The 54,600-nt window shown below is 61.1% G+C and carries 61 protein-coding genes and 1 pseudogene (2 of these 62 only partly in view); 33 read left to right on the top strand and 29 right to left on the bottom strand.

Features of this window, described 5'->3' with window-relative positions:
* Window positions 1-124, top strand: partial view of an aminotransferase-like domain-containing protein gene (locus tag A462_RS12780; RefSeq protein WP_008436280.1) — the 3' end only. It extends 1,205 nt beyond the left edge of the window; 124 of the gene's 1,329 nt are visible here — the last part of the coding sequence; its start codon lies beyond the left edge, outside the window; it ends in the stop codon at window positions 122-124.
* Window positions 125-262: 138 nt separating this feature from the next.
* On the opposite strand, the gene A462_RS12775 is transcribed toward A462_RS12780, so the two are convergent.
* Window positions 263-694, bottom strand: a complete 432-nt coding sequence (locus A462_RS12775) for a nuclear transport factor 2 family protein (RefSeq protein WP_008436281.1) — start codon at window positions 692-694, stop codon at window positions 263-265.
* A 257-nt stretch (window positions 695-951) separates the two neighbouring features.
* Between A462_RS12775 and A462_RS12770 the strand changes: the two genes are divergently transcribed.
* Both A462_RS12770 and A462_RS12765 read left to right on the top strand, forming a co-directional pair.
* The gene (locus A462_RS12770) at window positions 952-1,422 is read left to right on the top strand and encodes a RidA family protein (protein ID WP_008436282.1); all 471 of its coding nucleotides are present in this window, start codon (window positions 952-954) and stop codon (window positions 1,420-1,422) included.
* Between the two features lie 6 nt (window positions 1,423-1,428).
* A complete protein-coding gene (locus A462_RS12765; protein ID WP_008436283.1) occupies window positions 1,429-2,163 on the top strand; it encodes a CPBP family intramembrane glutamic endopeptidase in 735 nt (244 codons plus the stop codon).
* 6 nt (window positions 2,164-2,169) lie between these two features.
* Here the strand turns inward: A462_RS12765 and A462_RS12760 are convergent, their stop codons facing one another.
* A complete protein-coding gene (locus A462_RS12760; RefSeq protein WP_003215095.1) occupies window positions 2,170-2,535 on the bottom strand; it encodes a hypothetical protein in 366 nt (121 codons plus the stop codon).
* A 288-nt stretch (window positions 2,536-2,823) separates the two neighbouring features.
* Between A462_RS12760 and A462_RS12755 the strand changes: the two genes are divergently transcribed.
* Complete coding sequence (locus A462_RS12755) at window positions 2,824-3,240, top strand: hypothetical protein (protein ID WP_008436284.1); 417 nt, start codon at window positions 2,824-2,826, stop codon at window positions 3,238-3,240.
* Window positions 3,241-3,258: 18 nt separating this feature from the next.
* On the opposite strand, the gene A462_RS12750 is transcribed toward A462_RS12755, so the two are convergent.
* The gene (locus A462_RS12750) at window positions 3,259-4,068 is read right to left on the bottom strand and encodes a helix-turn-helix domain-containing protein (RefSeq protein WP_050550312.1); all 810 of its coding nucleotides are present in this window, start codon (window positions 4,066-4,068) and stop codon (window positions 3,259-3,261) included.
* 116 nt (window positions 4,069-4,184) lie between these two features.
* Here A462_RS12750 and A462_RS12745 point away from each other — a divergent pair, with 116 nt between their 5' ends.
* Both A462_RS12745 and A462_RS12740 read left to right on the top strand, forming a co-directional pair.
* Window positions 4,185-4,502: a DUF2834 domain-containing protein gene (locus A462_RS12745; RefSeq protein WP_003215101.1), complete on the top strand. Its 318-nt coding sequence runs from the start codon at window positions 4,185-4,187 to the stop codon at window positions 4,500-4,502.
* Window positions 4,502-4,924: an MAPEG family protein gene (locus A462_RS12740; RefSeq protein ID WP_003215104.1), complete on the top strand. Its 423-nt coding sequence runs from the start codon at window positions 4,502-4,504 to the stop codon at window positions 4,922-4,924. The genes A462_RS12745 and A462_RS12740 overlap by 1 nt, the downstream gene beginning before the upstream one ends.
* Here A462_RS12740 and A462_RS12735 read toward each other — a convergent pair.
* The 3 genes from A462_RS12735 to A462_RS12725 are packed head-to-tail and all read right to left on the bottom strand — an operon-like array spanning window position 4,914 to window position 7,873.
* The gene (locus A462_RS12735) at window positions 4,914-5,837 is read right to left on the bottom strand and encodes a sugar ABC transporter substrate-binding protein (RefSeq protein ID WP_008436286.1); all 924 of its coding nucleotides are present in this window, start codon (window positions 5,835-5,837) and stop codon (window positions 4,914-4,916) included. The two genes, A462_RS12740 and A462_RS12735, sit on opposite strands and share 11 nt — an antisense overlap.
* A 48-nt stretch (window positions 5,838-5,885) precedes the next feature.
* A complete protein-coding gene (locus tag A462_RS12730; RefSeq protein ID WP_003215107.1) occupies window positions 5,886-7,028 on the bottom strand; it encodes a phytanoyl-CoA dioxygenase family protein in 1,143 nt (380 codons plus the stop codon).
* Window positions 7,028-7,873, bottom strand: coding sequence for an SDR family oxidoreductase (locus A462_RS12725; protein ID WP_003215109.1), 846 nt, complete (start codon window positions 7,871-7,873; stop codon window positions 7,028-7,030). Before A462_RS12725 ends, A462_RS12730 begins: the two co-directional genes overlap by 1 nt.
* 123 nt (window positions 7,874-7,996) lie before the next feature.
* Here A462_RS12725 and A462_RS12720 point away from each other — a divergent pair, with 123 nt between their 5' ends.
* Window positions 7,997-9,022 (top strand): LacI family DNA-binding transcriptional regulator, encoded by a 1,026-nt coding sequence (locus A462_RS12720; protein WP_003215111.1) that lies wholly within the window; start codon window positions 7,997-7,999, stop codon window positions 9,020-9,022.
* Between the two features lie 36 nt (window positions 9,023-9,058).
* On the top strand, window positions 9,059-10,063 hold the full coding sequence (gene iolG, locus A462_RS12715) for an inositol 2-dehydrogenase (protein WP_008436287.1): 1,005 nt from the start codon (window positions 9,059-9,061) through the stop codon (window positions 10,061-10,063).
* Window positions 10,064-10,105: 42 nt separating this feature from the next.
* Here the strand turns inward: iolG and A462_RS12710 are convergent, their stop codons facing one another.
* Window positions 10,106-11,272 (bottom strand): cystathionine gamma-synthase, encoded by a 1,167-nt coding sequence (locus tag A462_RS12710; protein WP_008436288.1) that lies wholly within the window; start codon window positions 11,270-11,272, stop codon window positions 10,106-10,108.
* A complete protein-coding gene (locus A462_RS12705; protein ID WP_008436289.1) occupies window positions 11,269-12,645 on the bottom strand; it encodes a pyridoxal-phosphate dependent enzyme in 1,377 nt (458 codons plus the stop codon). The genes A462_RS12710 and A462_RS12705 overlap by 4 nt, the downstream gene beginning before the upstream one ends.
* Window positions 12,646-12,910: 265 nt before the next feature.
* On the opposite strand from A462_RS12705, the gene atzF reads away from it, so the two are divergent.
* Together atzF and A462_RS12695 are read left to right on the top strand one after the other, a co-directional pair.
* Window positions 12,911-14,710: an allophanate hydrolase gene (gene atzF, locus A462_RS12700; protein ID WP_008436290.1), complete on the top strand. Its 1,800-nt coding sequence runs from the start codon at window positions 12,911-12,913 to the stop codon at window positions 14,708-14,710.
* A 2-nt stretch (window positions 14,711-14,712) separates the two neighbouring features.
* The gene (locus A462_RS12695) at window positions 14,713-15,399 is read left to right on the top strand and encodes a GntR family transcriptional regulator (protein WP_008436291.1); all 687 of its coding nucleotides are present in this window, start codon (window positions 14,713-14,715) and stop codon (window positions 15,397-15,399) included.
* A 148-nt stretch (window positions 15,400-15,547) separates the two neighbouring features.
* Here A462_RS12695 and dapA read toward each other — a convergent pair whose 3' ends face one another.
* Window positions 15,548-16,411 (bottom strand): 4-hydroxy-tetrahydrodipicolinate synthase, encoded by an 864-nt coding sequence (gene dapA / locus A462_RS12690; RefSeq protein WP_008436292.1) that lies wholly within the window; start codon window positions 16,409-16,411, stop codon window positions 15,548-15,550.
* Between the two features lie 292 nt (window positions 16,412-16,703).
* Entirely contained in the window at window positions 16,704-17,672 is a 969-nt protein-coding gene (locus A462_RS12685) for an alpha/beta hydrolase (RefSeq protein ID WP_008436293.1), read from the bottom strand.
* 96 nt (window positions 17,673-17,768) lie between these two features.
* Here A462_RS12685 and A462_RS12680 point away from each other — a divergent pair, with 96 nt between their 5' ends.
* Window positions 17,769-18,248, top strand: coding sequence for a VOC family protein (locus tag A462_RS12680; protein WP_003215129.1), 480 nt, complete (start codon window positions 17,769-17,771; stop codon window positions 18,246-18,248).
* A gap of 13 nt (window positions 18,249-18,261) precedes the next feature.
* Here A462_RS12680 and A462_RS12675 read toward each other — a convergent pair whose 3' ends face one another.
* Both A462_RS12675 and A462_RS12670 read right to left on the bottom strand, forming a co-directional pair.
* On the bottom strand, window positions 18,262-19,425 hold the full coding sequence (locus tag A462_RS12675; RefSeq protein ID WP_008436297.1) for a GGDEF domain-containing protein: 1,164 nt from the start codon (window positions 19,423-19,425) through the stop codon (window positions 18,262-18,264).
* A gap of 70 nt (window positions 19,426-19,495) precedes the next feature.
* Window positions 19,496-20,116: a LysE family translocator gene (locus A462_RS12670; RefSeq protein ID WP_008436300.1), complete on the bottom strand. Its 621-nt coding sequence runs from the start codon at window positions 20,114-20,116 to the stop codon at window positions 19,496-19,498.
* 240 nt (window positions 20,117-20,356) lie between these two features.
* Between A462_RS12670 and A462_RS33490 the strand changes: the two genes are divergently transcribed.
* Entirely contained in the window at window positions 20,357-20,923 is a 567-nt protein-coding gene (locus A462_RS33490) for a hypothetical protein (protein ID WP_003215135.1), read from the top strand.
* A gap of 175 nt (window positions 20,924-21,098) precedes the next feature.
* Here A462_RS33490 and A462_RS12665 read toward each other — a convergent pair whose 3' ends face one another.
* Entirely contained in the window at window positions 21,099-22,244 is a 1,146-nt protein-coding gene (locus tag A462_RS12665; protein WP_008436310.1) for an EstA family serine hydrolase, read from the bottom strand.
* Window positions 22,245-22,315: 71 nt separating this feature from the next.
* Window positions 22,316-23,383 carry a fatty acid desaturase gene (locus A462_RS12660; RefSeq protein ID WP_008436312.1) on the bottom strand — a complete coding sequence of 356 codons (1,068 nt, stop codon included), beginning with the start codon at window positions 23,381-23,383 and terminating at the stop codon, window positions 22,316-22,318.
* A gap of 315 nt (window positions 23,384-23,698) precedes the next feature.
* Between A462_RS12660 and A462_RS12655 the strand changes: the two genes are divergently transcribed.
* A complete protein-coding gene (locus tag A462_RS12655; RefSeq protein WP_008436314.1) occupies window positions 23,699-24,262 on the top strand; it encodes a recombinase family protein in 564 nt (187 codons plus the stop codon).
* A 159-nt stretch (window positions 24,263-24,421) separates the two neighbouring features.
* Here the strand turns inward: A462_RS12655 and A462_RS12650 are convergent, their stop codons facing one another.
* Window positions 24,422-24,958 (bottom strand): ATPase AAA, encoded by a 537-nt coding sequence (locus A462_RS12650; protein WP_008436317.1) that lies wholly within the window; start codon window positions 24,956-24,958, stop codon window positions 24,422-24,424.
* Between the two features lie 121 nt (window positions 24,959-25,079).
* On the opposite strand from A462_RS12650, the gene A462_RS12645 reads away from it, so the two are divergent.
* Window positions 25,080-25,448 (top strand): hypothetical protein, encoded by a 369-nt coding sequence (locus A462_RS12645; RefSeq protein ID WP_008436319.1) that lies wholly within the window; start codon window positions 25,080-25,082, stop codon window positions 25,446-25,448.
* Window positions 25,449-25,464: 16 nt separating this feature from the next.
* On the opposite strand, the gene A462_RS12640 is transcribed toward A462_RS12645, so the two are convergent.
* Entirely contained in the window at window positions 25,465-26,346 is an 882-nt protein-coding gene (locus A462_RS12640) for a LysR family transcriptional regulator (protein ID WP_003215146.1), read from the bottom strand.
* Between the two features lie 122 nt (window positions 26,347-26,468).
* Here A462_RS12640 and A462_RS12635 point away from each other — a divergent pair, with 122 nt between their 5' ends.
* Entirely contained in the window at window positions 26,469-27,599 is a 1,131-nt protein-coding gene (locus A462_RS12635; RefSeq protein WP_008436320.1) for an epoxide hydrolase family protein, read from the top strand.
* Here A462_RS12635 and argC read toward each other — a convergent pair.
* Window positions 27,583-28,515 (bottom strand): N-acetyl-gamma-glutamyl-phosphate reductase, encoded by a 933-nt coding sequence (argC, locus tag A462_RS12630; RefSeq protein ID WP_008436321.1) that lies wholly within the window; start codon window positions 28,513-28,515, stop codon window positions 27,583-27,585. The genes A462_RS12635 and argC overlap by 17 nt on opposite strands.
* Window positions 28,516-28,627: 112 nt before the next feature.
* Between argC and A462_RS12625 the strand changes: the two genes are divergently transcribed.
* The 15 genes and pseudogenes from A462_RS12625 to A462_RS35255 all read left to right on the top strand — a co-directional run.
* Window positions 28,628-29,521 (top strand): LysR family transcriptional regulator, encoded by an 894-nt coding sequence (locus A462_RS12625; protein WP_008436322.1) that lies wholly within the window; start codon window positions 28,628-28,630, stop codon window positions 29,519-29,521.
* Between the two features lie 111 nt (window positions 29,522-29,632).
* Window positions 29,633-30,709, top strand: coding sequence for a helix-turn-helix domain-containing protein (locus A462_RS12620; RefSeq protein WP_238544245.1), 1,077 nt, complete (start codon window positions 29,633-29,635; stop codon window positions 30,707-30,709).
* Window positions 30,710-30,897: 188 nt separating this feature from the next.
* Entirely contained in the window at window positions 30,898-31,395 is a 498-nt protein-coding gene (locus A462_RS12615) for a DUF2589 domain-containing protein (RefSeq protein ID WP_008436324.1), read from the top strand.
* Between the two features lie 19 nt (window positions 31,396-31,414).
* A complete protein-coding gene (locus tag A462_RS12610; protein WP_008436325.1) occupies window positions 31,415-32,029 on the top strand; it encodes a DUF2589 domain-containing protein in 615 nt (204 codons plus the stop codon).
* Window positions 32,030-32,116: 87 nt separating this feature from the next.
* On the top strand, window positions 32,117-32,389 hold the full coding sequence (locus tag A462_RS12605; RefSeq protein ID WP_008436326.1) for a hypothetical protein: 273 nt from the start codon (window positions 32,117-32,119) through the stop codon (window positions 32,387-32,389).
* The gene (locus A462_RS12600; RefSeq protein WP_008436327.1) at window positions 32,389-32,691 is read left to right on the top strand and encodes a hypothetical protein; all 303 of its coding nucleotides are present in this window, start codon (window positions 32,389-32,391) and stop codon (window positions 32,689-32,691) included. Before A462_RS12605 ends, A462_RS12600 begins: the two co-directional genes overlap by 1 nt.
* 7 nt (window positions 32,692-32,698) lie before the next feature.
* Window positions 32,699-32,914 (top strand): hypothetical protein, encoded by a 216-nt coding sequence (locus A462_RS12595; protein WP_238544246.1) that lies wholly within the window; start codon window positions 32,699-32,701, stop codon window positions 32,912-32,914.
* A 26-nt stretch (window positions 32,915-32,940) separates the two neighbouring features.
* A complete protein-coding gene (locus A462_RS12590; protein ID WP_008436329.1) occupies window positions 32,941-33,333 on the top strand; it encodes a hypothetical protein in 393 nt (130 codons plus the stop codon).
* A gap of 102 nt (window positions 33,334-33,435) precedes the next feature.
* A complete protein-coding gene (locus A462_RS12585; protein ID WP_008436330.1) occupies window positions 33,436-34,218 on the top strand; it encodes a glycoside hydrolase family 19 protein in 783 nt (260 codons plus the stop codon).
* A 129-nt stretch (window positions 34,219-34,347) separates the two neighbouring features.
* Complete coding sequence (locus A462_RS12580; protein ID WP_008436331.1) at window positions 34,348-34,767, top strand: hypothetical protein; 420 nt, start codon at window positions 34,348-34,350, stop codon at window positions 34,765-34,767.
* A gap of 135 nt (window positions 34,768-34,902) precedes the next feature.
* The gene (locus A462_RS12575; protein ID WP_238544247.1) at window positions 34,903-35,448 is read left to right on the top strand and encodes a hypothetical protein; all 546 of its coding nucleotides are present in this window, start codon (window positions 34,903-34,905) and stop codon (window positions 35,446-35,448) included.
* Window positions 35,445-35,759, top strand: a complete 315-nt coding sequence (locus A462_RS12570) for a DUF2388 domain-containing protein (protein WP_008436334.1) — start codon at window positions 35,445-35,447, stop codon at window positions 35,757-35,759. The genes A462_RS12575 and A462_RS12570 overlap by 4 nt, the downstream gene beginning before the upstream one ends.
* Window positions 35,760-35,875: 116 nt before the next feature.
* The gene (locus A462_RS12565) at window positions 35,876-36,670 is read left to right on the top strand and encodes an alpha/beta fold hydrolase (RefSeq protein ID WP_008436335.1); all 795 of its coding nucleotides are present in this window, start codon (window positions 35,876-35,878) and stop codon (window positions 36,668-36,670) included.
* Between the two features lie 101 nt (window positions 36,671-36,771).
* Complete coding sequence (locus A462_RS12560) at window positions 36,772-38,967, top strand: OsmC domain/YcaO domain-containing protein (protein ID WP_003215159.1); 2,196 nt, start codon at window positions 36,772-36,774, stop codon at window positions 38,965-38,967.
* 27 nt (window positions 38,968-38,994) lie between these two features.
* Window positions 38,995-39,090, top strand: a pseudogene (locus A462_RS35255) (N-acetyltransferase); the annotation flags it as partial.
* A 23-nt stretch (window positions 39,091-39,113) separates the two neighbouring features.
* On the opposite strand, the gene A462_RS12555 reads toward A462_RS35255, so the two are convergent.
* From A462_RS12555 to A462_RS12545, 3 genes are read right to left on the bottom strand one after another with little or no spacing between them, the layout of a single operon-like run.
* Complete coding sequence (locus A462_RS12555) at window positions 39,114-40,535, bottom strand: efflux transporter outer membrane subunit (protein WP_008436338.1); 1,422 nt, start codon at window positions 40,533-40,535, stop codon at window positions 39,114-39,116.
* Entirely contained in the window at window positions 40,532-42,112 is a 1,581-nt protein-coding gene (locus A462_RS12550; RefSeq protein WP_008436340.1) for a DHA2 family efflux MFS transporter permease subunit, read from the bottom strand. The genes A462_RS12555 and A462_RS12550 overlap by 4 nt, the downstream gene beginning before the upstream one ends.
* Window positions 42,105-43,217: an HlyD family secretion protein gene (locus A462_RS12545; RefSeq protein ID WP_008436342.1), complete on the bottom strand. Its 1,113-nt coding sequence runs from the start codon at window positions 43,215-43,217 to the stop codon at window positions 42,105-42,107. The genes A462_RS12550 and A462_RS12545 overlap by 8 nt, the downstream gene beginning before the upstream one ends.
* Window positions 43,218-43,316: 99 nt before the next feature.
* On the opposite strand from A462_RS12545, the gene A462_RS12540 reads away from it, so the two are divergent.
* Entirely contained in the window at window positions 43,317-44,021 is a 705-nt protein-coding gene (locus tag A462_RS12540) for a CerR family C-terminal domain-containing protein (RefSeq protein ID WP_003215166.1), read from the top strand.
* Between the two features lie 2 nt (window positions 44,022-44,023).
* Here A462_RS12540 and A462_RS12535 read toward each other — a convergent pair whose 3' ends face one another.
* The 3 genes from A462_RS12535 to A462_RS12530 form a co-directional block, all read right to left on the bottom strand.
* A complete protein-coding gene (locus tag A462_RS12535) occupies window positions 44,024-44,644 on the bottom strand; it encodes a LysE family translocator (RefSeq protein WP_008436344.1) in 621 nt (206 codons plus the stop codon).
* 16 nt (window positions 44,645-44,660) lie between these two features.
* Complete coding sequence (locus A462_RS33495) at window positions 44,661-44,837, bottom strand: DUF6630 family protein (protein WP_177325577.1); 177 nt, start codon at window positions 44,835-44,837, stop codon at window positions 44,661-44,663.
* Between the two features lie 122 nt (window positions 44,838-44,959).
* A complete protein-coding gene (locus tag A462_RS12530; RefSeq protein WP_003215172.1) occupies window positions 44,960-46,591 on the bottom strand; it encodes a sensor domain-containing diguanylate cyclase in 1,632 nt (543 codons plus the stop codon).
* A gap of 153 nt (window positions 46,592-46,744) precedes the next feature.
* Between A462_RS12530 and A462_RS12525 the strand changes: the two genes are divergently transcribed.
* Window positions 46,745-47,782 carry an alpha/beta hydrolase family protein gene (locus tag A462_RS12525; RefSeq protein WP_008436347.1) on the top strand — a complete coding sequence of 346 codons (1,038 nt, stop codon included), beginning with the start codon at window positions 46,745-46,747 and terminating at the stop codon, window positions 47,780-47,782.
* A gap of 3 nt (window positions 47,783-47,785) precedes the next feature.
* Here the strand turns inward: A462_RS12525 and A462_RS12520 are convergent, their stop codons facing one another.
* The 6 genes from A462_RS12520 to A462_RS12495 all read right to left on the bottom strand — a co-directional run bounded on the left by A462_RS12520 (window position 47,786) and on the right by A462_RS12495 (window position 53,559).
* Complete coding sequence (locus tag A462_RS12520; RefSeq protein ID WP_003215176.1) at window positions 47,786-49,129, bottom strand: APC family permease; 1,344 nt, start codon at window positions 49,127-49,129, stop codon at window positions 47,786-47,788.
* Between the two features lie 133 nt (window positions 49,130-49,262).
* Window positions 49,263-50,015 (bottom strand): N-formylglutamate amidohydrolase, encoded by a 753-nt coding sequence (locus tag A462_RS12515; RefSeq protein ID WP_003215178.1) that lies wholly within the window; start codon window positions 50,013-50,015, stop codon window positions 49,263-49,265.
* Window positions 49,999-51,333, bottom strand: a complete 1,335-nt coding sequence (locus tag A462_RS12510; protein ID WP_008436348.1) for a glutamine synthetase family protein — start codon at window positions 51,331-51,333, stop codon at window positions 49,999-50,001. Before A462_RS12510 ends, A462_RS12515 begins: the two co-directional genes overlap by 17 nt.
* Window positions 51,330-51,974 carry an isochorismatase family cysteine hydrolase gene (locus A462_RS12505; protein WP_003215182.1) on the bottom strand — a complete coding sequence of 215 codons (645 nt, stop codon included), beginning with the start codon at window positions 51,972-51,974 and terminating at the stop codon, window positions 51,330-51,332. The genes A462_RS12510 and A462_RS12505 overlap by 4 nt, the downstream gene beginning before the upstream one ends.
* Window positions 51,975-51,976: 2 nt before the next feature.
* Window positions 51,977-52,831 carry a MurR/RpiR family transcriptional regulator gene (locus A462_RS12500; protein WP_003215184.1) on the bottom strand — a complete coding sequence of 285 codons (855 nt, stop codon included), beginning with the start codon at window positions 52,829-52,831 and terminating at the stop codon, window positions 51,977-51,979.
* Window positions 52,832-53,058: 227 nt separating this feature from the next.
* Window positions 53,059-53,559 (bottom strand): Lrp/AsnC family transcriptional regulator, encoded by a 501-nt coding sequence (locus A462_RS12495; protein ID WP_008436349.1) that lies wholly within the window; start codon window positions 53,557-53,559, stop codon window positions 53,059-53,061.
* 118 nt (window positions 53,560-53,677) lie between these two features.
* On the opposite strand from A462_RS12495, the gene A462_RS12490 reads away from it, so the two are divergent.
* A protein-coding gene (locus A462_RS12490) for a histone deacetylase family protein (protein ID WP_008436350.1) crosses the window boundary here: on the top strand, window positions 53,678-54,600 show its 5' portion. It continues 112 nt past the right edge of the window; the window shows 923 of its 1,035 coding nt (coding positions 1-923); it begins with the start codon at window positions 53,678-53,680; the stop codon falls past the right edge of the window.

A 54,600-nucleotide genomic window follows, 5' to 3' on the forward strand; every position in this document is an offset into this window, starting at 1 on the left:
GGCCGAGCCGTTTGCCGTCTCGGCCCACGTGCCCCATGCCTTGCGAGTGGCGCTGGGGTCGGTGGACCGGGAGGTGCTGCGCGAGGCGTTGGTGAAAGTGCGCTGGGCGGTGAAGGCGTACTAGGGGGCCGGATCGTTCCCACGCTCTGCGTGGGAATGCCGCCTTGGACGCTCCGCGTCCCGCTGTAGATTTGCGCGATAGTGACGCAGAGCGTCACCGGATGCATTCCCACGCAGAGCGTGGGAACGATCCAGGCGGGACTCAGAATTTGTACGCCTGGCGCCCGATCAGCAGCCATTTGCCTTTCTGCTTCTGCCAGACCTGGAAGTTTTCAATTTCGGTGGGCACCTCGACGCCACTGTTCACCGCCTGTGCGGAAAAGTGGTTGCGCACCAGGGCGGTGTCGCCATTGAGGGTGATGGTCTGTTTCTGCATTTCCAGGGTCTTGAAACCACTTCTGCCGGTTTCAATGTCGGCGATAAATTCCTGCTTGTTCTGGACCTTGCCGCTGGAATGGCCGTAGGTGAGGTTGTTCGCGGTGAGGGCCTGCAGTTGCGGGATGTCCTTGTGCAACATGGCCTGGGTCAGATGATCGACCGCAGTGGCTACATCCTTGTCACTTGCGGCGGGCGCGGCGGCCGCGTAGCCGCTGAACAGGCACAGAAAACCAATCAGAACCTTGACGTTTTGCATGGGTGTTTCCTTGTTGTTGTTGTGGGTACCGGGACGACTCGGGCTGTGTTTTTAAGTCGTCGTACAACCATGCCGTATTTACTGGGATCAAGGAAAGTGAAATTTGTTATTGGCTAGAAGATAAGCGCTGTTTGCCAGTATTGGTTGTCGTATCACTTGCGAAATAGCGGTCGGCACTTCCCGTGGAAATGGCACATGGCTATGCTGTGGCCGGCGACTTCATGGCGTGGATTCGCAACGACTGAGGAAAACAAAAAATGACACCGGATCAAAAGTACGCGGCGGCCATGGTGCGCCTGGGTTATCAACTCAACGAGTTCAAGATCGGCGGCAACTACACGCCGCTGCTGAGGGACGGCAATCACGTCTACATCAGTGGCCAGATTCCGCGGGTGGGTGACGCCATCGTGTTGCCCGGCAAGGTCGGCGAAAGCCTCAGCCTGGCCGACGCACAGATTGCCGCGGGCGTCAGCGCACTGCGTTGCCTGGGGTTGCTCAAGCAGGCGCTGGGTTCGCTGGACCAGGTCAAGGCGATCCTCAAGATCAATGTGTACGTGCGCAGCGCGGATGACTTCGACCAGCAAAGCGAAGTGGCCAACGGTGCGTCGGACCTGTTGAACGAGATCCTGGGGGCCGCAGGATCCCATACGCGCACCTCGGTGGGCGTGCTGCAATTGCCCAAGGGCGCGGCCGTGGAAATCGACATGACCGCCGTGGCACGGGACTGAAACCGGGTGATCGCCGAGGCGTTTGCGGTACTGGTCCATTATGGAATCTACCTGCTCCCAGGACTGATCCTGTTTGGCCTGTGGTTCGGTCTCACGCCAAAAACATTGCCGGGCTTGCGCATCGTTATCCTGCTGCTGGCCTTTGTGCTGATGCGCGATGCGATGACGCCACTGGGCATGTGGTCGCTGAGCCGCGAGGTGCAGATCGAGTTCACGGCCAACCCGTGGGTGCTGGCCGCGCTGGGCGGGTTATCCCTTGGGCTGATTGCGCTGCTCGCGCGCCTGGCACCGGAGTTGTGGCAACTGACGGTGCTGTTCAAGGGCAATCGTGCTGTGGGCCTGGCAGTGGGGCTGGTGGCCGGCTGTGTGATTGGCTTGCCATTGCGCCTGTATCAAGGCATCGAACCGGCGGCGATCCCGGCTTACTGGACCTGGCTGATGGGCATGCTAGCGCTTGCCTACTGCGCCAATGCGCTGGAAGAGGTATTGTTTCGCGGCTTCTTGCAGGGTTATCTCGAACAGCACGTTACGCCGCTGCGTGCGGCGTTGCTCAGCGGGTTGGCGTTCGCCGCGTGCCATTCATTTCTGGCGTTGAGCGTGACGCAACTGGGCTGGCCAGTGTTGGCCTTTACCCTGATTGAAGGCGTGGCCTGCGGGCTGGTGCGGATGCGCTACGGTGTGGTGGCGGCGACGGCCACCCATGGCACGGCGATCTTGCTGATTGCCGTGCCGATGGTGTGAACCGTCTCAGGCCTGTACATCAACGCCGATGTGGGCCTGGAGCCAGTCTTTGTAGACCGCGATGTTATCGGTCGACTGGTCGCCATTTTTCGCGGTGACAGTCTTGCCGTCCAGGCGCCCGATATCGAGCAGGTACTGAAGACCGTTGGCCACATGGGTGGCGTCGCTTTTGCTGAGTGACTGAACATCGGGCAGTTCGACGGCGTTGCCTTTATCGTCGAAGGTCGCCCATGAAGGGTTGGCCCTGGCGGTGGCAACGGTTTGCGCGGTCGAGCGCACTTGCTCCTGATAGCTGGCTTCCAGCTTGGTCTTGATCTCGGGCGTGGCGTTGGTGACTTCAATCCTCCCGGCCCGCAGGGTGCCGTTTTCCATGGATTGTGTAAAAGTCTTCTGTCCCAGCGCTAACAGACTTGTCGTGCTTCCTATCATGGTGCCGCTCCCTTATTGGTAGCAGCAACAGAGCAAAACCCGGGCCATGTGCTGCATGCCTTGTGCGGCGCGGGCTGGGTGGTATTGCCGGGGCAGGGCGCAGGCCAGGAGTTGCCGGGGCTGGCAAAGGGTTGCCACGTCGGCTCGCGCGAGCGCATTTCAGAACGTTGGAAACTAAGTTCAGAATCTCCAGTCTGTAATAGCGTATCGCCATCTCTACAAGGAATTAACATGAAGCTTAAGGTCGTTTTGCTGGGCATGGTTTTGTTGGCTGCGCCGCTTTACCAAGCGGTTGCCGAGACGTGCAGGGCGAACAGTTATGGTGGGTCCGATTGCGAATACGACAATGGCACCTCTTCCAAGAGTCGCGCCAATAGCTACGGTGGGCAAGACACCCAATACAGCGATGGTACTTCCTCCAAGAGCCGCTCCAATAGTTATGGCGGGCAGGATATCCAATACGGCGACGGCACCTCGGCCAAGACCCGTTCCAACAGCTATGGTGGGCAAGACACTCAATACAGCGACGGCACCTCAGCCAAGAGCCGCTCCAATAGCTACGGCGGGCAAGACACCCAATACAGCAACGGCTCCTCCTCCAAGAGCCGCGCCAATAGCTATGGCGGGCAAAATACGACAAATAACTAATGGCCCCGCCGCGGCTTTCTACCTCACCAATGACCGCTCATACGCCGCGGTCATCACCTGCCACGTCTGCGCATCCGCCGGAATCAAATGCTCGATGCGCAACGACGTTACCGTGATGTCCTGAGGCATGCCGAAGGTGGTGAAGGTCGACATGAAGTTCAGCTCACCTTCACGGGAGTTGACGCGTGTCAGCACCAGTGGCGGCGGTTCATTGACCAAGGCTTCGGTACTTAGCGGGGCCGGCAGGCTGTCCAGAAGCCTGGCAAGTTCGGAGTTGCCCAACGCCTCGCGCGTCGCCCGTTGCCAGGCGATGGTGCGGATTTCGTCAGCGTTGATCAAATGATCACCCAGGCCGCCAGGCTGTAGCAGGGTGACCAGCAAATTCAGCCCATCAGCCGCCTCCGGTTTGATCCCCACCAGCTCGAACAGCACCTGGGTACTGGCGTTGGCGGCTAGCACTTCCCAGTGGCTGCCCAGCACGATCGCCGGTGCAGGATTGTTCGCGTGGAGCACATGGCTGATTGCCTCGCGAATAGCCTCCATGGAGGGCGAGGAGAGCGGGGTTGCCTCATAGCGCGGGGCGAAGCCGGCAGCGAGGAACACGCTGTTGCATTGCTCCAGCGGAACCTCCAGCGCCATCAGCAAATTATGCAAGGTGCCCGGGCTCGGCTTGGCGCGCCCGGTCTCGATGCAGCTCAGGTGGCGTTGGGAAACCCCGGTGATCAGCGCCAGTTCCAGCTGGCTCAATCTGGCGTGCCGACGCAGCACGCGCAGTTGCGTGCCGGCGGTAGTGTCGGGGTTGGCGCGGGGGAAAGGTTGGCTGCTCATGGGTTGACTCTGGCCGTGCGGGTCGGTGGTGTCGATGACCTTCGAGGTCATTGAGAGGGGAACGACGTTATCACTAATGTGCAGCTTCCCGAACCGTTGTCTCCAAGGAGGAGAACATGCGCAGACCCTGGATTGCCCTGGCCGGGCTGTTGGCTTTTGCCCTGTACACATTGATCACGATGCTGATCGCCGAACAATCGCTCATGGCGTTCGGACGTGAATTGATATCGAGGCCGGATACTGCCCAGGTGGTGATTGACTTGTATCTGATGGCGGCCTTGGCGGGCGTATGGATGTACCGGGATGCGCGGGCCAGGGGCAAATCCCTGGCGTCGGTGTTGCCCTATTTACTGGTAACGGCGGTTTTCGTATCCATCGGTCCGCTGCTGTATATCGTGGTCAACGGGTTCCGCGAACCTTCAGGGGGCCGGTGATGGAGGTTTATGCGTTGTGCGTACTGGTGCTGTTCTTGAAGATGCTGGCGATCTCCTGTTACCAGGGTTTCTTTCGACTCAGATTCCGTGCATTCACTAACCACGAGGATGCAGCTTTCTTCCATCGCGATGCGAATCCCCAGGAGTTACCGCAAGTCTCCCGGGCCGAAAAGGCTTGGGCCAATGATCTGGAAAATATTCCGTTGTTCTTCATTTTGGGTGGCCTGTGCCTGGCGATGGAAACGCCAGGCACCGCTACCGCGGGGTTGTTCTGTCTGTTCACCGCTGCCCGTGTGATGCATACGGTGATGTATCTGAGCGGCCGCCAGCCCTGGCGCACCCTCGCTTATGGAGTGGGAGTGCTCTGTTTGTCGGGGCTGGCCGGTCTGCTTGGCGCTGGGCTGATAACAATCAAGGGGTGAGAAAGGCCTGATAGTTGTCCTTGGTGATCTGTTGATAGGGAATGGTCAGCTCCGCCGTGTAGGGCTGCTTCCTGATCATCTTCAGCGCCAGGTCAATCGAGCCGACGGCCTGGCCCTTGTTGTCCTGATAGGCCGTGACTACCAATAGATCTTTTTTGATCGCATCCAGGCCGGCGGGTCCGCCGTCGCTGCCGCCCACCAGGATGTCCTTGCCAGGGTGCATACCGGCCTGGGTAATCGCCATCGCGGCACCGATAGCCATTTCATCGGCATTGGCCGCCACGGCGTCGATTTTCTTGCCCGAGACGATCCAGTTGTTCATCAGGTCCATGGCCTTGCTGCGCTGCCAGTCGGCGCTTTGTTCTTCGACGATATGGATGTTGGGGTAATCCTTCAGTACGTTTTTCACGCCCTGTGTGCGGTTGTGGGTGGCGTTGTTGGAGAGCAAGCCGAGCATGATTGCGAGGTTGCCCTTGCCGTTCATTTTTTCCGCGAGGTAGCGCATCTGAATCTCGCCCGCTTTGATCTCGTCCGAGCCGACATAACCCACCCCGGCCGGTAAGCCGGGGATGTCCGGGCGACGGTTGACGTACACCAGCGGGATACCCGCCTGCTGGGCATTCACAGTCATTTTCTGGGTAGCGGCGGTGTCGACCGCGTTGACGATAATCGCGTCCATGCCTTGGGCAGAAAAGCTCTGCACCTGGTTCAGTTGGCGCACCACATCGCCTTGGGCGTCTTCGAATTGCAGGGTCACGTCGGTGAGGTCCCTGGCGTGGGCCGCCATGTAGTCACGCATCTGGGCGAGGAACACGTCGTCCACCTGGGCGATGCTGACGCCGATGCGTGTCTCGGCGAGGGCTAGCGGGGTAACGATGAGGGTCAGGAGCAAGGTCAGCAGCTGTTTTTTCATGGTGTCAGTCCGTTTTTTTGTTGTTTTGAAAGACGTTGAAAACATTCCTCAGCCTTGGCGTTTGGCGTGTAGTTGCGCAACGCGTTCGGCAAAGGTCTCGCAGGGCCAGCGTTCGTTCAGTGCCTGCAACATCAGTTGCTGCCCGGTTTGCGGAGCCAGGCCCTGTAAGGGTGGGTCGGTATCCAGGTTGGTGGGAAAGGAATAGCCATCGGCGGTGCAGGCGATCACCGCGTGCAGCGCCTCGCCATCCATGACGTTGTCCGCCAGGCGCTCCAACAGGCAGGGGTACAGCGCCAGCATCATCCGGTCGCGGTCCACAGCCTCCATCGTTTTGCCGAACGCCGAGGAGATTTGCAGCAGGTTGGCCATGCGCTGGCGGTCCGGTGTGCGATTGGTGCCAGCGGCGTGAAACAGGGCCGGGTTGAAGAACAGCAGGTCACCTTTGTTCAGCGGCAATTGCACGGCATGCTGCTGGAAGTACTCGATGAATTCAGTGCGCCTCCAGGCCAGGTAGCCCAGCGGGTATTGCTGGGAAAACGGCAGCAGTTGGGTCGGGCCGGTTTCCAGGGGCATGTCGCTGTGGGCCACGGCCCCTTGCAGCGTGAGGTATTGGGACAGCGTGTGCAGGGGCAACGGAAAGCGCTCCACCACGTCGATGGTCTGGAACCCGAGGTGATAATCACGGTGCGGTTGCTGGGCTTGGCCACCGGGGTGCACCACGTTGACCTGGGCCGTGACTTGGTAGCCCGGGCCGAGCCAGGCTTGTGCGATCAACCCCAGCAGTGGGTTGGCGTAATATTCGACAAAGGATGCCGGCGACTGCAGTGCGGCCTTCTGTAATGAGTTCCAGATACGTCCGTTACTGCCGGCCTTGGCGAAGTGGTCGGCGGCCACACCTTGCGCAGCCTCTTGGGCAAAGATCGCTTCGAATACCTGGCTGTGACGGTCGACCACGTCCAGGTCGGCGTAGCCCTGGCGCACCACCATCACTCCCGGCCCCTGGCTGAACAGGCGATGCAGTTCGTCCAGCACGGCGTGACGATCGCCGTTGCGCAGTGCCTGGGCCTGATAGATCGGGATGTTGCTGCACACTTCGGCGCAGTGCGGGTAGTCCTCGGCAGCCGCCTGCTGGGCACAGATCGAGTGAAAATCTTCCAGTTGCACCGCATCGGCGCTGACAAAGGCAGGCATCACGCACCCTCCACCAGGCTCAAGGCCTGATCGGGGCGTGGGGTGCCGCCGTCGCCACAGCCGATGACGCCTTGCTCGAGGTCGATCACCGTGCCGGTCATCATTCCCGACTCGCGTGACAATAGAAATGCCACGCTCCGGGCCACCTCTTCAGGTTTGAGCAGGCGGCCGAAGGGCTGTGCGGCTTCGGCGGCTTCCAACCAGGCATCCCCGGCACCGTGGTAGTGCCGCTGGATTTCATCCTCGTGCGGTGTGTCCATCCAGCCGATGTTCAAGCCGTTGACCCGAATCCGGTTGCGCAGGGCGCTGAACGCCACGTTTTTGGTCAGAATCGCGAGAGCGCCCTTGGACGCCGCGTAGGCACTCAAGAACGATTGCCCGCCGTGGCCGGTGACACTCTGGATATTGACCACTGCACCTTCAACCCTCTGGCTGATCATCAGCTTCAAGGCTTCCTGCATCAGGAAAAACGGCGCCCTCACATTGACCGCAAACAGTCGATCAAACAGTTCGGGGGAGGTGTCGAGAATGGTGCCGCGATCCGACATCCCGGCGCAGTTGATCAGCCCGTGGAGGGTGCCGAAGTGGGCACGGGCCGCCTCGATCACGGCGCGGCAGTCGCCAATCTGTTCCAGGTCCGCCTGGACAAACACCGCGCGGCAATCGAGCGCTGCCAACTGCCGTACTTGCTCCTGGCCCTGGTCCGGACGGCGTCCGCAGATGATCAGGCCGGCAGCACCGCGCCGCGCCAGGGTATGGGCGACGGCAGCCCCCAATCCCTGGGTGCTGCCGGTGACGACAAAGTATTGGCCTTTGAAGGTATGGCTGAGGTCGGTTGAAGGCATCGGGGTCTCCTGGGTTTTTGTTGTTTTGAAGGCCGGGCTCGACGCCGGGCAAAACTGAGACTAGCATTGCGGTCACCTCAACGAGTCTCAAAAAGACCTCAAAAAGACCTCAGGTCCAACAGCATGCTCGAACGCGCTAAACACTTTTCCATCAAGCAACTGGCCACCCAGGCGGGCGTCAGCAAGGCGACAGTCGATCGCGTCTTGCATGAGCGCGGCAGCGTGCACGCCCAAACCCGGCGGCGTATCGAACAGGCTCTGGATGAGCTGGAATCCCAGGAAAAAAATGGCCTGGCAGTAGGCCGTACCTTTCATGTCGATGTGATCATGCACACGCCCAAGCGCTTCAGTGCGGCGGTGCAGGCCGCCATCACCGCCCAACTGGGCAGCCTGGCACCGTTTCGTATCGCCCCGCGGTTTCATGTGTTCGAAGAGATCGAGCCTCAGGCGATGCACGACCAATTGCTGCGCTGCCTCGAGACCGGCAGCCAGGGTGTGGTGCTCAAGGCCGCGGACGAGCCGGCGGTGAATCTGGCGGTCAAGCACCTGGCGGCCGCAGGTATTCCGGTGGTGACCCTGGTCACCGATCTGCCCCACAGCGAGCGCATCGGCTACGTAGGCATGGATAACCGCACCGCCGGACAAACCGCCGCGTACCTCCTGTCCCGCTGGCTGTCACCCCAACCCCAGGAAGTGGCGGTGGTGATTGGCAGCGAATTGTTCCGGGGCGAGGAAGAACGCGAAATGGGCTTTCGCATGTGGCTGCGCGGCCGTGCGACGCACCTGCGGGTACTGGATATCAGCGGTGGGTACGGCGTGTATGACCGAACATTTGCCCGGGTCACCGATGCGTTGAAGCAGCATCCCGAACTGAAGGCGGTGTACAGCGTCGGCGGTGGCAACCGGGCAATTGTCGACGCCTTTGCGGCTCTGGATCGCCCGTTGGACGTGTTTATTGCTCACGACCTCGACGAAGAGAATCGCCAGCTGTTGGCTGAAGAAAAAGTCGCCGCGATTATCGATCACAACCTGCAGATCGATGCGCGCCATGTGTTTCTGCACATCCTGCAATTTCATCGGCTGTGGAAGGCTGGGCCGATTGCGCCGTCACAGGTACAGATCGTCACACCGTTCAACCTGCCGGACTGAATCTCCACACCCAATAACAATCCCAGGAGTTCGACCATGCTACGTATCGCTGTCCTTGGTGCAGGGCGCATCGCCAACATTCACGCGGCCAATGTCGCGGCCCATCCTGATGCCACTCTGGTGGTGGTCGCCGACCCCTGGCGGGAGGGCGTCGATGGCTTGGCTGCGCAGCTGGGTTGCGAGGCGGCCTATGACTGCGCAGCAGTGCTAAGTCGGGACGATATCGACGCGGTGGTGATTGGCACACCCACCGACACTCATATCGATTTGCTGCTGGCGGCCGTGTCCCAGGGCAAGGCCGTGCTGTGCGAGAAGCCCATTGACCTGGATTTCGCCAAGGCGCGGGCGGCGGCGCAAGCTGTGGAGCGCGAGGGCGGCAAAGTCATGCTGGGCTTCAACCGCCGCTTCGATCCCGACACGCTGCGCCTGCGCCAGGCCATCGACGCGGGGCAAATTGGTGCTGTGCGGCAGGTGATCATCACCAGCCGCGACCCGGGGTTGGCGCCACGGGATTACCTGGCACATTCCGGCGGCATCCTGCGGGACATGACCATTCATGACTTCGACATGGCGCGGCACCTGCTGGGTGAAGAGCCCATTGAAGTCAGCGCGATAGCCAGCCGGCTGGTAGATCCGAGCCTGGCGCAGATTGACGACTTCGACAGCGTGATGGTGCTGCTGCGCACCGCATCCGGGAAACAGTGCCATATCAACTGCTGTCGGGAGGCGGTCTACGGGTATGACCAGCGACTTGAGGTATCCGGGGCCAAGGGGGTGCTGCTCACGGATAACCATCGACCCAGCACCTTGCGCCATTGGAACCACGAGCACACCGAGGCGTTGGAGACGTTGCAGCATTTCTTCCTGGAGCGTTATGCGGATGCCTACCGCAATGAGTTGGGGCAGTTTATCCAGGCACTGAGCGCGGGGCGCGCGCTGCCCACCAACATGCGCGATGGGCTGTATGCGTTGCACTTGGCGGACTGTGCGCTGGAGTCCATCAAGACCGCGCGAATGGTTGAGGTCAATTACGCTATTTAAGGTGTTGCCGGAGCGGGCATGCTCGCTCCGGCAGATTGCGCGTTAGATTTTTGCCAACGCCTGCGCCAGATCCGCCCGCAGGTCTTCCACATCCTCAACCCCCACCGACAACCGCACCAACCCATCACCAATCCCCAGCTGCGCCCGGGTCGCTGCCGGGATGCTCGCATGGGTCATGATCGCCGGGTGCTCGATCAGACTTTCAACGCCCCCCAGGCTTTCAGCCAACGCAAAGATCTTCACGTTTTCCAGGAAGCGTGTCGCTCCTGCCAGGTCGCTTTTCAGGTCCACCGAAATCATCCCGCCAAACCCGCGCATCTGCCGGCGTGCCAGCTCATGCTGCGGGTGTGATGCCAGGCCTGGGTAATAAACCCGCGCCACTTGCGGCTGTTGCTCCAGCCACGTCGCCAGTTCCAGCGCATTGCTGCAATGGCGCTCCATGCGCAGCGCCAGGGTCTTCACCCCGCGCAAGGTCAGGAATGCGTCGAACGGCCCGGCAATCGCGCCCACGGAGTTTTGCAGGAAGCCCAGGCGCTCGGCCAGTTCAGGATTCTGGCCGACCACCGCAATGCCGCCGATTACATCGGAGTGGCCGTTGAGGTACTTGGTGGTGGAGTGCACCACGATGTCGAAACCCAGCTCCAGCGGGCGCTGGATCCAGGGGCTGGCGAAGGTGTTGTCGGCCACGCAGATGATGCCCCGGGCCTTGCAGATGCGGGAGATGGCACTGAGGTCGGTCAGGCTCAGCAGCGGGTTGCTCGGGGTTTCGACCCAGACCATCCGCGTGTCGTCCTGCAACGCGGCTTCGAAAGCCGACAGGTCGGTCAGGTCGACGAAACTGAAGCGATGCCCGGCGCTGCGTTGGCGCACTTTGTCGAACAGGCGGAAGGTGCCGCCGTACAAGTCATTGCCGGAGACCACGTGGGAACCGGCGTCGAGCAGTTCCAGCACGGTGGAAATCGCCGCCAGCCCGGAGGCGAACGCGAAGGCCTGGGTGCCGCCTTCCAGGTCGGCCACGCAGCGTTCCAGGGCGAAGCGCGTCGGGTTGTGGGAGCGCCCGTAGTCGAAGCCCTTGTGAACGCCGGGGCTGTCTTGCAGGTAGGTGGAGTTGGCGTAGATCGGCGGCATCAGCGCCCCGGTGGTCGGGTCCGGGGATTGCCCGGCATGGATCACGCGGGTGGCGAAGGCGCTTTTATCGTGCTGGGTCATGCAAGGGATCTCCGTAGGTGATTGAGCAGGTCGACGCGGGTGATCAGGCCGTGAAAGCCCGAGGCGTCGGCAATGATTGCCACCAGCCCGCGATCCAGCTCGGCCTGCAATTGCGCAAGGCTGGCGCTGGGTGCGAGGGTGCGAAGGGCGTTGGTCATGGCGCTGCCCACGGTCATGGAAAAGTGCGCGGCGTTCTGATGCAGGCCGAGCAATACATCCGACTCGTCGAGCACCCCCACTAGTTGCTTGCCGTCCACCAGCACCGGCAGCTGTGAGACGTCGGCCAGGCGCATGCGCTGGAAGGCGGTGAGCAGGCTGTCGTCGGGGCCGACGCTGATCACCCGGCCGTCCTCGAAACGACGGGCGATCAGGTCGCGCAGGTCGCCGTAGTGTTTGTATTGCAGCAGGCCGGCGTCGTTCATCCATTGGTCGTTGTAGACCTTCGACAGGTAGCGCGTGCCGGTGTCGCAGACGAAGGTGACCACGCGCTTGGGCTCGGTCTGTTCGCGGCAATAACGCAGGGCTGCGGCCAGCAGGGTGCCGGTGGAGGAGCCACCGAGAATGCCTTCGGCCCGCAGCAGTTGGCGGGCGTGGTCGAAGCTTTCTTCGTCGCTGATGGAATAGGCGTGGCGCACGCTGGAGAGGTCGGCGATCGAGGGGATGAAGTCTTCGCCGATACCTTCCACGGCCCACGAGCCGGGTTCGGTCATGGTGCCACTGCGGCTGTACTCGGCCATCACCGAGCCGACCGGGTCGGCCAGCACCATGGCAAGGTCGGGTTGCACGCGCTTGAAGAAGCGTGTCAGGCCGGTGAGGGTGCCGGCCGAGCCGACGCCAACCACGATGGCATCCAGGTCATGTTGGGTCTGGGCCCAGATTTCCGGGGCGGTGCTGGTCTCATGGGCCAGGGGGTTGGCCGGGTTGTTGAACTGGTCGGCGAAGAACGAATCGGGAATGTCCTTGGCCAGTCGCGCCGCCACATCCTGGTAATACTCGGGATGGCCCTTGCCGACATCCGAGCGGGTGATGTGCACCTCGGCGCCCATGGCTTTCAGGTGCAAGACTTTCTCGGTGGACATCTTGTCCGGCACCACCAGCACCACCCGGTAGCCTTTGGCGCGTCCCACCAGGGCCAGGCCGAGGCCGGTATTGCCGGCGGTGGCTTCGATGATGGTGCCGCCGGGGCGCAGGCGGCCATCCCGCTCGGCGGCGTCGATCATGGCCAGGCCAATGCGGTCCTTGATGGAGCCGCCGGGGTTCTGGGATTCAAGCTTGAGGAACAGCGTGCACGGGCCGGTATCGAAGCGGCTGACCCGCACCAGCGGGGTATTGCCAATCAGTTCGAGCACGGCGGGGCGGGAAGCGGTGGGCATGTCGTCACCTGGCTACGGAAAGGGCGTATGGGATGGACAGCAGCGTTTACAACATGGTTTCGAACATAGGCCGGTATCGGGCCGCTCGCAACCGCGCGGCCGCCAGAATGTCTTTTTTTGGCGCATTGCTGCTTCATGACGGAGCACGGCTGGAGGCGATCCATCGGCGGGTTTTCTGTCAACCTCACGTATTCATTGGCTTGCAGCTGATTGGCCCAGGGATTGCTAAAAGAAATCCAAACTTGGATACAAGATGGAATCCTCAATGCGCAACGAACAACTCGGCTGGACCCTGGGTGAATGGCAAGCTGCCTACCGCAGCCAGGCGCTGACTCCCGATATCCTGTTGACCCTGGCGAGCACGTTTCCCTCCGAGGACAATGCCTGGATCAGCCAGGTGCAACCGCAGCAATTGCGTGACCAGCTGGCGCAGTTGGCCGAGCGGCTTGCGGCGGTCGACGGCGATATCGACCAGTTGCCGTTGTATGGCGTGCCGTTTGCCATCAAGGACAACATCGATGCGGCGGGTTGGGAAACCACGGCGGCGTGTCCTGAGTTTGCCTATACCGCCGCGGCGGATGCCTCGGTGGTGGCGCGGTTGCGGGCGGCCGGGGCGATCCTGATGGGCAAGACCAACCTCGATCAGTTCGCCACCGGCCTGGTCGGTACACGCTCGCCCTACGGCGCGGTGGGCAACAGTTTTAACCCGGACTATGTCAGCGGCGGTTCCAGCTCGGGTTCGGCCTCGGTGGTTGCCCGCGGGCTGGTGGCGTTTTCCCTGGGCACCGACACCGCCGGTTCCGGGCGGGTGCCGGCGGGCTTCAACAATATTGTCGGGTTGAAGCCGACCAAGGGGCGCTTGTCCAACACCGGACTGGTGCCGGCCTGTCGTACCGTGGACTGTATTTCGGTGTTTGCGCTGACGGTTGAAGATGCCGAGACGGTTGCGGGCCTCGCTGCTGCTTACGACGCCAGCGACGCCTATTCACGCGTCAATCCCAACACTGCTCCTGTAGCGGTCGGCGCCACGATCAAGCTGGCGGTTCCGGCCAGCCTGGAGTTTTTTGGCGACGCGCAGAACCAGGCCGTATTTGAACAGGCGCTGCTCAGGTTCCAGTCCCTCGGCGCCGAAATCACGGCGGTGGATTTCAGCCCGTTTCAGCAACTCGCCGAGCAGCTCTATTACGGCTCCTGGGTTGCGGAGCGCACGGTGGCACTGGAAGGCATGCTCGCCAGCAACGCCGAAGCGATCAACCCGGTGGTACGTGGCATTGTGGAAAACGGTCACACGTACAGCGCCTGCGATGCCTATAAAGCCGAATACCTGCGCGCCGAACTGAGCCGCCGCATCAACGACACCCTGGCCGGTTTCGACGCCTTGCTGGTGCCGACATCGCCGACGATCCGCACCCTGGCGGAAATGGCCGTGGAGCCGGTGCTCTACAACTCGCAGTTTGGCTTCTACACCAACTTCACCAACCTGGCCGACCTCTCGGCACTGGCCGTGCCCGCCGGGCTGCGCAGCGACGGCCTGCCGTGCGGCGTCACCCTTATCGCACCGGCCTGGCACGACGCCGCCCTGGCGCATCTGGGCAAGCGTTGGCAGGCCGGCCTTGATCTTCCGCTGGGCGCTACCCAACGCAATCTGCCGCAACCGGCACCGGCGCGACAGGCGCCCGGCAGCGTGCGGGTGGCGGTGGTTGGGGCGCATCTCACCGGGATGCCGCTGAACTTCCAGCTGACCAGCCGCAACGCCGTGCTGGTGGAGCAAACCCTGACAGCGAGCAACTACCGCCTGCATGCACTGCCGGGCACGGTTCCGCCCAAGCCGGGGCTGGCCAGGGATGACTCGGGCCGCTCGATCATCGTCGAGCTGTGGGACATGCCTGTCGCCCGCTTTGGTGAGTTCGTCGCCGAGATCCCTGCGCCGCTGGGCATCGGCAACCTCACCCTGGCGGACGGGCGCAGCGTGAAGGGTTTTATCTGCGAGCCCTGGGCCCTGGCAGGCGCCACCGACATCACCGAATTCGGCGGCTGGCGCGCGTACATGGCGAGCAGGAACTAGGCATGCAGCTCTCAACCACGAGAAAACCCGGCGAACGGCCGGACAGCCTGGCGGAACGGGTCTACCAGCAGGTGAAGGACGACATCTTCGGCTTTCGCCTGCTGCCGGGTGATCGCTTCAGCGAAGGCGACGTGGCCGAGCGCATGCAGGCCAGCCGCACGCCGGTGCGCCAGGCGCTGTATCGGCTGGAGCGGGAAGGGTACCTGGAGGTGTTTTTCAGGAGTGGCTGGCAGGTGCGGCCGTTCGACTTCAACTATTTCGAAGAGCTTTACGACGTAAGAATCGTGCTGGAGTTGGCCGCCGTCAGCCGCTTGTGTGGCATGGCGGAGCAGGGGCTTGAACGGCTTGAAGCGATCTGGCGGGTGGACGAAAGTGCCCGGCTGGATGACGCACAGGTCGTCTGCGCGCTGGATGAGGAGTTCCACTGCGGGTTGGTGCAGGCCACGGGCAACGCTGAAATGGCGCGCATGCATTACGAGATAACCGAGAAAATCCGCATCATTCGGCGGCTGGATTTCACTCAGCAATCACGTATTGCAGCGACCTATGAGGAACATGCAAGCATCCTCGATGCGATCTCGGCACGGCACCGCGATCTGGCGCAGCAACTGCTCAAGACTCACATCGAGGTGAGCAAGCAGGAGGTGCGCAAGATCACGTTGCATCGGTTGGCGGTGGCGAGAGGATAAGCAGCCCGTGCCCTGTGGCGAGGGAGCTTGCTCCCGCTGGGGTGCGAAGCGCCCCCAAAACCGGTCACCCCATTTTACCTGGCGAAAACGCGGTGCCTGAATTGGGGCTGCTGCGCAGCCCAGCGGGAGCAAGCTCCCTCGCCACGGGTTATTGCCGCACGCCTAATACTTGCTGCAACCGATTTGTCACCGTCTCACTCGCCCCCAACATCGGCGCCCGCAACTCACTGCCGATCAAACCCTCCATCGCCAGCGCGGCCTTCACCGGCGCCGGATTGGGCTCCACGAACAGTGTGTGAATCAACGGCAGCAGCCCGAAAAACGTCTCACGAGCCGCCAGCAACTGGTGATCGCGAACCTGCCGATACAACGTCACAAAATCCGCGGTCCGCACATGCGCCGACGCGGCAATCGCGCCGGTCGCTCCCAGGCACAGCGCGTTGAATATCTGCACATCCTCGCCACACAACACATCCACATTCCCGCTGGCCAGCAGCGCCAGGGTATTGGCCAGGTTGCCGCCACAATCCTTGATCGCGACGATCCGTTCATGGGCGACGATGTTCAGCAACGTCGCCTGTTCGAAGGCGATACCGGTGCGGTAGGGAATGTCATACAGAATGATCGGCACACTGGACGCATCGGCCACGGTGCGGAAGAACGCCTCAAGGCCCGCCTGGGACGGGCGGATGTAGCTCGGCGGCGGTACCAGCAAACCGGCCACCGCGCGTTGCAGGATTTCACTCTGGAACTGCAGCAGCTCAATCTGGTTATACCCCGCCAGGCCCATTACCACCTGCTGCGGCGGTACCAGTTCCAGTACGGCATCCAGCATCGCCAACTGCTCACGGCGGCTCAGTGCTGCGGCTTCGCCGGTGGTGGTACAGACCATGATCCCGGCCGCGCCTTGTTCCAGCAGATGGCAGACCAGGCGGCGCAAGCCGATGAAGTCGATAACGCCGTTATGAAACGGTGTAACGACGGGAACCCAGATACCTTGAAACGATGACATGCGCTTTCTCCTGATGGTTGACCGATTTCGTCACCGTCAGAAGGGCAGAGGGAAGTAAGCAAGAGGAGGGGGCCTTCGCGCTCAATGTCCTGTCAGCTCATCTGACGGGACAGCGCGCCCCGGTCACATGAGCGACTGTTTCTTCGATTTGAGGGCGTGCGCAACGCAACCTTGCGCCTTGGCAATCAAGCCAATGACGGAAAAGTTGAAGGTCGTTGCAGACATTGAGGACACACCCTGAAGAAGGCGCTTATCTTTATGGATTATTACAGGGTGTGTCAACTCACGGCGATCAGTCGCGGTTCAACCAGTGGCGCACGAAACGCACCTGCTCTGCCGACAGTTCTGCGTCTTCCGGCGCGCCGATGAAACCGCCGTGGGGCATTGCTTCAAAGATGTGCAGTTCCACCGGTACCTCGGCCCGGCGCAGCGCCCGGTGCAGGCGTACGGCGTTGGACAGGAACAGGTCGCGGGTGCCGCTTTGCACGAACGTCGGCGGGAAGCCTGGTGCGAAATCCCCGAACAGCGGCGACAGGTACGGGTGAGACAAATCCGCGCCAGCGGCGTACAGCAGGTTGGTGCTCATCAGCGGGTTGGGCAACACCACGTCGACGGTGCGGTTGACCTGGAAGCTGTCGCCCGATTCGGTCAGGTCCACTTCAGGTGACAGCAATACCAGCGCGGCCGGCAGCGGCAAGCCTTCGTCGCGGGCGCGCAGCACCATGGCAGCGGCGAGGTTGCCTCCGGCCGAGCGTCCGCCGATCACGATCTTGTCCGGGGTGTGGTGCTTCAGCACATGCCGGTAGGTGGCCAGACAGTCATCGAGTGCCGCCGGGTACGGATGGTCAGGCGGCATGCGGTAGTCCACGCCGTAGCAGGTCAGGTTGTGCAGGTCGGCGTGCTTGCCGGCGGCGAGGCGGGCGTTTTCGCCGCCGCCGAACACCAGGGCGCCGCCGTGCAGGTCGATATAGGCGAACTCGGCCCCGTATGCCGGCGTCGCCCGGTACACCGTGGCGTCTTCCACGGTGAATGTCTCAACGTGGTCTGCCGTCTGTCCCGCCTGGGACGCCGCGTACTGTTGGGCAACTGCGGCCTGCATACGGCGCCAGCCAGCGTGGTCATCGGGTGCGGGCAGGGTGTACAGGCTGTTCAGCGGCACGCCATCGGCGTTCACCATGCGTTGCAGCATCGCCTGGGCCTCGGGGCTGATGGACCGCGGAACCGGGATGATTCGCGGGTCGATCCTTACACCATTACTCATTCTCTGCACCGTTTGGGTTCATGTCAGGACGCGAACGCATTCTTGTCGGTAGCGGTACTACACTGCAAGTCCGAACCTCCACGCTGGAGAACACTCATGCTCAACAAAAACACGGTGTGCCTTTGGTACGACGGCAGTGCACTGGACGCTGCCAACTTCTACGCCAGGACCTTCCCGGACAGCGCAGTGACTGCGGTCCATCACGCCCCCGGGGATTATCCGGCGGGCAAACAGGGCGATGTGTTGACGGTGGAATTCACCGTCATGGGTATTCCTTGCCTGGGGCTGAACGGCGGCTCCGGCGTGCAGCACAACGAGGCGTTTTCGTTCCAGGTGGCCACCGACGACCAGGCGGAAACCGACCGCTTGTGGCACGCGATTGTCAGCCATGGCGGCCAGGAAAACGTCTGCGGCTGGTGCCAGGATAAATGGGGGGTGAGATGGCAGATTACCCCGCGTGTACTGAGCGCGGCGATCACCCATCCCGACCCGGCAGCGGCCAAGCGGGCGTTTGATGCGATGATGGGGATGACCAGGATTGATATAGCGGGGATTGAGGCGGCGCTCAAAGGTTGATGCACCGATTGAGTCAATCGGCGCCCACCGCAGTCCGGTCCACCAGACGAATACGGTTGCGTCCGCCACGCTTGGATTCATACAGCGCCGCGTCGCCTTGCTCGATCAAGGCCGCGAGGCTGGCGGGCGGCGTGTCGAACAGGCTGGCGCCGATGCTCAATGTCACCGCCTCGGGCGTGGCGAACGCCTGCGAGGCAGCCTGATGAAACTGTTCGCGCAGGGCGCTGCCCAGCGCGACAATGCGCGCGTTCGAGGTGTCATTAAGCAGGATCACGAACTCGTCGCCACCCAACCGCGCCGCCAGCGAATCATCGGGCAACTGCGCGCGAATCATCTCGCTCAGGGCCACCAGCAGCCGGTCGCCCGCGGTATGGCCGTACAGGTCGTTGATCAGCTTGAAATTGTCGATGTCGATCAACAGCAGGGCACCCGGCCGGGCCTGCGAGACCTCGCTCAGCAGGCTCGGCGCGCGCATTTCAAGGGCGCGGCGGTTGTACAGCGCGGTCAACGGGTCGCGGGCGGCCAACCGTGCAATCTGTTCCTCACGGCGGTAGCGCTCGGTGCCGGTCATCGACAATGCAATCAGCATGATCGCCATGGCGCCTTCCACCAGCGACACCTGAATGATCTCGCCACGAAACGCCGTCAGGTCGATCAGTGTCCCCGGCACGATCGCCACCAGCGACTTGGCCAGATAGAACAGCCCGTGGGCCAGCAGCACATAGCGCAGTTGCACCGCGCCCACGCTGAGTGATCGGCCATGGGGGCGCAACAGGAAACTGGCCCGCAGGGTCGGCAGGGCAACCAGCAGCGAGTTGGCCAGCAGCATGGCCCTGGACCACGACTGTCCTTCCGGCAACAGCAGCATGGCAAACCAGGCCACGAACATCAGGTACCAGGCGCGAGACAGGCGCACCTGGGTGAAACGCGCAACGCCCAGCAGGAACAGCCAGTGGGCGGTGATCAGCAACCCGTTGGCGAACCAGATGCCGATCAACAGCAGGCCGCTGGCGCGCAACAGCGCCAGGGTGCTGCCCACGCTGATAATGGCGAAACCGGCAGTCCAGTACAGCAGCGATGGCTCGCGGACATTGCGCCACTCGACGGCCAGGTACAGCGCGGCGGCGCCTGCCAGTGCGATGGTGAGGACCAGTATGGTGATGGGGTCGAGCGCCATGGGCGAACTGGCCTGCCTGAGTTGCGGTGAGACGGCGATTGTAAGCGTTTTCGCCGGTTTTTCGCAGTGCTCAGGCCCTGCGCGCCATCAGCAATACCGTCGCGGCGGCCGACAACAACCCCGCACAGCAGCGGTTGAAAATCCGCTTGCCCCGAGGCTGCGCGAACCAGCGGCGCATATGCAAACCCATATAGGCGTAGGCGCTGATGGCGAACCATTCCAGCGCCAGGAACATCGCTCCCAGCAGGGCAAATTGCGGCGTGATCGGATGTGCCGGGTCGACGAATTGCGGCAGGAAGGCGGTAAAAATCAGGATTGCCTTGGGATTGCCGGCGGCCACCAGGAACTCCTGTCGCGCCAAGGCCCACAAGCCCGCCTTGGGCGCCGTCGACTCAGCCTCCGCGTGCGGATTGGACCGCCACAGTTGATACGCCAGATAAAATAGATACGCCGCCCCCAGGATCTTGATCCCGTAGAACAACAACTCCGAGGTTTGCAGCACCACCGCCAGCCCGGCGGACGCGAGGGCGATCATCCCGGCAAAGGCCAGCAGTCGCCCGACGCCTGCCAGGCACGAAGTGCGGTAGCCGTAGCGGGTGGAGTTGCTCACGGACAGCAGGTTGTTCGGGCCTGGCGCCATGTTCAGGGCGAAGCAGGCCGGGAGGAAGAGGGTGAGGGTGGCGAGGTCCATGGGGGGCTCCGGCGGGCGCTGGCAGGTAAGGCCACGAGGATAAGGGATGTGAGGCGGTTGAACAATTTGCGCTAATGGGTAGAACCGATGGCGCTCTGGCCATGTCTGTGAGTCGTGGGTAAATAGATCGGTCACCATGACGCTCATTCGTTAATATGCCCGGCATGCCAATCGGGTAAAGGAAGTTGGCGTGAAGCACGAAGCGCTTTTCCCGGGAATTAAAAATAGAGTAGGCAGGGAATGGAATATCCTTCATTTGAAAACAAATCAAAGAAAAGAACCTTGTTGTTGGTGGTGTGTCTGTTATTTGGAGCATGGATTGCTTATACGCTCTGGGCCGGTCGCATTGTAATGCGAACGGTTTTAATGCCATCGATTCCCGAGTGGACGACCTATATAGTCATTGGTTGTCTGGTTGGACTCTTTTTTGCTGCAAGGGCCACCTACTATCGTCCGGCTGTAAGAAACCCGAACCGTGTTGGAGAATCTTTTTTTGGTGGTTTTTGCCTGGGTCTGATTTTGTCCTTGCACAGTTATGACGTCGTTACGTACCTGTTGCCCGGCGACATTGTTCAGTATGCGTCACCTTACGAGCTGGTGACTCCGGGGCCCTACGTTGGAAAGTTCAGTCGTTGTGAGGCGGGTCTGCGGATTAAGGATTTAAAGACTGAGCGCTGGGTTGCGCTTTGTACCACTCAGTCGGAATTCAACGATCAAAGAAAGACAGGCATGAATGCAGTGTGGGTGACTGCTCATTCAAACGAGATAGGTTCTTATATCGAGGCGTATGAATTTATTTATAAATAAATCATGTCGTCGTTGTACCAGCCTTCGTTCATAAGCCAATGACTCATTGTTGGCCGGGAGGGGAAGGTTTCGGTTTGCCATCAGCCACTTGTGTCTTGCCACAAACTTGCTGCGTTGCATTCGGCAGTAGTGCGCCCCCTTGAAAGCCTCAGATGAACAGATCCGCCCCTTGCCTTCAAAGCGCCGCATAGACAAGGGATGAAAGTCGGCGGGGGCGTGGATCAATCATCGAATGGCTGCCCGAAGTCGTGGTGACAAAACCGAAGCTCACTTGTTTTTCGGGATCAGCGAAACTGATCGGGCCACCAAGCCCGATATGGCCAAAGGTGTTCGGGCCCATTGCATGGGAAGCCGTCGGGTCGCGTTGCTGCTCGAGCATGCAACCCAATCCATAACGCATGGGGCGCATCCATACTCGATCCATGCCATGACTGTGCTCACGGCTGAATTCAGTAAGCAGCTCGGGACCGATAAAGTTTCCTGCCATCAATGCACTGTAGAAACCGGCCAGGCCGTGAGCCGAACCGTGTCCACACACGGCGGGTTGCCGGTAGGCCCACCAGCGAGGGTCACTGGTTCGTCTGGGCACCATTCCGGGGTTGGTGAAGGCGAGCGTCGCGATATGCGACGGCTCGTTTTTCACCACGGTTCGCAACGCCTGCGAGTAAGGGTCACCGACTCGTCCCGTGGCACTGTCGAAACGCGCGATACGGTGAAAGTGTTCTTCGTTCACGCCAAGGTGCACGTCCAACTCATGGGGATCGAGAATCTCTTCGTGGATAAACACACAGGGATCTCGTCCGTCCACCCGGCGAATCAACTCGCCGAGGATCCAGCCAAACGTGGTGGTGCCGTAGCCCAGGTCTGTTCCCGGTTCCCACCACAGCGGCTCGGCCTCCAGGAGTCGCAGCATGTGCTCCCAGTCATACATCATGGGGTTATGGTCGGGCCCCCGCAGCGCCGGCAGGCCTGCGGTATGGTTCATCACCTGGCGCAGGGTGACCTTTGCTTTCCCGCTCCGGGCGAACTCGGGCCAGTAACGGGCCACGGGTGCATCCAGCTCCAGCTTGCCCGCCTCAACCAACATCAGGACGGCCACCGCGACATAGGGTTTTATTACGCAGAAGGTATTGGCCAGCGTATCGCGGGTCCAGGGTTTCGTGCCCGCCTGGTCTGCCATGCCGGCCCACAGGTCGACAACGATCTCTGCGCCTACCTGCACGCACAGGCCGGCCCCACGTTCCTGCGGATCATCGAACATGTCCTCGAAGGCCTGCTTGACCGCTTCAAACTGCTTCGCACATATCCCTTGCGCTTTCATACCTCAACGTCCTCGTATTTGAAGTGCGGCCCTTGATACTTGCCGAACACGGATAATGGTTGTGGAGGAATTCACCCACGAGACCGAGTTTGGGAGTGCTCCATGGAAAAGCGATTGGCTCGTTTGTAGGTGCCGAAGTCATTGAACCTGACACCGGCCTGGGCCATGACTTTATGAGCATGAGGTGCCGTCATCTGACGCAGATAAAACGGGTCTCTCACCACGAAGTGATGGATGCTGTGAGTGCTGCCAAAGTTAAAACAGAACAACTGGAACGGCCACAGCCACCAAGGGTTCATCACCTGGGTTTGTTGTAATGCGTTACGCGGGGCAACATCGCCGTAATAGTGCATATTTGAACTTATAAAGAACAGGCAGAACTGCCGTATCATATTGGGCGCTATAAGAATAACCACTGCGCTATTGACGATATCCATTAATTCCAGCGTCGTAGCTGAACTGTGAACCTCCATCCCGGTAATTGACCCAAGCCAGACATACAGGTGGTAGCCGAGGAACACATACCAGCACCCCCAATACAGAAGCCCGAATGGTGTATTGAGCCGAATGATCTTGCCTAACAATTTTACCTTTTGCCGCCATCCCGGGGCAAACACCGCATTTAGAAAACCAAATACAAACCCGTCCACCAGTTTCAGTAATCGCAGTATTCCCCAAGGACTGCCGCTCGTGGTAATCCAGGCTTCAACATCAGAATCAGTTCCGGACTCCTTGTGGTGATGAAAGTGCAGACTGCGTCTTAGCCACGGGCTGGGCATACCCGGGCGTGCCAGCCAGCAGAAGAGCATCATGGCATTATGGGCCAGCGGCTGTTTTCTAAAATAAAGGCGATGAATCAGGTCGTGTTCGATTTCATGAATGAACGAAGTCAGCAGCGCATTGACCAGAATACACATCCATGCGGGGATAAAACCCTTTAGATAGAGCCCTCCCGTAATGACCATCCCTATCAGGGAAAACGCCATGACACTCGCGCCCAGAGCATCCTGGTGCTGCAGGATCGGATAACGCTTTCGCAGGTAGTTCCCATGATCGGTAATACTGCGGGTTACCTTATCAATCTTTTCCTGATCGGTAGTTGGGCGATCAATTTCGATGGCGCCTTCCAAGACATTCATCCATTCATCCTCTGATTGCATCGAGAAATTAACAGCCGCGTCAAGCCGGTCATGTCAATTATTTGAGCTGTAAAACAGTAGATACTCATATGGGTTGCTTGAATTGCACGGGGCATTCAAGGAATACGAAATCGACTTTTTTGCGAAAAGCTTGTTAGAATTCCATGCTTCAAAATGATAAGGGAAGTTCAACTCTTTGCAACTGTGTATTTTGGGTGGGTTCAGTGTTACAAGTGCGGTGTAAGGAATTGATGATTTAGTTACAGTTTGTACAAGTATAAAATGACGCTGTACAAGTATTGCCAAGGAGGCACCATGAGATTGCATCGCATCAAATATGTCCGGCGCGCTCTAAAAGAGCCCGAGGGTGGCGTAGAGAAAATAACAAGCGACGATGTATTTGATGCCGTGTTTTGCGATGAGCCGGCAGACAATGCCGCGAATCCTGCAGGCCTGGAAAGGCTACTCCGCTACCTGCAGTGCGGGGATACCGTGGTGGTGGACAGCATGGCAGCGCTGACTTCAAGCACGGAGCAGCTGTGCGCCATCATTCGCCGGTTGATTGAAAAGCAGGTCACGTTGGAGTGTTTGAACGAAAACCTGGTTTTCCGGCATGACTGTCTTGAAGTCGTGGAGTCGATCATTGCGGTAATGGAGCTGATTGCAGAGTTCGAGCGCGCTGCGATGAGGGAAAGACAGGCGGCGGGAATTGCCAGTGCAAAGAATCGTGGGACTTATAGAGGTCGCAAGAAAAAGCTGTCTGACAATCAGGTTGTAAACTTAATTGACCGGGCCACTGCAGGAGAAAGTAGATCCAAATTGGCGCGTGATTTTGAAATCAGTCGGCAGACGCTCTATCGGTACCTGAGATCCAGATAGGGGCTTCTTCAGGTCGCACGAGGGAGCGGCTGCCAACAAGATCCTACAGTTGAAAAAACCTGTCAGGACGGCATGGCCCGAGGGCGGTGGAAGTCTTGCCATCAATGATTTCTTCACTGGCAAGACGACCCACTATCGCGGCCAACGCTCCTGCTCCCTCTATTCAAGGCAGCCTTCAGATGCTGCGGGCAAGCGCTCGAGAAACTCGGCGATCTGCTGGCCACCGCGCAAGTGCACCACGGGCACCGACGGGCCTGCCGCCAACCGCACCGCCTCGATACCTGGCCGGTGGCCGCGATCAAACGTCCACACGTACTTCAGGAATGTCAGGAACTCCCGGTCGAGTTTCTCGGTACAGCCGGCGGGAATATCCGGGCGCGGGCGGTTCAGCGCACTGCGCAGGATCACCCGGGTAAAGCAGGTGAGCCGTGGCGTGTCGAGCCAGATGATCAAATCGGCACGGGGCAGGCGCAGGTCGAACGTGCGCCGCGCATAGTTGCCTTCACACACCCAGCCATCGGCGGCAACGGCGTCGCGCACGCGGGTACGGAACTGCTCGGCGTCGGGCTCGACCCAGCCGGGCGACCAGAACAGGGTGTCCAGGTGCACCACGGGCAGGCCCAGGCGTTGTCCGAGGGCGCGGGCGAGGGTGGATTTTCCGCTGCCCGCATTACCGAGAATCACGATGCGTTGCATGAAGGGACGTCCTGTCGCGGGAAAGCCCACAATTGTGCAGGTTTTACATGACCGACAAAAGCCATATGAGGTAGGTTGGGCGCCCCGGAATGGACCCTCTCGACCAAGGAAGCGCCTGTCAATGCCAAATGCCTTTTGCCAAATCAGCGAACGCCTGGACAACCGCCGGTTTATCGTCGCGGGCAACACCCATGGTGTGTCCGGTACAGGCACCGTGTTTCATTACCACGTCGATGAAAACGCCATATGGGGCACCTACCAGGGCGGCCGGATTCGCATGGGCAATCAAGTCGGGCGCGCCACAGGCCCCGATACCATCGAGTTGCTGTACCAGTGCCTGACCACCGAGGGCGAGATTCTTGCCGGCTGGTCCCGGGGCACGCTAGGCGTGGATGACGCCGGGCGTACCACCCTGGCCTTCGTCTGGGGCTGGTTGTCGGGCGCGACGGGAGGCGGGGAGTCGAGCTACGTCGAACTCGTTGCCGAGTAATCATGCAATTTCGCGCCTACTGGAACCGCTCAACCAGGTAGTCGACAAAACACCGGACCCGCGCCGGCGTGTGGGTACCGCCGAGGAACACGGCATGGATCTCTTCGCCATCGCCTGGATTGAATGCCTCCAGCAGCGGCACCAGCCGACCCGCCTGAATGGCGTCCGCCACGGTCTCGGCGCAGACCCGCGCGATGCCGATGCCCTCGGCCGCCAATTGGCCCTGGGTGTCACCGTTATTGGTTTCGACATGGCCCTTGATCGTCAGTGAATAGTCGTGGCCATCCTTGCGAAACGGCCAGGTGGGCGCCGCACGCTTGAAGTTGAAACCGATGCAGTCGTGATCCAGCAGGTCTTCCGGCACCTGCGGCGTGCCGCGTCGTGCCAGATAGCTCGGCGCAGCAATGATGACCTTGTGGGTGGCGCCCAGCCGGCGGGACGTCAGGCTGCTGTCGGGCAGCGGGCCCAATCGCACTGCGACGTCGGCTTGCCCGGCGGCGATGTCGACCACGGTGTCGGTCAGGTTGATGTCCACCAGGATGTCCGGGTAACGCTGAATGAACTCGCCCAACAACGGGATCACGAAGGTCCTGCCATACAGCAGCGAACTGCTGACCCGCAGGCGCCCGCGGGGTGAACTCTGGTCGGTAATCTGCTGTTCGGTTTCCCGCAGGTCCGTGAGGATCCGCCGGGCGCACGACAGGTAGGCGGCACCCTCCGGGGTCACGGTCAGTGAGCGCGTGGTTCGCAGCAACAGGCGTACGCCCAGCCGGGCCTCCATGCGGTCCAGCACCCGCGCGATGGAGGAGGGCGCAAGGTTCAAGCGACGCGCGGCCGCCGAGAAACTCGCGGTCTCGGCCACGAGGGTAAAGATTTCCAGTTCGTCCGTTATGTCCACGGGAAACTCACTTGTGCGTTTTTCGCAAAGGCCTTGAGCGGCGTAATGGGGTTCACATCGGTTTTTGTCGGGTTCAGTATTGCGTAAAGCAATGTAATACGGAAACTCACCAGGAGAATCCCATGATCTTGCCCTACACCATCAATGTCCCCGACGAACGTCTTGTGGCCATCCGCGACAAAGTCGCCGCCTACGATTGGACCCGGCTTCCCGATTTGGGAGGGTGGAAGTCGGGCGTTGGCGTGCGCGACCTTCAGCGCCTGGTCGCTTGCTGGCTGGAATCCTATGATTGGCGCCGGGTCGAAAAACACCTCAACCAACTGCCCAACTTCATCACCGAGATTGAGGGCGAGCACCTGCACTTCGTCCATGTGCGGGGCGACGGTTCCAGGCCGCCGATCCTGCTGCTCCATGGCTGGCCAGGTTCGTACCTGGAATTCGAGGCGCTGCTGGAACCGCTGGCGGCTGACGGACACGATGTGATCGTGCCGTCGCTTCCGGGGTTTGCATTCTCCAGGCCGATCACCGGAGTGATTGGCCCACGTCGGGCGGGCGAACTCATGCATGGGCTGATGGCCCGGCTGTTCGGGCCAACCCGCTTCATCGTTCAGGGCGGTGACTGGGGTTCGGGCATCGCCGGTTGGATGGCCCACGATCGGCCCGAGGCGTTACTGGGGATTCACCTGAACATGGCCGACCTGCTGGCCCAGGGCACCGTTGCGACCACGCCGGAGGAGGAGGCTTTCGTCGCCCGGCGTGACGTGCTGATCGACTGGGAAACCGGCTACAACCACCAGCAGGAAACCCGCCCGCAGACCCTGGGTGTCGCGCTGGCCGACAGCCCGGTGGGGGCCGCGGGATGGATCCTCGAAAAAATCGGCACATGGGCCGATCTGCCCACTACCGCCGATGGCAGCCCGGATCTCTGGGGCACCTTTACCGAGGAGCAACTGCTGACCAACATCATGTTGTATCTCGCGCCATCTTCCATGGTCACCGCGACGTGGATGTATCACGGCAAGCGCCTTGAGGGATCGTCAAAATTCCCGGTCGGCACCCGCATCCAGGTGCCGACCGGATTTGCCGCCTTTCGTGATCCGGTGTTCGTGCCGCCGCCGCGCTCATTTGCCGAAAAGACCTTCAACATCGTGCACTGGAGCGAGATGCCCGCCGGCGGTCACTTCGCGGCCTGGGAGCAGCCGGCGTTGATGCTGGCGGACCTGCGCGCCTTTATCGCTACGGTCTCGGCTTGATCATCAAATCCAGGTTCTGCACGGCGGCACCTGCGGCGCCCTTGCCGAGGTTGTCGAATATCGCCGCCAGCAGGACCTGGCCCGTCTCGTGGTTTTCACACACGATCAAACGCACATCGTCCGTGCCGTTCAGCGCTTGAGGGTCGAGGTAGGTCAACTCCCTCGCAGCCTGCATCGACAGCACCTGTACGTGACGGGTATCGCGGTAGTGCTGCGACAGGCAGGCATGCAACCGCGCGGCGTCCACGCCCGGGGCCAACAGCCGCAGTTGCAGCGGGATGGTTAGCACGATGCCCTGACGGAACGCCCCGTAGGCCGGCACAAACAGCGGCGGCTGCGTCAGCCCGCTTTGCTGCTGAATCTCCGGCACATGCTTGTGTGCCAGTCCCAGCCCATACACCAGGAACGCGGGCGCCTGTGAAGCGTCGGCGCCCTCGTGCTCCTGCACCCCGGCGCGGCCCTTGCCGGAATAGCCCGAGACGGCATGAATGGTCGTCGGGTAGTCCCCGGGCAGCAGCCCGGCCTCAAGCAACGGGCGCAGCAACCCAATCGCACCGGTGGGATAGCAACCGGGATTGCTCACCCGCTGCGCCGTGGCAATGCGTTGCGCCTGTTGCGGGGTCATCTCGGCGAAACCGTAGGTCCAGTCGGGATGAGTGCGGTGTGCCGAACTCGCGTCGATCACCCGCACGGCCGGATTGTGGATGCTGGCGACGGCGTCCCGTGCGGCGTCGTCGGGCAGGCAGAGAATCGCGATATCGCAGGCGTTGATCATCTCGGCGCGCTGCTGCGGATCCTTGCGGTGTTCAGGGCTGAGGGTGATCAGTTGCAGATCGGTGCGGTCGCGCAGGCGTTGATGGATCTGCAGCCCGGTGGTGCCTTGGTCGCCGTCGATGAATACAAGAGGATTTGCCATGGGATGCACTCGGATAGGAAATCAGGTGTTCCAATCTTCGGCCAGCCGCTAGGATAGGAAAAGTTGAATTTCCAAACGATGAAGTTCAGATTTTATGAACGAGGATTGACCCATGCGCGAAATCAGCCTGGACCGCCTGCGTACGTTGGTGGCGATTGCCGACCTCGGTTCGTTCGCCGAGGCCGCCCGCATGCTTAACCTGGCGCCACCCACCGTCAGCCTGCACATCGCCGACCTGGAGGCGCGAGTGGGCGGCAAGCTGCTATCGCGTGCCCGTGGGCGGGTGCAGCCCTCAGCGATTGGCGAAACCCTGGTGGAGCGCGCCCGCCGCTTGTTGGCGGATGCCGAGCAGGCGCTTGAAGACGTGGAGCGACAGGTGCAGGGGCTGGCGGGGCGGGTGCGTCTGGGAGCCTCAACCGGAGCCATCGCACAGTTGCTGCCGCAAGCCCTGGAAACCTTGAGCCAACATCATCCCGCCATTGATGTGCAGGTGGCGGTGCTCACGTCGCAGGACACATTGAAGAAGCTGGCCGAGGGCGCCCTGGAGATTGGCCTGGTGGCGCTGCCCCAGGCACCGGTGAAGGGCTTGCGGATCGAGCCCTGGCGGCGCGACCCGGTCATGGCATTTTTGCCGGCGCGTCGGGAATGCCCCGAGGTGGTAACACCCGCCTGGCTGGCTGCCCAGCCGTTAATCCTGAATGACAACACCACCCGGCTTTCGCGCCTGACCGCCGAATGGTTTGCCAGTGAAGGATTGCAGCCCACACCGCGTATTCAACTGAACTACAACGATGCGATCAAAAGCCTGGTGGCCGCCGGTTATGGCGCGACGTTGTTGCCCCATGAAGCGTCCACGCCGTTGACCGACAGCCGGATTGTGATGCGGCCATTGCAGCCGTTGTTGTGGCGCCAGTTGGGTATCGCGCATCGTGCCGGAAACGTCGAACGGCCGACGCAGCACGTGCTGGATGTGTTGTGGGGGTTGAGCGTCGGTCATACGGATTGACAGGGCCCGACTATGGAATTTTATTTCTATGAGCGTGATGCCAAATTAGTGGCGACTTCCCGATTCCCCTTCTAAGCCCTTTACCGACTCAACTATGGATGGGTCGGTACGATGGAGTTTTATTCTGCTAAGGGTTCTAGCGACAACGAAGGACAGGGTTTCACAGCAATTCCGAGTTTCCACAGTACAACGCTGGGCTCTCCCGGCAATCAAGGCTTCCTGATTTGGCGACAGACCATCGAACTCCTGTTTGATGCAACCGCTCTCGAAACTCATGATTTTTCAGCCTCAATGACGGTTTACCATTTCAACCGCTTTCTGTTTTGCAGTGGTCGCCTGGATGGCGCCCGCTACTGCCGGGACCGGGCACGATTGAAATGGTGCGACCTCGATCACTACCTGCTTCATCTGCCCTTGCACAGAGGCCTGGTGTGCGGCGACGGTTTGCGGGTGCGCCGGCTGGATGTGGTGGTGCTTGATCTGTCGCAACCGGCGGATTTTTCCATGGCGCAGGGCGAGGGCGTTAGCCTGCTGATTCCGCGTACGGCGTTGTCGCCCTTGCTGTATGACACGGACCAGTTGCATGGCCTGGTGCTGCGCCGGGAGAGCGCATCCGGTGCACTGCTGGCGCAACTGTTGTCTTCATTGGCGTTCGTTGTGCCGAAGCTTTCACTGGACGAGGCGTTCAGGCTCACGCTGCCCATACTCGGCATGGTCGCGGCTTGCCTGGCTCAGGTAGCAGCTCGCACAGCCGCGGCGCCGCGTTCCGGCCCCGCCCATCTTGGCCGCAGGGTACGCCTTTACATCGAGCAGAATCTGCAGCGCGATGACCTCACCCCGGGTGCGCTTGCCAAGGAGCTGGGCGTTTCGCGCAGCCAGCTGTACCGCGAGTTTGAAAAATTTAGCGGTGTGCGCCACTACGTCCAGCAACGTCGCCTGCGCCGGTGCCTGTTCGCACTCGGTGACCCGGGTAATGCCGCCCGGCGCATATCTGACCTCGCCTACGACCATGGCTTCGCCGATGAAGCGCATTTCAGCCGGCTGTTTCGCAAGGCCTTCGGCCTGTCGCCACGGGCTGCCAAAACCGCCATGCAGCGCGGCGATCTGCCGGGTTTTTCTCACCTGGTGCCACACGCTGGCGACGTGCCCGGGCTCGCGAAGTGGGTCCGGGAATTGATCAGCAGCTGAATCCGCCAGAGGCCGTTTAACCGAACGGCCTTTTTTTGGGACGCGCATCCAGGTTTTCGGGACGCACGTCCACAGACAGCACCGGGACTCCAGGCCTAACCTCGACTCACCAACCAACCCATCAGCAAGTGGCGTTGCCAGGCACAGCAGTCTGCATTGGCACTGGCATCTGACAAGGAGCGTCTCACGTGGCGAATCAATCTCTGCACCTTCTCATCCAGAGCATCGCCGGGGCCGTCGCCGAGGCGCAGGACAAGATCCAGCGTTTCCAGGTGTCCACGGTGCGCCAGTATTTCGATGAAGATAACCGGCCGGTCAGTATCGAGGTCCGGTTGCCATCCACTTCCCCCGGCGCACTGGAAGGTGAGGAACGCGTGGTCTCCGTGCCGCTGCTTTCCCTCGTAGGCTCACGACTGCTCGCCGTGAAGGACATGGAAATCTCTTTCGAGGTTGGCCTCAACGCGGATGAGAGTGGTGCACTGAGCCCTGTGCAAAGTGAAGCGCCTGACTCAGGCGATGCCGATTCCCCATGGCCGACTGAATCCCACAAGCCTTTGAGCGTCGATCTTGGCGCTCGCCGTAATGGGGAAGGCGGGCCACTCGCGCGCGTCACCCTCAGAGTCGAAACCCAACCCTCGTCCGAGGGGATGGCTCGGCTGGTTCAAAACCTCGATAAATTGATCTGAGTACAAATGGAGATGACTTATGCCTAACTTCTCGATGGGTGACCAATTCCGCGGCCTTCCCATGGGTGACTTGATCGGCGGTCCCCTGACCGCCGCTTGCGATGCCCAGGTACGCCTGGCCAATGCCACCGCTGATTTCATCAAGGTGATTGGCTTTCTGCCGCCCGCGACCGACGACGATCCCAACGCGGTCGGTGGCGTGCGAACAGTGATGTTCCGTTTCGATCGACCTTCACAGACCAACCCGGGCACGGGCGGGGCCAACCCGATGGAAACGGTGGAGCTGGAAGTGCCGCTTCTGGCCGTGGTGAAGGTGCCGAACTTGTCCATTAACAAGGTCGACATCAGCTTCGACATGGAGGTTAAAAACTCCGAGCAATCCCGCGAGTCCAGCGACTCCGCAGCGGCGTTGTCGGCCGAGGCGAAGATCGGCTGGGGCCCGTTCAGCGCCAAGGTGAACATCTCGGGCTCGGTGTCTTCTCACAAGGAAAACACCCGATCAAGCGACCAGTCGGCCAAGTACCACGTCGAGGTGCATGCCAGTGACGACGGCATGCCTGAAGGCCTGGCCCGGGTGCTCGACATGATCGCCCAGTCCGTCGCGCCCAAGGCGATCACCCAGGCGGCGGCGTAAGCCGGCATCGCTAGTGCTTAACAGCCAGCGGCTATAGGGGATTAACCCGGCGCTGGTCGTCAGGCTTTTCCGGAAAGGAGACCCATCATGTTCGACCTGACGGACGTGGGATACGTAAAGCGCATCGTGGTCGGCAGTACCGATCCGGAAAAGCTGACTCCCGAAGCGGTGGTGCAGGCACAAGCCGCGCTGCTCAATCGCTGCCTGACCGAAACCCCCAAGGGGCGGATTGTCGGCATCGAAAAGAATTTCACGCTGCTCAATATTGGCGAGCACCAGGTGGTATTGCAGGCCCTTATCTACCACCTGGGTTTTGCCCGCAAGCCGTATTGGCTGCCCGATGACGAAGGGCAGTCGTGATGATCCGCCTGGAGGAGTTTATCCGGGCATTGGGCGGCGAAATGCACCTGGCGCAGGTGGCCTCCAGTCGATTGTGGCCGGGTACTTACGTGGCAGGCATGGAGGTGGTTGTGGCCGCCACGGTAGAGCGGGTTGCATGCGGGGCGCTGGCGCTGCGGATCGGGCGTGCACCGCGGGGTAAGGCAACCGCTCATGAACTGTGTATCGAGGTGCCGGGCGATGGGGCTGAAGCGATCACCGTTCGCCTCGATGGCAACCTGCTTGGGCGCTACCGGGGGCATGGCGATGAAGAGGCGCGCTGACCGTTCGATGTTGTTGACCCTGTCTGAACAGGAGACGAAGACATTGCGAGGCATCATCAAGCCAAACGTCGAGCCGCCAGCGGGCATGTTGATGCGCAAGCGCGTGTTATGCGGGCTGGGTGTTGCCTTCCTGTTCGCGGTGGTGGTGCTCGGGATGGTCAAGCCCGATTTGGCGAGGGAGATTGTGCAGCTGGCGAGTCGTTTGTTGGCGTTGTGGTTCTAGACAGTCACTTAACAAGGAGAGTCAAAATGAAAAAAACAGCATCCCTGTTCGCTGGCGCGATGTTGCTGGCAGGCATCCTGCCGGCTTCTGCCGATGAACAATTGGCGGGGACCATCCTCGACGGTAGCAACTATGTTCGGGTTGCCCTGACGCTCCCCAGCGCCACACCGTCTGCCCCGGCTGGAGATCTGCGCGTCGCAGGCAGCTGGGCCTGCAATCTCACGCTCAATTTCGTCACGACGGATGAGCAGAAAGTAGATCTTTATGCCTTGGGCGGGCCGGCAAAGGGCCGTTGTGCGCCACTGGAAAATGGTTATCTGCACAGACGCGGCGCTGGCGGTGCTGTCGTCATTGAGTTGTTTAAACGCGGTGAAGAGAGCCCCCTCTACACCGTCAAGCTCGATCCCCCGGGCAAGTAGCGACAACGCCCGCTTCCTGAGTTCCACCTTCAGAACACACTGATGCAAGGCACGTTTCCCGTCGCCTGACGGGAAACGTGTGCCTGCAGCAAGGAGCAAACCATGTGCATTAGCAATACAGTCGGCGACAGCGGCAAGAATATTCCGGCAGATGTACGCAGCCTTCAGTTTCTGCTCAACCTCAACAGCGGCCAACATGGCCTGGTCTGCAACCTCGCCACTGATGGGGCGTGGGGGAGCGGCTCCCGTGGGGCACTGAAGACTTTCCAGCAAGGTGCAGGGGTTACTCCGGGGGCTCTGGTAGCGCCGTGTGACCAGACGATGGCGGCGCTGCGCAGGGGGCTGCCACCAGGCCTGACGGTAGAAAAGTTGCGCATCATCATGACCACTGCCAGCGCCTCGCGCGTTGCCGAGTTTTTCCAGCCGATTGTCGATGTGCTCAATCGCTACAAGATCAATACACCGCTGCGCATTGCACATTTCCTGGCGCAGATCGCCCACGAAAGTGGCTGCCTGGTTTACACCGAAGAAATCGCTTCTGGTGCTGCTTACGAAGGGCGCAAAGACCTTGGCAATACGAAGCCAGGCGATGGAAAGCTGTTCAAGGGCCGGGGGCTGATCCAGCTCACGGGCCGTGCCAACTATCGCCAGTACGGCCTGGCCTGCCACCGGGATTTCGAGGGCACTGATGCGCCTGGGCAGGTGGGCACAGACCCCGACCTGTCGGTAGACGTTGCGGGCTGGTTCTGGTCCAGCAGGAACCTCAACGACCAGGCCGATGCCGACAATGTGAAGGAGGTCACGCGACTCATCAACGGCGGCGCCAATGGCCTTGCCGATCGAATGGCCTACCTCGAGCGAGCCAAGTGGCTGCTGATGAATTAACCCCGTTTAAGGCCTTCCTGCGCTGCGAGGCGCGGGAGAAGGGCGCAACCGCGCCATCCCCTTTAAAAGGGGAATAGATGTGAACGCAACCTCTCTCAATGTTCGCAACCTCATGCAAGGAGCAAGACCATGAGCACAACCCTGCTTTGCTGGTGCCGTGATGACAGCCAGCTAACCGCCGCCGCGCGTAATTTTCGCGCTGATTATCGCTACAGCGGCTGCCGCCGCGCCGCCCTGCCGCAGACACTCGGGCGCTTGCGCAATGGCGATGTCCTGGTCATCACCGCGCACGGCTCCCCGCAAGCCTTCGGCGAAGAAGGGGTCAACTTCACCGACTTCACCCCTCGTCAGTTCGCTGACGCATTGCTGGCCAACCCGCCGGGAGGGTGGAGCGGCAGCTTGTACTTCGATATCTGTAACGGTTATGCCTTCGCCCAGAACGTACGCCCGCTGATTAGCGCCGGGCTTCCAAACCTGCGCCTGTTCGGATGCGAAGGTGATACCGATATGGCTGTCGACTTGAGCCGTCATCGTGAGGCCACGGCGTAAGCCAACAACCCTGCCGTGTTTCCATTGGAACACGGCAGGACCATGGTCCAGGTACTTGGCGATGTTGTACACATCCGGCAAGACGGTTAGCCTTGCGCTCCGATGTCATCAGCCATTTCAAGGAAGGAAGCGCGTGTGAAGGTTTTTCAAGGAGTGATCGGGCTATCGCTATTGAGCTTGCTGTTCGGCTGCAGCGCCGGGCCTGTGCAAACGCTGAAGTTCAATGTGCCACACGGTTATTACGGCAACTACCTCAAGCAGAAAGTCGGAAATCACGGGCAGTTGACCTGCAACGTGACCACTGAAAAAAACAATCTCGGTGAGGAATGGGTGTCTTCGGTCATTCTCGGAGCGGGCGAGGACGATGCCCAGGACAATATCCTGTTTCTCTCCAGCTACCCGCTAGGTACCGACGACCAACGGGCTTTCCAACTGCGGCTGTTCAACAAGGCACAGCGGGTCACTGATAGCCTGGTCCTGACCACTCCCGATCACAACGGGGTCTACTCACTGCGCCTGGCTTGGGCCGCCGATGGCTCCATCAGCTACCAGGTCGCCAGTGGTGGGCCATGGTCTGAAAAGAAAACGGTGACGCACCCCGGCTTTTCCGTGCGGCACGTCAGCATGCAAGCCTCGGGTATAAAGGGCACGGCTGTCTGTGAACTGGCGGCTGATCGTTGAGAATCTTCGCGTTCATCTTTGCCTTGCTCGTCACCACCTCCGCCCAGGCCAAAGACGGCATCTCCTTTGCCGACGATCCGCTGGGCTGGTCATGCCTGAGGTTCTCCACCTTCACCTTGCTGACGTCGGAACTGACGACGCGCCCGGGCAGCTTTCTTTCGGCCAAGAATGACGCATTGGCGTTTGTAGGGTCCGACGGCGAGATTCGTGGCGCGTATTTCGAACAGGCGCTGCTGAGTTTTCGCAGCGCTGGCGGTAACGCTGATGTCAGCGATGCGCAGTTTGCCGAGGCGGTGGCGGTGATTCAGTGATACATACGATCAGGCTATGAATACCTTCTTGAATCAGGAATTTACAGAAAGCTGAATGCCGTCGACATTAGCGGTTTTTTGAGCCGCTGATCCGGTTTCTTCAGGGAGTCTTCACTATGCCATTCATCCATACCCAGCTCCCCATGACCGTCGACGGCGTACCGTTGAACATCGCCGCGATCCACCGCGCGGGTACCCTGGCGCCAATCGTGTTCCTGCATGGCTTTGGCTCGACCAAGGAAGACTACGCCGACATCGTCCAGCAACCTGCCTTCGACGGTCATCCATTTTTGGCTTATGACGCCCCGGGTTGCGGTGAGAGCCATTGCGATGACCTGTCGAAGATCTCCATCCCGTTCCTGCTGCAAACCGCCTTGCAGGTGCTCGAGCATTTCAACATCGAGCGCTTCCATCTGGTAGGCCACTCCATGGGCGGGCTTACCGCGCTGATGTTGGCGCACCAGTTCCCGGGCCGGGTGCTGAGCTTTGTCGATATCGAAGGCAATATCGCCCCGGAAGACTGCTTTCTCAGCCGGCAGATCGTCGACTACCCGGCGGACGATCCCGAGGCGTTTTTCAGCGCCTTTATCGAGCGCACCCGGCAGGCACCGGCCTACGCCAGCGCGCTGTATTCGGCGAGCCTGCGGCACAAGGTGCGTGCCAGGGCGGTGCGGGGGATCTTCCAGTCGATGGTCGAACTGTCGGATAACGCCGACTTGATGGGCAAGTTCCTCGGCCTGGAATGCCCGCGCATGTTCATGTACGGCGAGCAGAATGCCCATTTGTCGTACCTGGCGCATATCCAGGCGCAAGGCGTGCGGTTGGCGCCGATTGCCCGGTGCGGGCACTTCCCGATGTACTCCAACCCGATCGCGATGTGGCAGCAGATTGCGGACTTTCAACACGGCTGATACCCATCGCCAACGATCGGCCAGGCCCGAAAGCACAAGACTTACGCCTCGAAACCCGGATAATGGCGGCCATATTTTGCTCGCTATTCTGGTAATCCCGCATGGAAATCAAGGTCAATTTTCTCGACAACCTTCGACTTGAAGCCAAGTTCGACGACTTCACCGTGGTGGCCGACCAGCCTATTCGCTACAAGGGCGATGGCTCGGCCCCCGGTCCGTTCGATTACTTCCTGGCGTCGTCGGCGTTGTGTGCGGCTTACTTTGTGAAGTTGTACTGCGAAACCCGCAACATCCCTACCGACAATATTCGCCTGTCCCAGAACAACATTGTCGACCCGGAAAACCGCTACAACCAGATCTTCAAGATCCAGGTCGAATTGCCAGCGGACATCTCCGATAAAGACCGCCAGGGCATCCTGCGTTCCATCGACCGCTGCACCGTGAAAAAAGTCGTGCAGGCCGGGCCGGAGTTTGTCATCGAGGAAGTGGAAAACCTGGATGCCGATGCCCAGGCATTGCTGATGCCGAGCGCGGCGTCCGACGCGGGCACCTACATCGCGGGCAAGGACCTGCCGCTGGAAACAACCATCGCCAACATGTCGGCCATTCTCGCGGGCCTGGGCATGAAGATCGAGATCGCTTCGTGGCGCAATATCGTGCCCAACGTATGGTCGCTGCATATCCGCGACGCGCACTCGCCGATGTGCTTTACCAACGGCAAGGGCGCGACCAAGGAAGGCGCATTGGCGTCGGCATTGGGCGAGTTTATCGAGCGGCTGAACTGCAACTTCTTCTACAACGACCAGTTCTGGGGTGAAGACATCGCCAACGCGGCGTTTGTGCATTACCCGGACGAGCGCTGGTTCAAGCCGGGCCGCAAGGACGAACTGCCACCGGAGATACTCGACGCGCATTGCCTGCACATCTACAACCGTGACGGCGAGCTGCGCGGCTCACACCTCTACGACACCAACTCCGGCAACGAAGAACGCGGCATTGTTTCGCTGCCGTTCGTGCGCCAGTCCGATGGCGAGGTGGTGTATTTCCCGTCCAACCTGATCGAGAACCTGTACCTCAGCAACGGCATGAGTGCCGGTAACACCCTGGCTGAAGCGCAGGTGCAGTGCCTGTCGGAAATCTTCGAACGCGCGGTAAAACGCGAAATCATCGAAGGTGAATTCGCGCTGCCGGATGTACCGCAGGAAGTGCTGGCGAAATTCCCCGGCATCCTGGCCGGTATCCAGGGCCTGGAAGCCCAGGGTTTTCCGGTACTGGTGAAGGATGCGTCCCTGGGCGGTGAATTCCCGGTGATGTGCGTGACGTTGATGAACCCGCGCACCGGCGGTGTATTCGCCTCGTTCGGCGCGCACCCCAGCCTGGAAGTGGCGCTGGAACGCAGCCTCACCGAGCTGCTGCAAGGCCGCAGCTTCGAAGGCCTGAACGATCTGCCGCAGCCGACGTTTGAAGGCCATGCGGTGACCGAACCGAACAACTTTGTCGAGCACTTCATCGACTCCAGCGGCGTGGTGTCGTGGCGCTTCTTCAGCTCGAAGTCGGATTACGAGTTCGTCGAATGGGACTTCTCCGGCCAGGGTGAAAACTCCAATGCCGAGGAAGCCGCCACCTTGTTCGGCATCCTCGAAGGCATGGGCAAGGAAGTCTACATGGCGGTGTACGAGCACATCGGCGCGACCGCCTGCCGCATCCTGGTGCCGGACTATTCGGAGATCTACCCAATCGACGACCTGATCTGGGACAACACCAACAAGGCGCTGTTTTTCCGCGAAGACATCCTGAACCTGCATCGTCTCGACGAAGCGGAATTGAAGGGGTTGGTTGAGCGTCTGGTGGAAAGCGAGCTGGACGACTACACCGACATCACCACCTTGATCGGCATCGAGTTCGATGACAATACGGCGTGGGGTCAGCTGACCATCCTGGAATTGAAGCTGCTGATTTATCTGGCCCTGCAGCAGTTCGAAGAAGCCAAGGAACTGGTGGAGATGTTCCAGCAGTACAACGACAACACCGTCGAGCGCGGCTTGTTCTATCAGGCTGTGAATGCGGTGCTGGAGATGGAGCTGGACGAAGACCTGGAACTGGCGGACTACGAAGTGAATTTCCGCCGGATGTTTGGCAACGAGCGGATGGACGCGGCGATTGGGTCGGTGAATGGCAGTGTGCGGTTCTATGGTTTGACGCCGACGAGCATGAAGCTGGAAGGGCTGGACCGGCACCTGCGGTTGATCGACAGCTACAAAAAGCTGCACGCGGCGCGGGCCAATACCGCGCGCTGATCCATACCTGTCAGGGAAGATATTGACCTGTGGCGAGGGAGCTTGCTCCCGCTGGGTCGCGAAGCGGCCCCAGAAAATGGGACTGCTACGCAGTCCAGCGGGAGCAAGCTCCCTCGCCACAGGTTATTGGTTGCTTGCTCTGGCTCTTACAACGTCCATCCCAACCCCAGCGCCTTGTGCAATGACGCAAAGTCCTTGAGCAACAGCGCATCCCCGGAAATCCGGCTTTCCTGCGCCTGGTACCGCGTACGTTCCGCGTCCAGCCAATCCAGCGTGCTCGCCGTACCTGCCTTATAACGCTGGCGCGTCAGGTCCGCAGCCCGTACCGCCGAAGATTCCACGTTACGCAGCAGCACCACGTTCTGCCGCTGGTTGCCATACCGCGCCAGGGCCACATCCGCATCACGCAATGCACTCAACACCACGCTTTTGTAATGGGCCAGGGCCTCGTCGCGCCCGGCTTGCGCACCTTTGACACTGGCCGCCACCCGGCCGAAATCCAATGCGTTCCAGGTCAGCCGCGGCAACAGCAGCCAGGTGCCGCTGTCCTTGCGCGCCAGGTGCCCGGGATCGGCCGCCGAGAACGACAAGTCGCCCATCAGGCTGAGCTTGGGAAACCAGTCGGCGGTTTTCTCGCCGATCTGCGCGTTGCTGGAAGCCAGTTGGCGCTCGGCCACCCGGATATCCGGGCGTGCTTTCAGGATCGCCGCCGGGTCTGCAAAGGGTACCTGGCTAGGGATAGCGGGCAGGGCGCGGGGAGTGTTGAGGCTCGCGTCCAACTCGCCCGGTTCCAGGCCGCAGAGCAGGTTCAACTGGTCAATCGCCTCGACGATTGACGCTTGCAGCGGCAGGCGTTGGGCCCGGGTGTTTTCGGCCTGTGTCAGGACCTGCTCCAGCTGTAACTGCGAGGCCACGCCACGGCTGCGTCGCTGCTGGGTCAGGTCCAGCGCCTGTTCCTCAATCTCGACACTGGCGTCCACCAGTGCCAGTCGCGCCTGCTGGTCACGCACGTCGGCATAGGTCTGCACCACCTCGGCTGCCAGTTGCACCTGGGCATCGGCCAGTTGCGCCTGCGAGGCGTCGTTTTCCGCCTGGGCCGCCTCGATTGCACGCCGGGTGCCGCCGAACAGGTCGGCCTCCCAGCTGGCATCAAACCCGGCGAGGTAAAGGCTCAATGGCCCGCGACCACCGCCACTGCTGCCACCCAGCGCCGAGGTGTCGGGGGAGCGCAGCTTCAGCATCGCTGCATCGCCGGTGATCTTGGGCAGGGCGTTGGCGTTGGCGCCACTCAGGCTGGCTCGCGATTGCTTGAGGCGCGCCTGGGCGGTCGCCATGTCCGGGCTGTTTTGCAGGGCTTGGGCCACCAATTGGTTGAGCTGCGGATCGCCCAGGGCTTGCCACCACTGGGCGACCGCAGGTGTGCGCGGCAGGCCTATGTCGGCGTGGGGCAAGCGCCCGGCCGCGAGGGTCTTTGGCGCGGCATCCGGCGCGCCCTGGTAGTCCGGCCCCACGGTACACGCCGTCAGCAGGCCGACGGTGAAGAGCAAGGGAAGTGAGCGATAAATCATGTTCGTTGGCCTGCCTGCGCCGCGCGCTTTTTCAGGATGAAGATCAGGGGAAGGCACGCCAGCATGGCGAGTCCCAGCACGTAGAACGCGTCGTTGTAGGCCATCACCGCCGCTTGTTGGGCGATGTCGTTGGCCAGATGACTGAGGGCCTGCAGCGAGGCGGTGGACGGGTCGCCGGTTTGCGCCAGGTAGCTGGCGGTATCGCTCGCCATTTGATCCTGGGTCAACTGGGTGTTGGCCTGGATGCCTTCGCGCAACATGTCGTCGTGGAAGTGGCTGCGCCGGTCCATCAGTACGCCGAGCAGCGCCAGCCCCAAGGTGCCGCCGAGGTTGCGTGACATGTTGTAGAGCCCGGCCGCGTCACCCGCATCGCGGGTTTCCACCGAGCGCATCGACAGTTGGCTGAGGGGCATCATCACCAGGATCTGCCCAAAGCCCCGCAGGATCTGCGACCAGTAGAAATCATGGCCGACACTCTGGGCGGTGAGCTGGGTGTCGAGAAAGCAGCTGGCCCAGTACATCAACAAACCCACGCCGACCATCATCCGCAGGTCCAGGCGGCCAAGCATTCGCGGCAGGATCGGCATCAGCAGGAACGCCGGGATCCCCGACAGCAACATGATCGAACCCGACTGTTGCGCGTTATAGCCCGACAGGATGCCGAGGAACTGCGGCACCAGGTACGCCGTGCCATACAGCCCGGCGCCGACCGCCGTGGCAATCAGCAACACGCTGCCAAAGCTGCGGTTGAGCACCAGTTGCAGGCGCAGGATCGGCGTACTCGAGCGGACTTGCCCGACGGCAATCAGGAAGAAGCCGATGACCATCGTGATGCTCAACCAGATGATCAACTGCGAATCGAACCAGTGTTCGCGCTGGCCTTCTTCCAGCACCACGGTGAGCGAACTCAGGCCCATGGCCAGGCCAATGATGCCCAGCCAGTCGGCCTTGATGAATTGCTGGAGGTTCATGCGGTCGCTGGGCAGGCCGGTGATCAGCAAGGTGATCAAGGTGATGCTGACGGGCAGGTTGATGAAGAAGCACCAGCGCCAGTTGATATTTTCCGTGAGCCAGCCGCCAATCACCGGGCCCAGCAGCGGGCCGAGGATCACCGTCATGCCGAACATCGTGGTGCCGATTGCCAACTGATGGGCAGGCAGGCGGGTGCGTACGATGGTCTGTGCGGTCGGGATCATCGCGCCGCCGGCAAAACCCTGGCCGATACGCCCGGCGATCATCGCGCCGAGGCTTGAGGAGAGCCCGCAGAACATCGAGAAAAACGTGAACATCAACGCGGTGCCGATCAGGAACCGGCGCAGGCCAAATACCCGGGTCAGCCAGGCGGCGAGGGGAATCATGACGATTTCCGACATCAGGTAACCGGTGGCGATCCACGTGCCCTCGGTACCGGTCGCGCCGATCTGGCCCTGGATCTGCGGCAGCGCCGAGTTGGTGATCGAGATGTCCAGGGTCGCCAGCAAGGCGCCCAGCGAGCCGGCGGCAACCGCGATCCAGTCGATCAGCGAAGCGTTGCGCGGTTTGTCCGCGGGCACTTCGGTCAAGATGGCTTCAGCCATGGTTGGCGTCTGCCTTGTGGGTGCGGGTGTCGACTTCCACGGTGGCGGACAAGCCGGGCACCAGTGCCTGGCGCACGTCGTCATCCGGTACATCCAGGGAAATCCGCACCGGCACCCGCTGCACGATCTTGGTGAAGTTGCCGGTGGCGTTGGACGGCGGCAGCAACGCGAACTGGGCGCCGGTGCCGGGGGACAGGCTGTCGATGTGGCCCTGAATATCATGGCCTGGCAGTGCGTCCACATGCACGGTGACGGTCTGCCCGGCGCGCATCTCGCCGATCTGGGTTTCCTTGTAGTTGGCGGTCAGGTAGATCGCGCTCACCGGCACCACGGTCAACAAGCGTGTGCCTGGCTGCACGTATTGGCCGACGCGTACACCGCGATCAGCGACGCGGCCATCGAGCGGGCTGCGAATCACCGCGTCGTCCACGTCCAGCTGGCTCTGGGCTTCGCTGGCCTTGGCCACGCCGAGTTGCGCCTGGGCTTGCTTGAGCTGGGCTTCGAGGGTGCCGTAGCGGGTCTGGCTGGAGCGCAACGCGGCCTGCTTGGCGGCCACGGTGCTGCGGGCCTGGGCGAGCTGGTTGTTGAGCTGCGCCAGGCGTTCTTCCGGCTCGGCCCCGGAACGCGCCAGCGGCGCATAACGTGCGACTTCGGTTTGCGCGTGCTGGGCGTCGGCCTGGGCGCCTTGCAGTTGGGCGCGGGCTTCGGCGATGGTCGAGTCCTGTTGCACGAGGTCGGCCTGGGCCTTGGCAAAGTCGGCCTCGCGGGCCGCAATCGTCGCCGAGGCTTCGTCACTGACTGCCTGGTATTTGCGCGCATCCAGGCGCACCAGCACGTCGCCACGCTTCACGTTCTGGTTGTCGGCCACTAGCACCTCGGCGACGTAGCCGTTGATTTTCGGCGCCACGCTGATGCTGTCGGCTTGCAGATAGGCGTCGTCGGTGGTCTCGATAAAGCGCCCGGTGAGCCACCACCAGGCGCCCCACGCCAGCCCGGCCAACAGCGCCACGCCGGCGAGTGACAGTAGAATCCGTCGGGCTTTGCCACGTTGGCCGTTGACGGTGGTTTCAGGAATGACCTGAGGAGAGGGAGGTGCAGCGGACATCAAGTCACTCCAGTTTTATATCAGTTGGAATAAATTCGTTTTTTCGCGAATTTTTGTCAACTGGTATATTTTGGTTACGTTAAAAAAATGGAGTGGCACATGGCACGACACAAACCGGCCGCCGAAGGGGGTTATCAGCGGGGTGAAGAAACCCGCGCACGCATTATCGAGGCGGCTGTCGAGGTATTTGGCGAGCGTGGCTACGACGGCGCGTCCACGCGAGACATCGCGAATGCTGCCGGCGTCAATGCGCCCGCGATCCAGTACTACTTCGATGGCAAGGAAGGCGTGTACCTGGAATGCGTCGAGCACTTGATCGCGCTGTTGTGGCAGAAGATGGCGCCTACCGTTGAAGCCGCAGAAGGTGCGCTGGCCGATCCCGGGGTCGACGATCAGAGGTTGATCGACGCCTCACTGGGCATTCTCGGCGCGGTGGTTTCAACGATCCAGGACAGTCCCCAGACCACCGCGTGGCGGGCGTTTCTTGACCGCCATCAGGCCGGGCTCTGCCCCGAAAGCGCGACCATGGCGTTCGAGGAACGCTTCAAGGCGCGCATCGCCAACGTGATCCGCCTGCTGATCGCGCGCGTTGCCGGCCTTGCCGTTGACGACGAACGCACGGTGATCCACTCGATGGCGCTGTTCACCCAGGGCCTGGCGTTTCGGGTGCAGAAACCCAAGCTGCTCTCCGCCTTGAACTGGACCGAAGTGAGCCAGAAGGAAATGGAACTGGTGCGGGATGTGGTGCTGATGCAGGCGCGGTTTACCCTGGAAGGCCTGGTACGGCATCGGGACCGGCGCTGACTTCAGCGCTTGCTGAAGGCCAGCCGGGCCGCGAACAGCACGAATATCATGCCGGTGGTGCGGTCCATCCACTTGATCACCTTTTCACGCCGCAGCACACCGGCCAATGGCTGCGTGGCACCGATCAGTATCAGTGCCCAGGCCAGGCTGATCACCACGTGGATGCTCACCAGCCCGAACGTCCACGCCACCAGCGGATGCCCCTGGGGAATGAACTGCGGCAGGAAAGACACGTAGAAAATCCCGATCTTGGGGTTGAGCACGTTGCCCATCATGCCTTTCAGGAACCAGTTGGCGCCGGGCTTTCCATCGGCCTCGACGGACGCCAGCGAACTGCGCGGACGCACCAGCATGTTCAAGCCCAGCCACGCCAGGTAAGCCGCGCCGCAGTACTTCAATACGTTGAAGGCCACCTCGGACACGGCAATCAACGCGCCCAGCCCAAAGGCCACCGCTGCACCCCACAGCAGGCAGCCGGCATTGATACCCAGGGTGGCGCGCAAGGCTTGTTGCTTGCCTTCGACCGTTGCGGTGCGCAGCACCAGGGCCGTGTCCAGTCCTGGGGTCAGCGTCAGCAACGTGGCGGCGAAGGTAAAGGCGAGCAGGTTATCGGTGATGGACATGGATATTTACCTGAAATCAGAAACTCTCAAGACTGGCATTGATACCGGCGACACGCGCCAGTTCGATGGTTGCCGCGACCTGTTCAGCATCGATGATAAAGCCCTGGAAATCGTCATCTCCCGAGTCCAGATGAACGTAACGCTTGCCGAACCGAACCAGCCATTGGTCGAAACGGTCCAGCACCTCAGCCATTGATGACCTGCATACGTTGTATTCATCGTTCGTGGGGCAGATTACGGTCATGGGCGCGCGGCTGTCGATATTTAATCAAGAGCGTGGTGGCTTTCTGGAAAGGCTCATGACGCACTACACCGTCACGCCACGCGATTGCGCCCCGACGACTTGGCCCGATACAACTGCTGATCCGCACGCTTGATCAGCACTGTGGTGTCGCTGTCCGACGCTTCAACGAGCCCGACGCCAATACTCACCGTGACCTGCCCAGCGGTCTCGAAATACGCCCCGGCAATTGCCGCGCGAATCTTCTCGGCCACCACATCCGGGCTGTCCGGCGCTTCGATTTCCGGCAACAGCACCGCAAACTCTTCACCGCCGTAACGGGCGACGAAGTCAGTGGCGCGGGTGGCGTCCTGAATCAACTGCGCGAGCTGGCGCAGTACATCGTCCCCGACGGCATGCCCATGGGTATCGTTGATCCGCTTGAAATGATCAACGTCGATCAGCAGCAAGGCAAACGCGCGCCCGCTGCGCTGGAACAGCAGGCTGTACTCCGCCAGTTTTTCATCGAAGCGCCGACGGTTGTAGACGCCGGTCAGGGCGTCATGGCTGGCCAGGTTCAACAGCTCGGCATTGGCCTGGGTGAGGGCGGCAGTACGCTGGGCGACGGTGGCTTCCAGGGACGCATTGGTGTCCTGCAGTTCGCGCTCTTTGCCAAGCAGCGATTGGGTCATGCCCTTGATGGAGCGCCCGAGCTGGGCGATTTCCAGTACGAAATGGTCTTGAGGGAAATACGCGCCAGGCTGTTGGTTTTGGACCTGCTTGGCTGAACGCGCGAGTTCTTCGATGGGCCGGCTGAGGTACGACGCCAGGTAATACGCCACGAAGCCGAAAATCACCGCGGCAATGACGCCCAACAGCAGCAGTTTGTAGAGCAATACGCGGGCAGGGTGCAGGGCGATTTCCAGCGGCTGGCGCATCACGATGTACCAGGTCAGGCTGGAATTCGACGGGCTGGGCACCGCCACGGCGCTGGTCACGTAGCCGTTGTCGACCGACCAGCCGGTGTCATTGGCCAGGCGGTCCTGGGGCAGTTGCTGGCCGGCCAGTTGTTCCGGGTAGAGCACCTTGCCGTCGTTGTCGATGATCAGCGCCTCGATGTCCGGCGTATTGCCTTTGGCCGCTTCGACAATTTGTGTCACCCACGTCCAATGGGCGTGAGCCCCCAGTACGCCGATCACCTGGCCCCCGGCATTGCGAATCGGTGCGGCAAAGTCGATGAAGCGCCAGGGCTCACCGTTGGAGCCCGGCAGCAGCTTGGCAAGCAGTACCGCCTCGTGGGGATCGCCGGTGTAGTTGCCCTGCAAACCGGCCTGGAACCAGGGCCGTGCCGTTACGGATTGGTCGACCAGCAGCCCATTCACCGCCTGGCGCACACGCCCGTCGGTGTCGGCGACGCCCATCCACGCGTACTCGGCGCGGGACTGGGTGCGTTGTTCCATGGAGGTCAGTATGTCCGGATCGTCCAGGTTGCCCCGTCTGAACAGCGGTGCGCGGCTGAGCAGCGACACTTCGAGCTGGCGTTCACGCAGCTGCACCGCCAATAGCGCGGCGGTGGAGCGGGCAGTGCTCAACAAGGCATTGCCACTGGCCAGTTTCAGTTGCTCGGTAGCGATGTGCCCAACGTAGAACCCTACGCTCACCAGGGTGAGCAGCGACAAACCGGCAAACCAGAGGGTCAGGTGACTACGCAGGCTGGCTTTGATCATTGGGGGCTATCTGAAAGGAGTGTGACTACATGGTAGTCGTACCATTCGGATAGTTGCCATAGCCTGATGATTTATACGCGCATTGATTTCCCACCTGCTTTCCCATGACGGCCATGCCAGAATATGGCGCTTAGCCACTTAGGGAACTCAAGGATGAAAACGCTGTGTGCTGCGCTGTTGTTGACGGTTGTAACCGGTCTGGCCCAGGCCAATGAGGTTCGGATCGGCTTCCAGGAAATAGTGATTCCCGACGCGGAGCACGGCAGGCCGTTGCAGGTGGCGGTGTGGTACCCGACCCATGCTTCCGGCACACCAGAACTGATTGCTGACAATCCGGTGTTTGTCGGCGCGCCGGCCTTGAAGGACGCCGCACCGGCCGCCGGCGAGCATCCGTTGGTGGTGATCTCCCACGGCATCTTCGGCAACTGGATCAACCAGTCCTGGCTCGCCAGCGCGTTGGCCGGGCAGGGTTACATCGTCGCCTCGCCCAACCACCCCGGCACCACCAGCAAGGACCGCACACAGCCGGCCGCTTCCGAGCTGTGGAAACGGCCCCTGGATATCCATCGGGTGATTGATGCCGTGATTGCCCAGCCGAAACGCTTCGGCGCGGTGGCCCAGCGCAAGATCGCCGTCGTCGGGCACTCCCTCGGTGGCTGGACCGCACTCGAAGTCGGCGGTGCCCGCTTTGATACGCAGCGCTTTACCGAGGACTGCAAGTTGCATCCGGAAATTGCCCCTTGCAAGGCCTACGAACAACTTGAGGTTGGTCGCACCGAGCAGGCGAGGCAGCGACTGGCCGGTGACTTGAGCGACCCGCGCGTGGCGGCTATTGTTTCCCTGGACCTGGGATTCGCCCGCGGCTTCAGCGATGCCAGCCTCGCGGCGCTGAACCGCCCAACGTTGGTGATTGCGGCGGGCACGCCATCGCCGGAATTGCCCGCCGCACTCGAGTCGGCCGACTTGGCCAAGCGCCTGCCGCAGAAGACTTCGCGCTACGTGGAAATCAGCGACGCCACGCACTTCAGCTTCCTGCCCATCTGCAAGCCGGGCGCGGTGGAGCGGATTGAACAGAGCGACCCCGGCGAAGGCTTCATTTGCCTGGATGCCAAGGGTGCTCGTCCCAAGCCGCAGATCCAGCAGCAGGTACTCAGCTTGATCAGTGAGTTTCTGCAGCAGTCACTGCGCTAGCCGTCAGATGTCCTTGGACAGCACCAGGCTCGCGCCCTTGCGGCTGAGGAACCACAGGTAGACCAGCCCGATCACGACCCAGGCAATCCCGAGCTTCTGTGCCTGCAGTCCCATGTTGAACATGATCGCGAAGGTGATCACAAAGCCCAGCACCGGCGTGATCAGGTGCCGCCACACATTGCGCGACTGCATGCGCCGCCAGTAGTAGTTGATCACGGTGATGTGCAGGATCATGAAGCCGCTCAGGGCGCCGAAATTCACCAGTGAGGTGAGGGTGTCCACGGTGTCGATGAAGAAGTAGCAGATGACCAGCGACAGCACGCCCACCAGGTAAATGCTCAGGTATGGCGTGCTGTATTTCGGATGGACCCTGGCCAGGGTTCCCGGAAGCTTGCCATCCCGGGCCATGCCGAACAGCAGTCGCGACACTGCTGCCTGCGAGGTGATGGACACCGCCACACCCCACGCCAACGCCGTGGCAATCGCCGTCAGCGAAGCCAGCCAGCTGCCGCCGGCAATGGCTGCAATTTCGTAAAAAGCCGAGTCGGCGGACGTGAAGCCCATGCCTGCCGCAAGGTCGGTTGCCAGCCAGGTTTGCGCCACGAAAATCGCGCCCATCACCAGCAAACTGATCAGCGCGGCCCGGCCCACACTGCGCCCGGCATCGCCTCTGGTTTCTTCCGCCAGGGTGGAAATCGCGTCAAAGCCCAGGAACGACAGCACCGCGATTGAAACGCCCTGCATCAGCAACCCAAAGTTGAATCCTGTGGGGTTGTACAGCGGCGCCAGCGTCAGGTGGCCGTTGCCGGCACCCCCGTGCAGAGCCTTCCAGGCACACACTAGGAAAATCCCCAGCACCACCAGTTGCGCCAGCAGGAACACGATGTTCATGCGCGCGGTAAACGTCATACCGCGCAGGTTGACCAGGGTGGCACTGACCAGGAACGCCAGGATAAATGCGGTCTTCGGAATCTCGGGGTACAAGTGGTTCAGCGCAATCGCGGCATAGATATACAGCAACGGCGGGATCAGCAGGTAATCGAGCAACAGCAGCCAACCGGCAATAAACCCGACACCTGGATTCAGCCCGCGCTGGGCGTAGGAATACACCGAGCCGGCAATCGGGAACGCCCGCGCCATGCTGCCGTAGCTCAACGCGGTAAACAGCATTGCCACCATGCCGACGATATAGGCCAGCGGTACCATGCCGGGCGCTTCGCTGTTCACATAGCCATACACGCCAAAGGGCGCGATGGGGATCATGAAGATCATCCCGTAGATCACCAGGTCCGTAAGGGACAGGCTGCGCTTCAGTTCTTGTTTATAGCCAAACTCTTCAATTGCCATGATGGGGTACTTCCGTATGAAGTAAGGCGAATGCGCAGCCGCCAAAGCGGCCGAACATGTTCTTGAACCCGGCAGGTTAAAAGACGCCCAGGCGGTTTTTTTATAGTTGTAAGACCGGTCCAGCCAACAGCAGCTACAGCAGTGGAGCCAGATAGTCCGCCCATGACTGCAGCGCATGGGGCGTTCGCAGCAGGTCGTTCCTGACCTCCAGCAGCACGGCCTCAATGCCGCGCTGATCACCGTGGAACGGCACGGTCATGTCACCGAGCACATCCACTTCGTAAGGCTGGTTGGCGGCAACGTTCAAGCCCTGGGCGGCCAACCCTTGCAGAATCCCTTCGGCATAGGCGGCGGCGCCGGCAAACAACACGCCGGCCTCGAGCGGGCGGGGTTGGCCGTGGTAAATCGGGGTGAAGCTGTGGACGGCCACGATGCGCACTTCGCGACCTTGCGCCAGTCGCGCATCGATCAGGGCGCTCAAGCGCTGGTGAAAGGGTGTGAACAAGCGCTCCTGGCGATACTGGCGAACGATGTCAGGAAGTTCCCGGTTGCCTGGCACGTCGTAGATTTCGCTGCGTGGCGGAATGCTGTCGGGGGCTTCCAGCGGGCGATTGAGGTCGATCAGCAAGCGCGAATAGGCGGCCGAGATCAACGTGGCATCCAGGGCCCTCGAGAGTCGTTCCGCCAGTTTCAGCGCACCGATGTCCCAGGCGATATGCTCCTTTGCCGCTTCATCGTTCAGGCCCAGGGCGTTCAGTTCCGTGGGGATGTAGGAACTGGCATGTTCGCAAACCAGAATCACCGGGTGCTCGGACTCTTGCCGGCTGACCCGGTATACCGGTTTCTTGAACAGGCCGTGTTCGGGGGAATCAGTAAAGGCGGGCATAGTGATCACAGAGTTCGGCAGGCGTCAGTTTCTCGGTGGATTTGAGCTCTTCGGCTTTCAGGGCGAAGTAGGCATCCATCAGCAGTGGCGGCAATTGGTCCAGCAACTGCGGGTTGTTGCGCAGTCTGGCGAGGGCGTCTTCTAGGGTGTCGGGCAGGGCGAGGATATGCCGCGCCTGGCGTTGTTCATCGCTCATGGACTCCGGGTCTTCATCGGAGGAACTGTCCAGCGTGAGCTTTTGCTGGAGGCCCAGGCGGCCGGCAATCAGCACGGCGGCCATGCTCAGGTGCGGTGAGGCGGTTGCGTCCAGCGGGCGGAACTCCAGGTTGTATTGCCTGGCCGGGGACTTGCCGCCGATGGTGATGGTCGGGCAAATCCGCAGTGACGCTTCGCGATTGCGCTGGCCCAGGTTGGCGTAGGACGCACTCCAGTGATGAGGCTTCAAGCGCAGGTAGGAAATCGGCGTGGGCGCGCTGAAGGCGCATAACGCGGGCAGGAATTTCAACACGCCCGCCGCCCACTGCCGGCCTTTTTCGGACAGCCCGTTGCTGCTTTGCGCGTCGTACATCACCGCGTTTCCGGCTGGATCCTGCAAGCTGATATGCAGGTGCACGCCGTTGCTCACGCCATCGGCTTCGAGCTTGGGCGAGAAGCTGATATCCAGGCCCATCTGGCGCGCGATTTCACGGGTGATCTCCCGCACATTCACCGCGCGATCGGCTGCGGCCACACCTTGAGTGGGACGGCAGGTGACTTCGTATTGCGCCTTGCCATACTCCGGCAAAAACATCTCCGGTTCGACGCCGGCCGCCTTCAGCGCGCTCAACAGCCAGCCGCCGAAAGACGCGGCGTGATGCTGGGCGGAAAGCGAGAAGGCATGGTGAGCGTTGTCAGGGGCCTTGTAGCCGAGGTTGAACTCATGTTCGAACGCGGCAGTCACCTCAAGCCCCAGCTCGTCGCGATAACGCTGGATCTCGTTGCGCAACATCGTGCGCGGGCAGGCCGCCCAGGGCTGGCCGTCGGTTTCGCAGATATCGGCGTGGATAAAATCCAGGCCCGGCGCATTGGCGTCCGGGCCGTTGGGCACCTGCACGCGGGTATTCATGTCCGGGATCAGGCGCAAATCGCCGCAGGAGCCCCAGGGATTATTCTCCGCCACCCGGTCCTGAGGCGTCAGCGCACTGTTGGCCGGCACCCAACCCACACCGGCTTGCTGATAACTCTCAAGCTCGTCCGTGGGAAACGAACGTCCGCGAGTCACACCAATCAGGTCGGTGGTGACGATAGTGGTCATTGCCGTTGGCTGGATCAGGCTCACGGGCGCAACTCCTGCAAACGGTTGATCACGGTTTGGGTGTCGGTGATCCAGCAATAACCCTTGATCGCCTCGAGGCACGCGTGATGCCGTTCGAAGGTGTAAGTGGCGCAGGCATCTTCGATCAGGGTCACCAGATAGCCACGGTCTGCGGCGTCACGCACGGCCATGTCGACGCACTGGTCGGTAACGATGCCGGCGATGATCAGGTGCCGGGTTTCCAGATTGCGCAGCACGTAATCGATGTTGGTGGAGTTGAAGACCCCGGACGACGTCTTGGGCAGCACGATTTCATTCTCAATGGGCGTCAACTCGTCAATCACGCCGGCCTGGTAGCTGCCCTTGGGCAAATGCATGTCCGACAGCTTGTGATCCAGCGAGCGATCGCGGCCATCCGCCGTGAGGCTTTCGATGATGGTGTGCAGCACGTTTTGCCGGGCTTCGCGCACCGCATTCAACAGCCGGACTTGATTGGGGATCACCGTTTCCCGAGCACGACCCAGGAAATATGCTGCGTGCGGGCCCTGCAAATGCGGGTCGAGTGCCGGGTCGAGCCAGGCACGTTGCATGTCCACCAGCAGCAAGGCGGTGTTGCCCGCGGTGAACGGAAGATCGCGGGGCGAATGATGGGGGAGCGTGAACATTGTTATTTTTCCTCCAAAAGGTGAGCGGCGAATTCCGTGCGAAGGGCATCGATCCCTTCCAGGCGGGCATCCAGGCCATTGCTGTGTTGTGTGAGGGTGGCGATCAGGGCTTCTACCTGCGCGAGGGCGGGCACCATCGTGTCAAAGGCCGACACCGATTCCACTGGGGAGCTGATGATCAAGTCGGCCAATTCCCGCAGCGGCGAGGCATAAATGTCGGTGAACAACACCACCCGCGCGCCCCGCGCCTTGGCGGCGGTTGCCACGCGCAAGGCCTGGGTCTGGTAGCGGCGGTAGTCGAACAGCAGCACCAGGTCCTGGCGCTGGATGTCATGGATTCGGTCGGGTAACTGGGCGTTGTCTTCCAGGGAATGACAGCCCGGACGCAACAGGCGCAAGTGATTCACCAGGTAGCCCGCGAGAAAACTGCTGAGCCGGCCGCCGAAGCAGAACACCTGGTGTTTGGTATCCAGCAGCCATTCGGTGAGTACGCGCACGTCTTCGGGTTGGGTCAGGGCCTGGGTTTCCTGAAGGGCGCGGTTGCAGTCGTGCAGGTAAGTGGCCCAGGCGTCATCCTGGGACGAGTGCGCCCGGGGTTGCAGCAGGGTGATTGGGGACCGCAGGCGGTGGTCCATTTCGCTGAGCAAGGCGTCCTGGAATTCGGCATAGCCACCGAAGCCGAGCTTCTTCACCAACCGCATGATGGTCGGGTCGCTGACCCCGGCGTGTTCGGCCAGGCGCGCCATGGAACCGAGGCCGCTGCGTGGATAGTGGTCGAGGAGGGCACGGATCACCTTGCGCTCGGAAGGCGTAGGGCTGAGTGCGGCGTCGGTGAGTTTGTCACGTAGGTTGGTCATATCTCGCCTTGTTGTTTTTGCTACGGCTTGGCGAGAATGAGTGTATTGGTAGTAAATGCTACATGTAAAGGCAGATTTCGGCTGTTTGTTGGAAACACTACAGGGATATGGCTTGACCTGTAGCGAGGGAGCTTGCTCCTGCCGGGGTGCTAAGCGCGTCCAAAGAAAGGACCGCTACGCAGTCCAACGGGAGCAAGCTCCCTCGCCACAATGGTATTTGCATTGGATCACTTCCCCACCCGCCCCGGAATGGCCACCCGACTTGTCGCCTTCACCTCCCTTAACGCCAAACTCGACTGAATCGACGCAATCCCCAACTGCCGCCGCAACACGCTCTCCACAAAATCGCTGTAGGCGTCCAGATCCTCCGCCAGCACCTGCAGCAGATAATCCGCATCCCCGGTGATCTTGTGGCAGGACTGCACCTGTGGCAGCTCCTTGATCACGGCCTCAAAGTCCTCTGGCGTATGGTCGGAATGCACGGCAAACCGCACATGCACAAACGCCATGATCTCCAGGCCCAGCATCTTGCGATCGAGGTTGGCCTGGTAGTCCTTGATCACGCCTTCTTCCTCCAGCCGCTTGCGCCGTCGCCAGCATGGAGTGAGGCTCAATGACAGGCGCTCGCTGAGTTCGGCGTTGGAAATACTCGCGTCTTCCTGCAGCAAGGCGAGGATGGCGAGATCGGTGTCGTCAAGTGCGACCTGTCTGGTTTTATTTTTCTTCATGGCGGCTCTTTGGGGTAAAAATTCCCGATTACGCTAGCATCGGCGCACGTAAAAGCAAAGAAAGCCCACCGCAGCCAGAACAAAATAATCACCTGTCTTTCACGGGTGGATGTCTTTCATGTTGACTGTTTTCAGCGACTCTCATCGTTTGCACCATGGCACCGAACTCAAGGATGGCGTGCTCAAGCCGTCCTTCGAACAACCCAGCCGCGCCGACACGGTGCGTGATCGGGTCAAGCACGTTGGGCTGGGCGATATCATCGTGCCGCGCACGTTCGACCGGGCCTGTTACGTCAATGCCCACAGCGAACGCTACGTGTCCTTCCTGGAAACCGCCTGGGCCGAATGGACGGCGATTGGCCGTGCCCATGACGCCTTGCCGCTGGTGTGGCCGGTGCGGGACCTGGCCAATGAGCAGGTGCCGGAATTCATCGACGGCAAGCTCGGGTTTTTCGCGATGGATGCCGGTTCACCGATCACCAGCACCACCTGGGAAGCGGTGAAGACCAGCGCCGATATCGCACTCACCGGCCTGGCATTGATTGATGAAGGCCACGACAGCGCCTTCGCCCTGTGCCGGCCACCGGGCCACCATGCGGCGCGGGAATACATGGGCGGTTATTGCTACCTGAATAACGCAGCCATTGCCGCGCAACAGGCGATCACCCAAGGCGCCAAACGGGTCGCGGTGCTGGACGTGGATTTCCACCACGGCAACGGCACGCAGAACATCTTCTACAACCGCAATGACGTGATGTTCGTCTCGCTGCATGGCGATCCGTCTGTGTCGTATCCCTACTATTCGGGCTTCAGTGCCGAGCGCGGTGCCGGGGCGGGCGAGGGGTTCAACCTGAACTACCCGCTGGCGAAAAACACCGGGTGGAGCACCTACAAAGAAGCGTTGCTCGACGCCTGCAATCAACTCAGAAAGTTCTCGCCGCAAGTGCTGGTGATTTCCCTCGGCGTCGACACCTTCAAGGACGACCCCATCAGTCATTTCCTGCTGGAAAGCCGCGACTTCCTCGGCATCGGCGAGATCAT

It is taken from the genome of Pseudomonas sp. Ag1 (assembly GCF_000278565.1).
GTDB lineage: Bacteria > Pseudomonadota > Gammaproteobacteria > Pseudomonadales > Pseudomonadaceae > Aquipseudomonas.

Excerpts from the sequence above, each read along its gene's own strand:
- A462_RS12775 (WP_008436281.1), bottom strand. The coding sequence starts at position 694 with ATGCAAAACGTCAAGGTTCTGATTGGTTTTCTGTGCCTGTTCAGCGGC.
- A462_RS12770 (WP_008436282.1), top strand. The coding sequence starts at position 952 with ATGACACCGGATCAAAAGTACGCGGCGGCCATGGTGCGCCTGGGTTAT.
- A462_RS12760 (WP_003215095.1), bottom strand. The coding sequence starts at position 2,535 with ATGGAAAACGGCACCCTGCGGGCCGGGAGGATTGAAGTCACCAACGCC.
- A462_RS12755 (WP_008436284.1), top strand. The coding sequence starts at position 2,824 with ATGAAGCTTAAGGTCGTTTTGCTGGGCATGGTTTTGTTGGCTGCGCCG.
- A462_RS12750 (WP_050550312.1), bottom strand. The coding sequence starts at position 4,068 with ATGAGCAGCCAACCTTTCCCCCGCGCCAACCCCGACACTACCGCCGGC.
- A462_RS12745 (WP_003215101.1), top strand. The coding sequence starts at position 4,185 with ATGCGCAGACCCTGGATTGCCCTGGCCGGGCTGTTGGCTTTTGCCCTG.
- A462_RS12740 (WP_003215104.1), top strand. The coding sequence starts at position 4,502 with ATGGAGGTTTATGCGTTGTGCGTACTGGTGCTGTTCTTGAAGATGCTG.
- A462_RS12735 (WP_008436286.1), bottom strand. The coding sequence starts at position 5,837 with ATGAAAAAACAGCTGCTGACCTTGCTCCTGACCCTCATCGTTACCCCG.
- A462_RS12730 (WP_003215107.1), bottom strand. The coding sequence starts at position 7,028 with ATGCCTGCCTTTGTCAGCGCCGATGCGGTGCAACTGGAAGATTTTCAC.
- A462_RS12725 (WP_003215109.1), bottom strand. The coding sequence starts at position 7,873 with ATGCCTTCAACCGACCTCAGCCATACCTTCAAAGGCCAATACTTTGTC.
- A462_RS12720 (WP_003215111.1), top strand. The coding sequence starts at position 7,997 with ATGCTCGAACGCGCTAAACACTTTTCCATCAAGCAACTGGCCACCCAG.
- iolG (WP_008436287.1), top strand. The coding sequence starts at position 9,059 with ATGCTACGTATCGCTGTCCTTGGTGCAGGGCGCATCGCCAACATTCAC.
- A462_RS12710 (WP_008436288.1), bottom strand. The coding sequence starts at position 11,272 with ATGACCCAGCACGATAAAAGCGCCTTCGCCACCCGCGTGATCCATGCC.
- A462_RS12705 (WP_008436289.1), bottom strand. The coding sequence starts at position 12,645 with ATGCCCACCGCTTCCCGCCCCGCCGTGCTCGAACTGATTGGCAATACC.
- atzF (WP_008436290.1), top strand. The coding sequence starts at position 12,911 with ATGCGCAACGAACAACTCGGCTGGACCCTGGGTGAATGGCAAGCTGCC.
- A462_RS12695 (WP_008436291.1), top strand. The coding sequence starts at position 14,713 with ATGCAGCTCTCAACCACGAGAAAACCCGGCGAACGGCCGGACAGCCTG.
- dapA (WP_008436292.1), bottom strand. The coding sequence starts at position 16,411 with ATGTCATCGTTTCAAGGTATCTGGGTTCCCGTCGTTACACCGTTTCAT.
- A462_RS12685 (WP_008436293.1), bottom strand. The coding sequence starts at position 17,672 with ATGAGTAATGGTGTAAGGATCGACCCGCGAATCATCCCGGTTCCGCGG.
- A462_RS12680 (WP_003215129.1), top strand. The coding sequence starts at position 17,769 with ATGCTCAACAAAAACACGGTGTGCCTTTGGTACGACGGCAGTGCACTG.
- A462_RS12675 (WP_008436297.1), bottom strand. The coding sequence starts at position 19,425 with ATGGCGCTCGACCCCATCACCATACTGGTCCTCACCATCGCACTGGCA.
- A462_RS12670 (WP_008436300.1), bottom strand. The coding sequence starts at position 20,116 with ATGGACCTCGCCACCCTCACCCTCTTCCTCCCGGCCTGCTTCGCCCTG.
- A462_RS33490 (WP_003215135.1), top strand. The coding sequence starts at position 20,357 with ATGGAATATCCTTCATTTGAAAACAAATCAAAGAAAAGAACCTTGTTG.
- A462_RS12665 (WP_008436310.1), bottom strand. The coding sequence starts at position 22,244 with ATGAAAGCGCAAGGGATATGTGCGAAGCAGTTTGAAGCGGTCAAGCAG.
- A462_RS12660 (WP_008436312.1), bottom strand. The coding sequence starts at position 23,383 with ATGAATGTCTTGGAAGGCGCCATCGAAATTGATCGCCCAACTACCGAT.
- A462_RS12655 (WP_008436314.1), top strand. The coding sequence starts at position 23,699 with ATGAGATTGCATCGCATCAAATATGTCCGGCGCGCTCTAAAAGAGCCC.
- A462_RS12650 (WP_008436317.1), bottom strand. The coding sequence starts at position 24,958 with ATGCAACGCATCGTGATTCTCGGTAATGCGGGCAGCGGAAAATCCACC.
- A462_RS12645 (WP_008436319.1), top strand. The coding sequence starts at position 25,080 with ATGCCAAATGCCTTTTGCCAAATCAGCGAACGCCTGGACAACCGCCGG.
- A462_RS12635 (WP_008436320.1), top strand. The coding sequence starts at position 26,469 with ATGATCTTGCCCTACACCATCAATGTCCCCGACGAACGTCTTGTGGCC.
- argC (WP_008436321.1), bottom strand. The coding sequence starts at position 28,515 with ATGGCAAATCCTCTTGTATTCATCGACGGCGACCAAGGCACCACCGGG.
- A462_RS12625 (WP_008436322.1), top strand. The coding sequence starts at position 28,628 with ATGCGCGAAATCAGCCTGGACCGCCTGCGTACGTTGGTGGCGATTGCC.
- A462_RS12620 (WP_238544245.1), top strand. The coding sequence starts at position 29,633 with ATGGAGTTTTATTCTGCTAAGGGTTCTAGCGACAACGAAGGACAGGGT.
- A462_RS12610 (WP_008436325.1), top strand. The coding sequence starts at position 31,415 with ATGCCTAACTTCTCGATGGGTGACCAATTCCGCGGCCTTCCCATGGGT.
- A462_RS12605 (WP_008436326.1), top strand. The coding sequence starts at position 32,117 with ATGTTCGACCTGACGGACGTGGGATACGTAAAGCGCATCGTGGTCGGC.
- A462_RS12600 (WP_008436327.1), top strand. The coding sequence starts at position 32,389 with ATGATCCGCCTGGAGGAGTTTATCCGGGCATTGGGCGGCGAAATGCAC.
- A462_RS12595 (WP_238544246.1), top strand. The coding sequence starts at position 32,699 with ATGTTGTTGACCCTGTCTGAACAGGAGACGAAGACATTGCGAGGCATC.
- A462_RS12590 (WP_008436329.1), top strand. The coding sequence starts at position 32,941 with ATGAAAAAAACAGCATCCCTGTTCGCTGGCGCGATGTTGCTGGCAGGC.
- A462_RS12585 (WP_008436330.1), top strand. The coding sequence starts at position 33,436 with ATGTGCATTAGCAATACAGTCGGCGACAGCGGCAAGAATATTCCGGCA.
- A462_RS12580 (WP_008436331.1), top strand. The coding sequence starts at position 34,348 with ATGAGCACAACCCTGCTTTGCTGGTGCCGTGATGACAGCCAGCTAACC.
- A462_RS12565 (WP_008436335.1), top strand. The coding sequence starts at position 35,876 with ATGCCATTCATCCATACCCAGCTCCCCATGACCGTCGACGGCGTACCG.
- A462_RS12560 (WP_003215159.1), top strand. The coding sequence starts at position 36,772 with ATGGAAATCAAGGTCAATTTTCTCGACAACCTTCGACTTGAAGCCAAG.
- A462_RS12555 (WP_008436338.1), bottom strand. The coding sequence starts at position 40,535 with ATGATTTATCGCTCACTTCCCTTGCTCTTCACCGTCGGCCTGCTGACG.
- A462_RS12550 (WP_008436340.1), bottom strand. The coding sequence starts at position 42,112 with ATGGCTGAAGCCATCTTGACCGAAGTGCCCGCGGACAAACCGCGCAAC.
- A462_RS12545 (WP_008436342.1), bottom strand. The coding sequence starts at position 43,217 with ATGTCCGCTGCACCTCCCTCTCCTCAGGTCATTCCTGAAACCACCGTC.
- A462_RS12540 (WP_003215166.1), top strand. The coding sequence starts at position 43,317 with ATGGCACGACACAAACCGGCCGCCGAAGGGGGTTATCAGCGGGGTGAA.
- A462_RS12535 (WP_008436344.1), bottom strand. The coding sequence starts at position 44,644 with ATGTCCATCACCGATAACCTGCTCGCCTTTACCTTCGCCGCCACGTTG.
- A462_RS33495 (WP_177325577.1), bottom strand. The coding sequence starts at position 44,837 with ATGGCTGAGGTGCTGGACCGTTTCGACCAATGGCTGGTTCGGTTCGGC.
- A462_RS12530 (WP_003215172.1), bottom strand. The coding sequence starts at position 46,591 with ATGATCAAAGCCAGCCTGCGTAGTCACCTGACCCTCTGGTTTGCCGGT.
- A462_RS12525 (WP_008436347.1), top strand. The coding sequence starts at position 46,745 with ATGAAAACGCTGTGTGCTGCGCTGTTGTTGACGGTTGTAACCGGTCTG.
- A462_RS12520 (WP_003215176.1), bottom strand. The coding sequence starts at position 49,129 with ATGGCAATTGAAGAGTTTGGCTATAAACAAGAACTGAAGCGCAGCCTG.
- A462_RS12515 (WP_003215178.1), bottom strand. The coding sequence starts at position 50,015 with ATGCCCGCCTTTACTGATTCCCCCGAACACGGCCTGTTCAAGAAACCG.
- A462_RS12505 (WP_003215182.1), bottom strand. The coding sequence starts at position 51,974 with ATGTTCACGCTCCCCCATCATTCGCCCCGCGATCTTCCGTTCACCGCG.
- A462_RS12500 (WP_003215184.1), bottom strand. The coding sequence starts at position 52,831 with ATGACCAACCTACGTGACAAACTCACCGACGCCGCACTCAGCCCTACG.
- A462_RS12495 (WP_008436349.1), bottom strand. The coding sequence starts at position 53,559 with ATGAAGAAAAATAAAACCAGACAGGTCGCACTTGACGACACCGATCTC.